Origin of the sequence: Chitinophaga eiseniae, from assembly GCF_900167135.1 — a bacterium.
Taxonomy (GTDB): Bacteria; Bacteroidota; Bacteroidia; order Chitinophagales; family Chitinophagaceae; genus Chitinophaga; species Chitinophaga eiseniae.
Genome location: NZ_FUWZ01000010.1, coordinates 1 through 57003, shown reverse-complemented (window position 1 = coordinate 57003; position 57003 = coordinate 1). Strand labels below are relative to the sequence as shown.

Annotated in this window: 47 protein-coding genes and 3 tRNA genes; 21 read left to right on the top strand and 29 right to left on the bottom strand. The window is 50.2% G+C overall.

Translation table 11 applies throughout. The features are described from left to right. On the bottom strand, positions 1 to 6035 hold a 6035-nt coding region (locus B5D63_RS33955; RefSeq protein WP_143313338.1), incomplete at its 3' end, for a PKD domain-containing protein. Between the two features lie 431 nt (positions 6036 to 6466). Between B5D63_RS33955 and rpmI the strand changes: the two genes are divergently transcribed. Continuing rightward, the gene (rpmI, locus tag B5D63_RS33950) at positions 6467 to 6664 is read left to right on the top strand and encodes a 50S ribosomal protein L35 (protein WP_078673351.1); all 198 of its coding nucleotides are present in this window, start codon (positions 6467 to 6469) and stop codon (positions 6662 to 6664) included. Positions 6665 to 6712: 48 nt separating this feature from the next. Next, the gene (gene rplT, locus B5D63_RS33945) at positions 6713 to 7057 is read left to right on the top strand and encodes a 50S ribosomal protein L20 (RefSeq protein ID WP_078673350.1); all 345 of its coding nucleotides are present in this window, start codon (positions 6713 to 6715) and stop codon (positions 7055 to 7057) included. Positions 7058 to 7060: 3 nt separating this feature from the next. Here the strand turns inward: rplT and ispE are convergent, their stop codons facing one another. From ispE to B5D63_RS33925, 4 genes are all read right to left on the bottom strand, one after another. Continuing rightward, a complete protein-coding gene (ispE, locus tag B5D63_RS33940) occupies positions 7061 to 7870 on the bottom strand; it encodes a 4-(cytidine 5'-diphospho)-2-C-methyl-D-erythritol kinase (RefSeq protein WP_078673349.1) in 810 nt (269 codons plus the stop codon). Positions 7871 to 7945: 75 nt separating this feature from the next. Continuing rightward, the gene (locus B5D63_RS33935) at positions 7946 to 8545 is read right to left on the bottom strand and encodes a bifunctional nuclease family protein (RefSeq protein ID WP_078673348.1); all 600 of its coding nucleotides are present in this window, start codon (positions 8543 to 8545) and stop codon (positions 7946 to 7948) included. A gap of 226 nt (positions 8546 to 8771) precedes the next feature. After that, positions 8772 to 9743, bottom strand: a complete 972-nt coding sequence (locus B5D63_RS33930; protein ID WP_078673347.1) for an electron transfer flavoprotein subunit alpha/FixB family protein — start codon at positions 9741 to 9743, stop codon at positions 8772 to 8774. Positions 9744 to 9788: 45 nt separating this feature from the next. Next, positions 9789 to 10529, bottom strand: a complete 741-nt coding sequence (locus B5D63_RS33925; RefSeq protein ID WP_078673346.1) for an electron transfer flavoprotein subunit beta/FixA family protein — start codon at positions 10527 to 10529, stop codon at positions 9789 to 9791. Between the two features lie 157 nt (positions 10530 to 10686). Between B5D63_RS33925 and B5D63_RS33920 the strand changes: the two genes are divergently transcribed. Both B5D63_RS33920 and tilS read left to right on the top strand, forming a co-directional pair. Beyond that, positions 10687 to 10998, top strand: coding sequence for a hypothetical protein (locus B5D63_RS33920; protein ID WP_078673345.1), 312 nt, complete (start codon positions 10687 to 10689; stop codon positions 10996 to 10998). Positions 10999 to 11016: 18 nt separating this feature from the next. Further along, positions 11017 to 12360, top strand: a complete 1344-nt coding sequence (tilS, locus tag B5D63_RS33915; protein ID WP_078673344.1) for a tRNA lysidine(34) synthetase TilS — start codon at positions 11017 to 11019, stop codon at positions 12358 to 12360. A gap of 51 nt (positions 12361 to 12411) precedes the next feature. Here the strand turns inward: tilS and B5D63_RS33910 are convergent, their stop codons facing one another. Then, on the bottom strand, positions 12412 to 13020 hold the full coding sequence (locus tag B5D63_RS33910) for a rhomboid family intramembrane serine protease (protein ID WP_078673343.1): 609 nt from the start codon (positions 13018 to 13020) through the stop codon (positions 12412 to 12414). 28 nt (positions 13021 to 13048) lie between these two features. Then, the gene (locus B5D63_RS33905; RefSeq protein WP_078673352.1) at positions 13049 to 13522 is read right to left on the bottom strand and encodes a 23S rRNA (pseudouridine(1915)-N(3))-methyltransferase RlmH; all 474 of its coding nucleotides are present in this window, start codon (positions 13520 to 13522) and stop codon (positions 13049 to 13051) included. 124 nt (positions 13523 to 13646) lie between these two features. On the opposite strand from B5D63_RS33905, the gene B5D63_RS33900 reads away from it, so the two are divergent. Then, positions 13647 to 13720 (top strand) — tRNA-Arg (locus B5D63_RS33900). Positions 13721 to 13806: 86 nt separating this feature from the next. Here B5D63_RS33900 and B5D63_RS33895 read toward each other — a convergent pair. Further along, the gene (locus B5D63_RS33895) at positions 13807 to 13989 is read right to left on the bottom strand and encodes a hypothetical protein (RefSeq protein WP_078673342.1); all 183 of its coding nucleotides are present in this window, start codon (positions 13987 to 13989) and stop codon (positions 13807 to 13809) included. A gap of 192 nt (positions 13990 to 14181) precedes the next feature. On the opposite strand from B5D63_RS33895, the gene B5D63_RS35220 reads away from it, so the two are divergent. Next, on the top strand, positions 14182 to 14343 hold the full coding sequence (locus B5D63_RS35220) for a hypothetical protein (RefSeq protein ID WP_159456270.1): 162 nt from the start codon (positions 14182 to 14184) through the stop codon (positions 14341 to 14343). Positions 14344 to 14791: 448 nt separating this feature from the next. On the opposite strand, the gene B5D63_RS33890 is transcribed toward B5D63_RS35220, so the two are convergent. Then, positions 14792 to 17047 carry an ATP-binding cassette domain-containing protein gene (locus B5D63_RS33890; RefSeq protein ID WP_078673341.1) on the bottom strand — a complete coding sequence of 752 codons (2256 nt, stop codon included), beginning with the start codon at positions 17045 to 17047 and terminating at the stop codon, positions 14792 to 14794. 289 nt (positions 17048 to 17336) lie between these two features. Here B5D63_RS33890 and B5D63_RS33885 point away from each other — a divergent pair, with 289 nt between their 5' ends. Further along, positions 17337 to 18638, top strand: a complete 1302-nt coding sequence (locus tag B5D63_RS33885; protein ID WP_078673340.1) for an aminotransferase class I/II-fold pyridoxal phosphate-dependent enzyme — start codon at positions 17337 to 17339, stop codon at positions 18636 to 18638. 27 nt (positions 18639 to 18665) lie between these two features. Then, positions 18666 to 21800: a non-ribosomal peptide synthetase family protein gene (locus B5D63_RS33880; RefSeq protein ID WP_078673339.1), complete on the top strand. Its 3135-nt coding sequence runs from the start codon at positions 18666 to 18668 to the stop codon at positions 21798 to 21800. Positions 21801 to 21876: 76 nt separating this feature from the next. Here the strand turns inward: B5D63_RS33880 and B5D63_RS33875 are convergent, their stop codons facing one another. From B5D63_RS33875 to B5D63_RS33795, 17 genes are all read right to left on the bottom strand, one after another. Beyond that, the gene (locus B5D63_RS33875) at positions 21877 to 22569 is read right to left on the bottom strand and encodes a DUF4998 domain-containing protein (protein ID WP_078673338.1); all 693 of its coding nucleotides are present in this window, start codon (positions 22567 to 22569) and stop codon (positions 21877 to 21879) included. A 6-nt stretch (positions 22570 to 22575) separates the two neighbouring features. Next, on the bottom strand, positions 22576 to 23808 hold the full coding sequence (locus tag B5D63_RS33870) for a DUF5000 domain-containing lipoprotein (protein WP_078673337.1): 1233 nt from the start codon (positions 23806 to 23808) through the stop codon (positions 22576 to 22578). A gap of 20 nt (positions 23809 to 23828) precedes the next feature. Next, positions 23829 to 25754, bottom strand: a complete 1926-nt coding sequence (locus B5D63_RS33865; protein ID WP_078673336.1) for a RagB/SusD family nutrient uptake outer membrane protein — start codon at positions 25752 to 25754, stop codon at positions 23829 to 23831. A gap of 12 nt (positions 25755 to 25766) precedes the next feature. Then, positions 25767 to 29045, bottom strand: a complete 3279-nt coding sequence (locus B5D63_RS33860; protein ID WP_235021700.1) for a SusC/RagA family TonB-linked outer membrane protein — start codon at positions 29043 to 29045, stop codon at positions 25767 to 25769. Positions 29046 to 29538: 493 nt separating this feature from the next. Beyond that, positions 29539 to 30417 carry an AraC family transcriptional regulator gene (locus tag B5D63_RS33855; protein WP_078673334.1) on the bottom strand — a complete coding sequence of 293 codons (879 nt, stop codon included), beginning with the start codon at positions 30415 to 30417 and terminating at the stop codon, positions 29539 to 29541. 272 nt (positions 30418 to 30689) lie between these two features. After that, on the bottom strand, positions 30690 to 31091 hold the full coding sequence (gene nikR, locus B5D63_RS33850; RefSeq protein ID WP_078673333.1) for a nickel-responsive transcriptional regulator NikR: 402 nt from the start codon (positions 31089 to 31091) through the stop codon (positions 30690 to 30692). Positions 31092 to 31113: 22 nt separating this feature from the next. Then, the gene (locus tag B5D63_RS33845; RefSeq protein ID WP_159456269.1) at positions 31114 to 32328 is read right to left on the bottom strand and encodes a porin; all 1215 of its coding nucleotides are present in this window, start codon (positions 32326 to 32328) and stop codon (positions 31114 to 31116) included. Between the two features lie 55 nt (positions 32329 to 32383). Beyond that, positions 32384 to 33091: a hydrogenase nickel incorporation protein HypB gene (gene hypB, locus B5D63_RS33840; protein WP_078673331.1), complete on the bottom strand. Its 708-nt coding sequence runs from the start codon at positions 33089 to 33091 to the stop codon at positions 32384 to 32386. Positions 33092 to 33102: 11 nt separating this feature from the next. After that, the gene (locus B5D63_RS33835) at positions 33103 to 33444 is read right to left on the bottom strand and encodes a hydrogenase maturation nickel metallochaperone HypA/HybF (RefSeq protein WP_078673330.1); all 342 of its coding nucleotides are present in this window, start codon (positions 33442 to 33444) and stop codon (positions 33103 to 33105) included. Between the two features lie 34 nt (positions 33445 to 33478). Continuing rightward, positions 33479 to 34432 carry an urease accessory protein UreD gene (locus B5D63_RS33830; RefSeq protein ID WP_078673329.1) on the bottom strand — a complete coding sequence of 318 codons (954 nt, stop codon included), beginning with the start codon at positions 34430 to 34432 and terminating at the stop codon, positions 33479 to 33481. 11 nt (positions 34433 to 34443) lie between these two features. Then, entirely contained in the window at positions 34444 to 35052 is a 609-nt protein-coding gene (ureG, locus tag B5D63_RS33825; RefSeq protein ID WP_078673328.1) for an urease accessory protein UreG, read from the bottom strand. A 26-nt stretch (positions 35053 to 35078) separates the two neighbouring features. Then, complete coding sequence (locus tag B5D63_RS33820; RefSeq protein WP_078673327.1) at positions 35079 to 35765, bottom strand: urease accessory protein UreF; 687 nt, start codon at positions 35763 to 35765, stop codon at positions 35079 to 35081. Positions 35766 to 35768: 3 nt separating this feature from the next. Further along, entirely contained in the window at positions 35769 to 36230 is a 462-nt protein-coding gene (locus tag B5D63_RS33815; protein ID WP_078673326.1) for an urease accessory protein UreE, read from the bottom strand. A 12-nt stretch (positions 36231 to 36242) separates the two neighbouring features. Then, entirely contained in the window at positions 36243 to 38111 is a 1869-nt protein-coding gene (gene ureC / locus B5D63_RS33810) for an urease subunit alpha (RefSeq protein WP_078673325.1), read from the bottom strand. Positions 38112 to 38155: 44 nt separating this feature from the next. Next, positions 38156 to 38527 (bottom strand): urease subunit beta, encoded by a 372-nt coding sequence (gene ureB, locus B5D63_RS33805; protein WP_078673324.1) that lies wholly within the window; start codon positions 38525 to 38527, stop codon positions 38156 to 38158. A gap of 34 nt (positions 38528 to 38561) precedes the next feature. Beyond that, positions 38562 to 38867 carry an urease subunit gamma gene (gene ureA / locus B5D63_RS33800; protein WP_078673323.1) on the bottom strand — a complete coding sequence of 102 codons (306 nt, stop codon included), beginning with the start codon at positions 38865 to 38867 and terminating at the stop codon, positions 38562 to 38564. Between the two features lie 294 nt (positions 38868 to 39161). Then, on the bottom strand, positions 39162 to 39536 hold the full coding sequence (locus tag B5D63_RS33795; RefSeq protein ID WP_143313336.1) for a hypothetical protein: 375 nt from the start codon (positions 39534 to 39536) through the stop codon (positions 39162 to 39164). A gap of 273 nt (positions 39537 to 39809) precedes the next feature. On the opposite strand from B5D63_RS33795, the gene B5D63_RS33790 reads away from it, so the two are divergent. The 6 genes from B5D63_RS33790 to B5D63_RS33765 all read left to right on the top strand — a co-directional run bounded on the left by B5D63_RS33790 (position 39810) and on the right by B5D63_RS33765 (position 46540). Continuing rightward, positions 39810 to 41960 (top strand): TonB-dependent siderophore receptor, encoded by a 2151-nt coding sequence (locus B5D63_RS33790; RefSeq protein ID WP_078673321.1) that lies wholly within the window; start codon positions 39810 to 39812, stop codon positions 41958 to 41960. A gap of 9 nt (positions 41961 to 41969) precedes the next feature. Then, a complete protein-coding gene (locus tag B5D63_RS33785) occupies positions 41970 to 42980 on the top strand; it encodes an ABC transporter substrate-binding protein (protein ID WP_078673320.1) in 1011 nt (336 codons plus the stop codon). Then, positions 42977 to 43666 (top strand): class I SAM-dependent methyltransferase, encoded by a 690-nt coding sequence (locus B5D63_RS33780; protein ID WP_078673319.1) that lies wholly within the window; start codon positions 42977 to 42979, stop codon positions 43664 to 43666. The genes B5D63_RS33785 and B5D63_RS33780 overlap by 4 nt, the downstream gene beginning before the upstream one ends. Further along, the gene (locus B5D63_RS33775; protein ID WP_078673318.1) at positions 43663 to 44676 is read left to right on the top strand and encodes a FecCD family ABC transporter permease; all 1014 of its coding nucleotides are present in this window, start codon (positions 43663 to 43665) and stop codon (positions 44674 to 44676) included. Before B5D63_RS33780 ends, B5D63_RS33775 begins: the two co-directional genes overlap by 4 nt. After that, complete coding sequence (locus B5D63_RS33770) at positions 44676 to 45449, top strand: ABC transporter ATP-binding protein (protein WP_078673317.1); 774 nt, start codon at positions 44676 to 44678, stop codon at positions 45447 to 45449. The genes B5D63_RS33775 and B5D63_RS33770 overlap by 1 nt, the downstream gene beginning before the upstream one ends. A gap of 122 nt (positions 45450 to 45571) precedes the next feature. After that, positions 45572 to 46540, top strand: a complete 969-nt coding sequence (locus tag B5D63_RS33765) for a S66 family peptidase (RefSeq protein WP_078673316.1) — start codon at positions 45572 to 45574, stop codon at positions 46538 to 46540. Positions 46541 to 46564: 24 nt separating this feature from the next. Here the strand turns inward: B5D63_RS33765 and B5D63_RS33760 are convergent, their stop codons facing one another. Next, positions 46565 to 47386, bottom strand: coding sequence for an XRE family transcriptional regulator (locus B5D63_RS33760; protein ID WP_078673315.1), 822 nt, complete (start codon positions 47384 to 47386; stop codon positions 46565 to 46567). A 70-nt stretch (positions 47387 to 47456) separates the two neighbouring features. Here B5D63_RS33760 and B5D63_RS33755 point away from each other — a divergent pair, with 70 nt between their 5' ends. The 4 genes from B5D63_RS33755 to B5D63_RS33740 are packed head-to-tail and all read left to right on the top strand — an operon-like array spanning position 47457 to position 53528. Beyond that, positions 47457 to 48191, top strand: a complete 735-nt coding sequence (locus B5D63_RS33755; RefSeq protein WP_078673314.1) for an ImuA family protein — start codon at positions 47457 to 47459, stop codon at positions 48189 to 48191. 4 nt (positions 48192 to 48195) lie between these two features. Further along, on the top strand, positions 48196 to 49689 hold the full coding sequence (locus B5D63_RS33750; RefSeq protein WP_078673313.1) for a Y-family DNA polymerase: 1494 nt from the start codon (positions 48196 to 48198) through the stop codon (positions 49687 to 49689). A gap of 11 nt (positions 49690 to 49700) precedes the next feature. Further along, positions 49701 to 52910, top strand: a complete 3210-nt coding sequence (locus B5D63_RS33745; protein ID WP_078673312.1) for an error-prone DNA polymerase — start codon at positions 49701 to 49703, stop codon at positions 52908 to 52910. A 6-nt stretch (positions 52911 to 52916) separates the two neighbouring features. Further along, on the top strand, positions 52917 to 53528 hold the full coding sequence (locus B5D63_RS33740) for an alpha-ketoglutarate-dependent dioxygenase AlkB family protein (protein WP_078673311.1): 612 nt from the start codon (positions 52917 to 52919) through the stop codon (positions 53526 to 53528). Between the two features lie 101 nt (positions 53529 to 53629). On the opposite strand, the gene B5D63_RS33735 is transcribed toward B5D63_RS33740, so the two are convergent. Continuing rightward, complete coding sequence (locus B5D63_RS33735; RefSeq protein ID WP_078673310.1) at positions 53630 to 54580, bottom strand: helix-turn-helix transcriptional regulator; 951 nt, start codon at positions 54578 to 54580, stop codon at positions 53630 to 53632. A 123-nt stretch (positions 54581 to 54703) separates the two neighbouring features. Between B5D63_RS33735 and B5D63_RS33730 the strand changes: the two genes are divergently transcribed. The 3 genes from B5D63_RS33730 to B5D63_RS33720 all read left to right on the top strand — a co-directional run bounded on the left by B5D63_RS33730 (position 54704) and on the right by B5D63_RS33720 (position 56134). Beyond that, on the top strand, positions 54704 to 55690 hold the full coding sequence (locus tag B5D63_RS33730; protein ID WP_078673309.1) for an NAD-dependent epimerase/dehydratase family protein: 987 nt from the start codon (positions 54704 to 54706) through the stop codon (positions 55688 to 55690). Positions 55691 to 55840: 150 nt separating this feature from the next. Then, a tRNA-Arg gene (locus B5D63_RS33725) sits at positions 55841 to 55914 on the top strand. Between the two features lie 146 nt (positions 55915 to 56060). Further along, a tRNA-Arg gene (locus tag B5D63_RS33720) sits at positions 56061 to 56134 on the top strand. A 113-nt stretch (positions 56135 to 56247) separates the two neighbouring features. On the opposite strand, the gene B5D63_RS33715 is transcribed toward B5D63_RS33720, so the two are convergent. Continuing rightward, positions 56248 to 57003, bottom strand: a 756-nt coding sequence (locus B5D63_RS33715) for an ISAon1 family transposase (RefSeq protein ID WP_078673308.1), incomplete at its 5' end; no start/stop codon positions are given.

Genomic DNA, 57003 nt, shown 5'->3' with positions numbered 1-57003 from the left:
CCTTCGCAGATTTCTGTCGGGTTGGCTACTACGTTTACGTTCGGTTTAGCGTCTACGGTGACGGTGAACGGATAGTTAGTCACGCAACCAGCGTTGGCGCCATCCTGGATGGTCAGCACAAAGTTATAAGTGCCGGCAGGGGTGGCAGCGGGGTAGGTTACTTTATAAGTACCTGCGCCTTTCCATGCCTGGTTGACGATATCTGTAAAGCCGGTCATCTTGTTAGGGGTGGTGGCTTTTACAGAATAGAGGGTGATAGCGCCTGTCGGGTTAGACAACACGAGGTTGAAAGCGCCGTCGGCGTTACACACCGCGGGGATAGCCGCTACTGCTACTGTCGGCGCCGCGTTGAGGATCAGCTTAATGCTGGAAGTGCTGTTGGTACATACGCCGTCGTTGCTGATGGTCCAGGTAACGGTCACGGTTTGTGGTGTGCTGGTGTTCAGCGTGGCGATCGCTTTCGGATCGTTCACATCGCTGAAGGTGACGCCGGTGCCGGACCATGTACCTGTTTCAGTGGCCCTCGGCGCATTAGCGTTGAGCTGGAACTTATTGTTACCGCACTGGGTAATGTCAGTACCGGCATTGCTTTCTGTGAGCGCTTCCACGTTGGTCAGCACGACGTAGGCAGAAGCAACGCAGGCGGCGTGGTAAATGTTGGACACCGTCCATCTCAGTGTTACGGACTGGCCAACAGGTACGCCGGTAACGGTTGTTTTGTAGTTGGTCGGATCGGTGATTTTCGCACCCAGGTCGGCGCTGGCAAAACTCCACATCCCTTTTTGGTCGCCCAAAGGCTCTCTGCCTTCGACAGTGAAATCAGCGGTATTACATTGTTTGATCTCATGCTTGTCGATATTGGCGTTTGGCATGGACCTCACTTTGATGGTCACGTTGTCTGTAGCGGTACAAACACCGTTGGTCACGGTTACTGCATATACGTTGTCACCAATTTTGGTAGGTGTGTGAACGATAGACACTTTGTTGTCACCCGCCGGGATAGGAGTGCCGTTCAGTGTCCAGCGGATAGTGTAGCCGGCATTGCTGTTGTCGATGCTGAGCGTGGCGGCGGTACCTTCACAAACTACATACGGCAGTGCGGTGATCTTCACAGCCGGGTTTTCGTCGATCTTCACGGAGAAGGTTTTGGTAAACACGCAGCCTGCATTGTTACCGTCCTGAACGGTCAGTACAAAGTCATATGTACCGCTCGGAGTAGCGGCAGGGTAGTTCACCTTGATGGTGCCTGCACCAGTCCATGCAGCGTCCACGATCGCCGGGAAGGAAGGCAGTGCGTTGGTAGCCGCTGCTTTGATGGAATATTTGGTGATGTTACCGGTTGGGTTGGACAGTACCAGGTTGAAGAACGCGTCCGCGTTACATACGGTAGGTACAGTAGCCACGGTGACAGCCGGTGCGGCATTGAGGGTCAGCTTGATGCTGGAGGAGCTGTTGGTACATACGCCGCCATTGCTGATGGTCCAGGTAACGGTAACGGTCTGCGGTGTGCTGGCAGAAGTCAGCGTAGCGATAGCTGCAGGATCGTTAGGGTTGCTGAAGGTGACGCCGGTGCCGGACCATGTACCTGTTTCGGTAGGTTTCGGTGTGTTGGCGTTGAGCTGGAACTTGTTATTACCGCATTGGGTAATATCGGTACCGGCTTTGCTGACAGTGAGCGCTTCTGTATTGGTCAGGATGATCTGATCGGAAGCGACGCAGGAAGCCTTGAAGGTATTGGTTACAGTCCACTGCAGTGTTACGGAGCTGCCGGCAGGAACACCTGTCACCGTAGTGGTGTAGTTGTTCGGATTGGTGATCTGTGCTCCGAGGTTGGCGCCTACAAAGCTCCATACACCTTTCTGGTCGGAGGCCGGCTTGTTGCCAGTCACAGTGAAGTCTTTGGTATCGCACTGTTTGATTTCGGGATCACCGGCATCGGCAGTCGGCATAGACCTCACCACCACGGTGGCATTATCGGTCACTGTACAAGCACCGTTTTTCACGGATACTGCGTATACTTTGTTACCGGTGCCGGCAGGTGTGTGCGTGAAAGTTGTTTTGTTATCAGTACCTGCGATGGCAGTGCCGTTCAGCGTCCAGCGGATGGTATAACCGGCATTGCTGTTATCGATGCTGAGTTTTGTAGACTGACCTTCGCAGATCTCAGTGGGATCAGCTACAACATCTACTGTTGGTTTAGCGTCGATGGTGACGGAGAACGGATAGTTGGTAACGCAACCGGTGTTGGTACCGTCCTGGATGGTCAGCACAAAATTGTAAGTACCGGCCGGGGTAGCGGCAGGGTAGTTTACTTTGATGGTGCCTGCACCGGTCCACGCAGCGTCCACGATCGCAGTGAAGGAAGGCAGTGCGTTGGTAGCTGCTGGTTTGATGGAATATTTGGTAATGATACCGGTTGGGTTGGACAGTACCAGGTTGAAGAACGCGTCTGCGTTACATACAGGAGGCACTGTTGCTACGGTCACCGTTGGCGCCGCATTGAGTGTCAGCTTCACGGAAGAAGTACTGTTGGTACATACGCCGTTGCTGATGGTCCAGGTCACGGTAACGGTTTGTGGCGTGCTGGTGTTCAGTGTAGCGATCGCTTTGGGATCGTTGACGTTGCTGAAGGTCACGCCGGTGCCGGACCATGTACCTGTTTCGGTAGTTTTCGGCACGTTGGCATTGAGCTGGAACTTGTTGTTACCGCATTGGATAATGTCAGTTCCTGCATTGCTGACGGTGAGTGATTCTGTATTGGTTAAGGTGATGTTGGAGCTGGCCTTACAGGTCTTATTATATTTATTATTAACGGTCCAGGTCAGTACCACAGATTTTCCGGCCTGTAATCCGGTCACGGTTGTTTTCGGATTGGTCGGGTTGGTGATAACGGCACCGTTGGCAGTTCCGCTGATGGTCCACACACCTTCCTGATCGGCAGGCAGGGCAGGAGCGTTCATGGTAAAGTTGCCGACGTTACACTGCGGGCTTACCGTACCCGGATCGGCTACGGGAACTGCTCTTACTTCGACGGTCAGCGTTTTGGTATCGGAACAGGTCAGGTTGGTGACTTTAACGCCGTAGTTATAGGTACCGGCTGCTGTTGGCGTGTGGGTGATGGACTGGGTGCTGCCTGTCTGGGCAGTGCCGTTGATGGTCCATAATTTAGTATAGGCGCTGTTGGAGGCAGCAACACTCAGCGTAACGCTGGTACCCAGACAGATGTCTGTCGGTCCGCTGATGGTGGCATCCGGTTGGGCGTCCACCCTTAATTTAAAGGGAGCATCGTAAGTACATCCCTGGTTATTACCATCCTGGATGGTCAGGATGAAATCATAGGTGCCGGCAGCGGTGTTGGCCGGCAGCGGTACATTAATTACATTGCCGGTAGCAGGCCAGGTGCCGGTTACATCCGTGAAGCCGGCCAGCGGTGTGCCGATGCCTTGTTTTACGGTGTATTTGGTAACGGCGCCGCTCAGCGCAGAGAAATTAATGGTAAACTGTTTGGCGGTCTGACAAACAGCAGGTACCGTAACGGTTACTTTTGGTGCGGGGCGCAGGTGCAGGTTGACTTTTGACAATCCGTCCGCACATTTGCCATTGCGAAGTGTCCAGGTAACAGTGACATCCTGTGTGGTAGCGGTGCCTGTCAGTGTAGCGGTGGTCACAGGTGAATTCGGGTCGCCGAAAGTAACGCCTGTTCCGCTCCATTGACCGGTTTCCCAGGCAGCAGGTGCTGTTCCGGAAATGTTAAACACTTTGTTGGCACACTGTGTAATGTCAATAGTGGCAGCAGAAACGGGGAGGGGCATGTTGATCAGCACCACTTCGTCGCTGGCAACGCACTTCGACAGGTTTTTATTGGTGATGGTCCATACCAGGGTTACTGTTTTACCCACTGCGAGGTTGGTGACAGTGGCGTTGTAATTGGTAGGATTGTTCAGCGTTGCGCCTTCGTTGATACCGCCTTTGAAGCTCCACATACCGGTCTGGTCGGCCAGTGGCTGGCTGCCGGCGAGCGTGAAGGTGGTGGTATTACACAGCTTGATATCCGGACCGGCATTCGGTGCAGGCATTGAGTTGACAATGACTTCCGCCTGGTCCGATATGATACACTTACCGTTGGTTACTGTAACGGTATAGATGTTTTTTGCCGGCGGCACAGCCGTCGGGTTGGTGACTTTGGTGGGGGTATGGGTGATAGAAGTGCCTTTGGCGCCGGCTATCACGGTGCCGTTGTAGTCCCAGGCAATATCATACACGCTGTTTTCCGGCTGAATTTCCAGCTTGGCAATTTCTCCTTCGCAGATGCTCTGAGGGGTCAGCAGTTTAACATTAACGACGGGTTTCTGATAAACGACAATTTCTGCGCGGTTACTATCGCGGCAGACTTTATTATCACCGTAGGATTTTTCACCTACCACTTCATAGGTGGTGGTGACGTTCGGGCTGACGTCCAGGGTGGTGCCGGTAACAGGCGGAACGACCTTCCATATATAGGAGGTATAGCCACCGGTTACTTCCAGGTGGGCGTTCTGGCCGTTACATATTTCATTACCGGTAACCGAAATCTGTGGTTGTGGTAAGATGGTGATTTCCACCGGTCGGGAAGGAGCGGCGCAGTTCCCGAGTTTGACGTTGTCTTTTTCCGTGATGCCTACCCTGAAATAATAGAGTTTAGCGACGGAGGGATCTCCTTTCAGCGCGCCGGCTGTGAAGTTCAGTATGGGTGTTTTACTACCGGATACTACGCCTGTGTTCATGGGACCGTCCACTATGTCAGTGTAGGTAACGCCATCTGTGCTGATTTGCCATTGGTATACCGGGTCCTGGAAATAGGTAATGGGCTCCAGGTAGGCAGTGAGGCTTAAAGGAGCGCCGCCGCAGATTTGGTCTTTCGTTCTTTTTTCATCTTTCAGACCGTCTACATATGCAAAAAGATCGGGGCTGCAGTAGGTAAACTGGATATCGTCAATAGCGATATCGTTACCGCAACCACCGAAGTTATTGTTAAGGATGGTGAGTTTTACAGCAGTTTGATTGGGCGGTATTTTGAAGCTACCACCATATTGTTGCCATTCGGGCCGTCTGAGGTTCATGGATACGTCGTTCGTATTGAACCTTTGCAGTACGGCGCCTGTGGTAGGGTCTGTGAGGATAAACGTTACACCGGCATAGTGATATCCGTCCGGTTTGGTGTCGGATGCCCGGGCACAGGTTTGATCAAATACTTCCATGCCGTTCACGTTCATGAACCAGGCAGAGAAGTTATAGACAGAGCCGGGGCAGAGGTTTTTAATTGTTCTTTGATAGAAGGATTTTTTCTCGATGGCGGAGTTGATCACCAGCATACCGCCGAACGTATTGATGTTATCGCCGTTGTTGGTGTGATCATAGGCATTTACCCATTCCGGTTTGGCCTGGGTCCTGTAATATTCTACGTATTCATTGTCTGCAATGTTTAAACTGGTGATATTGGTCGGGAACTTATAGGTAGAGGCGGCTCCCAGGTTAGTATAAAGGGAGTCGATAATTCGGTTTCTACGGGGGCGGTCTCCGGCGTTAAAAAGTCCGAAGTCCTCCTTAAAGCCGGCCATGGTACTAATGGAGCCCGCGCACTGAGTGATGGTACAGTCCTTTACTTTGATCTTCCTGGAGATGGTGGCTGTTCTGCTGCCATTCTTTTCGTAGATCTTGACGGTAAAGGTGTACTCGCCTACCTTGTTAAGCCGGATGGTCATGGCCGTGACGCCTGCATAGGCGCCGGGTGTGCGGCCCTCCCATTTGTTGGTGGCCGATGCCAGTCCGTTTTCAGTGAAGAGGAACTCGTAATCATCGGCGGCCAGGGCAGGAGAGACGCTCCAGTCCATAGAGCCTACGGTGAAGTCATAGTTCCACAACAGGCCGTTCAGGGTGGCAAAACTACCTGCGCAGATACTGTCCGGGGCGTTGATAAACGCCTTTTGCGCCATCGTCTTTGCTGACGGTAGCACAAAGCCCGTTAACAGTAGTAAAAAGGTTAAAAGTCGTTTCATAGGTGTAAAACAGTTAAGTGAAAAAAGTATCAGTTCTGAGGGCTTACGCCTGTTCAGTAACTGTTGTTTTCCAACCGCTTACAAGGGTGTTTGGACCCGGGAAACCGGTTCCGGTCCGGGTGAGGGAAGGTGTAGAATGTTTTCATAGGCATCAGGTGTTTAAACGTTATATGGCTAAAATATGCGACTATTTTAAGATTAAAATTAAAAATAATATAGAGAAATAAAAAAAGTAATGAATTTTATAATATGAAATGCACACTAGATAGGTAAAAGGGGAGGGTTAACGAAAACTGATTCTCAATCGGTTAAAGGAGGTTAAAAAAGCATTAAAAAAGTTATCCACATTGGGTGGCTGCCGGGATTTATTTATCTGGCACTGTGTTTTATGAAGTTATTTCCCTACCTTTGCAGACCAAATTTGATGTAAGATGCCCAAAGTAAGAACACATTCCCGGGCCAAGAAGACCTTCAAGGTTGGCGGGAACGGACAGATTAAGCGGTTTAAAGCCTTCAAAAGCCACTTACTGACTAAGAAAGCTACCAAAAGAAAACGTAGCCTGAGAGGAAGTACACTGGTTCACGAAGCGAATCTTAACCTGGTTAAGAGAATGCTCGGCCTCCGCTAGTATCCGTCCAAACAATCGAATTTTATAACCTGAGAAAAAACAAAGACAATGCCTCGTTCAGTTAATGCCGTAGCTTCAAGAGCCCGGAGAAAAAGGATCTTAAAGCAAGCCAAAGGCTTTTACGGTAAAAGGAAAAATGTTTACACCGTAGCGAAGAACGTCCTGGAGAAAGGACTTACCTATAGCTACGTGGGTCGTAAATTAAAGAAAAGAAATTATCGTCAGCTGTGGATCGCCCGTATCAACGCTGCGGTAAGAGCAGAAGGTCTGACCTATTCTGTGTTCATGAACAAATTAGCTGGTAAGAACATCGATCTGAACAGAAAGGTGCTGGCTGACCTGGCCATGAACGAACCAGAAACCTTTAAAGCACTGGTTGCTTCTGTAAAGTAAGCGCTAATTAACTTTAAATACCAGATAGCTGGCATCCCACCGGATGTCAGCTATTTTATTTTTGGGGAAGAGGCCTACCACAGCCGACCCGCTGCCGCTCATCGTCGCATACACCGCTCCGCCTTCATACATCGCCGACTTTATCTCCGCCAGTTCCGGATGCGCTGCAAACACCGGCGCTTCAAAATCATTGCTGATCACCTGTCGCCACCCGCTTACCGGCGATTGTATCATGTCTTTTAATGCCCGGGCAGGCGCTTGCGGGGTGATTTGACGGAAAGCCCAACCGGTATTGACGTGAATGCCGGGGTGCACCAGTAAAAAGGAATAGGCGGAAAGGTCCAGTGACAGTGGCTCCATGATCTCACCGCGGCCGGTGGCGTAACAAGGCTGATTCAGTATAAAGAAAGGACAATCGCTGCCCAGCCGGGCTGCATAATCCACCAATTGCGATGTTGTAAGTTCCAGCTGAAATTTTTTATTGAGCAGTTGCAGCATAAAAGCGGCATCAGCGGAGCCGCCACCCAGGCCGGCGCCTATGGGAATATGTTTGTGCAGGTGGATGTTGACCGGCTGCAGCTGCGGAAAGTCCTGCTGTAACAGGTGAAAAGCCCGGAGGCACAGGTTGTCCGCCGCATCGCCGGGAACGGGGATACCGCTGCTGGTGAACTGCAGGCTGCCGGGGGTAATGACTTCCAGCGCATCTGTCACGGGCAGGGGATAGAAAACTGTTTCCAGGTCATGGAAGCCGTCGGCCCGCTTACCGGTGATATGAAGGCCCAGGTTTATTTTACAGTTGGGAAAAACGATCATATTGATGGCATTACACGGCAAAACCGCAGCGGAGGGGGATTCCCACCGACAGCAGCTGTCCTTTCTGAAAAATAATTATTTACTTTTTCTGCTGTTGATTTCATCGCGGATGGCGATGGCGCGGATATAGTCTTCCTGTTCCAGTACTTCCTGGAGGAGTTGTGTAAGCTCGTCCAGGCTCATTGCCTTGAGATCGTCCTCTGCGCCTCTCTCGTGTTCGGAGATAGTAGGAGTGACAGGCTTTGCGCTTTTTTTACCAGCCGGATCATCCAGCAGTATACCGGCGCTGTTGAGAATATTTTCGAAAGTGTAGATCGGACAACCAAAACGTACCGCCAATGCGAGGGCATCGGAAGTGCGGGAGTCTATCTCAATGGTTTCGTCGTTGCTGGAACAGATGAGTTTGGAGTAAAAGATGCCCTCCTGGAGATTACTGATGACCACCTCATGAAGCTCTATGTTAAAAGCATTCATGAAATTTTTCATCAGGTCATGTGTGAGGGGGCGGCTGGGTTGCATTTTTTCTAACGCCACTGCGATCGCTTGTGCCTCAAAGCCTCCGATCACGATGGGTAAACGGCGTAATCCATTTACCTCTCCCAATACCACGGCATATGAATGAGTCTGCGTAATGCTGTGCGATAAAGCAACTATTTCCAGTTCTATTTTTCTCATATCTGTCTTGCGTTGTCGCTGAATATTTTGTAAGACCGTGAAGTTAGAAAAATATTCCTTATCTAAAAAAAATCTATCATGATTAATGGCCATTTTGACGCAATTACAAATTATGAATTACGAATTACGAGTGAAGGACCCGGCTGTAGCGTGTTCATTTATGTAACCTGGGCTACAACGGTTACCCTTCCTTCGTAATTCGTAATCTATCGTGCGTAATAGCTGTTTACCGGCCTTTGAATTCTTTGACCGCGGCTGTCAGTTTCGGTACCACCTCAAAAGCATCACCAACTATGCCATAATCTGCGGCTTTAAAGAAAGGCGCTTCAGGGTCTTTGTTGATCACAACGATCACCTTGCTGCCGTTAACACCCGCCAGGTGCTGTATGGCGCCGGAAATACCGATCGCTACATAGAGGTTGGGACGTACGGTTAAACCGGTCTGGCCAACATGCTCGTGATGCGGGCGCCAGCCGGCGTCCGCTACGGGGCGGGAGCTGGCAGTGGCTGCACCCAGCGCTTTGGCGAGGTCTTCCAGGATGCCCCAGTTTTCGGGTCCTTTCAGGCCACGGCCACCGCTGACGATGATCTCTGCTTCTGTGAGCGGGATATCGCCGCTGACGGTCTCCGTCCTGATAACTTTCACTTTAAAATCGGCATCGTTGATGGCGGGCGCGAAAGTTTCCACAGCAGCGGTGCCGGAGCCGGCCACGGCAGGGAAGGTGTTCGGCGTCAGCGATATTACTTTGCGGTCGGAAGTGATATTTATGTTGGCGAAAGCCTTGCCGGAGAACACGGTTTTTTTCACCACAAAGCCGTTAGCAGTATCAGGATATGACACAGCGCCAGCCACCAGTCCGGCTTTCAGGCGGGCTGCCACCCGAGGCGCCACCGCCTTGCCGTCGAAGTTGTGAGGGAATACGATCACGGCAGCGCCTTCTTTATCGGCAGCTTCCGCAATGATTTTCGTGTATACGGTGCTCTCTACTTCCTGCAGGCGGGCATCGGCCACGTGCAATACTTTGGCGGCGCCGTAGTTGCCCAGGGCGGCCAGTTCCGCGTTGTCCGCAGGACCGAGTACCAGCGCCGTAGCGGTGGTGCCCAGCTGGGCCGCTACCTTTGATCCGTATTGAACTGCTTCCAGTGCTGCTTTCTTGATCTTTCCGTGTGCCTGATCGGCAAATATTAATATAGACATGAATACGTTAATTAGAAATGAAACAATAGATACCTGCTGCCGTGATTAGATCACTTTGGCTTCTTCATGCAGCAATTTCACCAGCTCCGCTACGTCGTCGGGGTTGATCAGCTTCACACCTGCTTTTGCCGGCGGCAGCTCAAAACTGGCCACGCTGGTCAGCGTATCGGCTGCAACAGGCTCCACTACGGCCAGGGGCTTGGTACGCGCCGCCATAATGCCGCGCATATTCGGGATCCGCGCTTCTGCCATTCCTTTCTGACAGGAAACGACTACCGGCAGGGATACTTCGCAGATCTCTTCGCCGCCTTCGATTTCCCGGTTGATAGTGGCCACCGTGCCGTTCAACTCAAATTTGGCTGCGATAGACACGTAGGGCAGGTCCAGCAGTTCCGCTACCATACCGCCTATACCGGAACCGTTATAGTCGATGGTCTCTTTACCGGTGAATATAATGTCATATTGTTTTTCTTTTGCATGCGCGGCAATCTGTGCTGCGATGTAATAACTGTCCGCACTGTCGGCATTGATACGGAACGCCTCGTCACCTCCCAGTGCCAGCGCCTTCCGGATGATAGCATCGCAATCCGCTCCGCCTACGGTGATCAGATGAACATCGGCACCCACCGTTTCCTTCAGCTCCAGCGCTCTTACCAGTGCATACCATTCATCATAGGGGTTAATAATAAACTGGACACCAGCCTCATTGAATTTCGTGTTATTGTCCGTGAAAGCTATTTTTGCAGTCGTGTCCGGAGTTTTACTGATACAAACTAAAATCTTCATGGCCTTAAACTGTTTGGTTTAAAAATGCGGTAATGGCAAATATATCTTATTTATGTACGCCAACCGCAAGGCTATATTATGATTTTAATCAGTATAAACAGCAGAAATATGATTGATAATTATAATTTATTGACACCGGTAAAAGCACAACAAAGACATGGACAGAATCGCACAGATCAAACAAATGCTGGAAACAAGTCCGAATGACAGTTTCCTCAAACACGCCCTGGCACTGGAATATATTAAGTTAAACAATGACACTGCGGCCCGGCAGCTGTTTGAAGAACTGCTGGCATACGAACCAGGATATACCGGCTCTTATTATCATCTCGGTAAACTGCTGGAGAGGCAGGAGGAGAAGGAAGCTGCCATTGCGGTATACGAAAAAGGGATGGCGATGGCCAAGGCTGCCAACGAAAGGCATACCTATAACGAACTGCAGTCGGCCTACGAAGAGCTGGTCTATTAATTTATTCAACACACATCAATGCCGCAACATTTACTGACTCATTTTATGGCCCACATCACCGGGCAACGTTTGTTTGACCCTGCCCAGCGTATCCTGCTGGCGGTAAGCGGCGGGGTAGATTCTGTGGTGATGGCCTATCTGTTCAAACAGGCCGGACTCCCGGCGGGAATCGCCCACTGTAACTTTCAGCTGAGAGGAGAAGAGTCCGTCCGCGATGAACAGTTCGTACAGCAACTGGCCGCTTCCCTCGGTCTTCCCTTGTACACCACCCGTTTTGATACCAACGCCTATACCGAAAGACACAACGTCAGCATACAGGTGGCCGCACGGGACCTGCGCTATCAGTGGCTGGAGGAGGTCCGCCAGCAGGAAGGCTACAGCTATATCGCTACGGCCCACCATATGCAGGACAGCGTGGAAACCGCACTCATGAATTTCTGCAAGGGGACCGGCATCGCCGGCCTGCACGGTATCCTGCCCAAACAGGAACGGATTATCCGCCCGCTGCTGTTTGCCGATAAGGACATCCTGATCGCTTATGCCGCCCTGCATCGCATCGATTTTGTGGAAGACAGTTCCAATATAACGGACAAGTATACACGTAATTTTTTCCGCCACCAGATTATTCCCCGTATGCAGGAAGTGTATCCTGCCGCGGTGAAAAACATGGACAACTCCATCCAACGGATGCGCGAGACGGAAATACTTTACCAGGAATCCGTGGCACGGCACCGCAAGCGCCTGCTATCTCAGAAAGACGACACCTTTATGATCCCCGTGCTGAAGCTGCAGCAGACAGTACCACTGCAGACAGTCGCCTGGGAACTGCTGAAGGATTTTGGCTGTTCTGTAGCGCAACTGCCACAAGTGCTGCAACTGCTCAATAGTGAATCCGGACGCTATGTGGAGACATCCACGCACCGTATCATCCGCAACCGCAGCTGGCTGCTCATTACGCCGGCAGCGCAGACAGACGCCCCTCTTCATGTGCTGGACACTGCTCCCGCACACGTGACCTACGATAACGGACAGCTGCATGTCCGTCAGCAGGAGCGGGGACAGGCGACTATTCCCACCGCACCGGAAACGGCCTGGCTGGATGCAGCTAAGGTGAGCTTCCCGCTGATCCTGCGTAAATGGAAACAGGGGGACTATTTTTATCCGCTCGGGATGCCTAAAAAGAAAAAAATCAGCCGCTTCCTGATAGATCAGAAACTGTCGCTGCCAGAGAAAGAAAAAGTATGGGTGATTGAATCCGCCAAAAGAATTATCTGGGTAGTAGGCTTGCGTATCGACGATCGCGTCAAGGTCACCACAGGAACAGAAAATATCATCGCTATAGCATTAAAAACCCGGGACTAAGCCCGGGTTTTTAATGGTGCAGGGTATAAATTCCCCCTAACTAAAATATCATTATGGGCGGTGCAGCAACAGGTCCACGAAGCGGGCGCCCAGCTCCGGATGGAAAATCAACGGAAACACAATCCCGAACAATGCTCCCCAGAAATGCGCGTCATGGTTGATGTTGCCACCGCCTTTCCTGGAAAGGTAAGCGGAAAGGAACAAAAACAATACCCCATAAAGCACAGCAGGCATCTTAATGAAAAAGAACACGCCGATCTGTGCCCACGGCTCTACCATGATAAAGGTAAAGAGCACCGCGGAAATAGCCCCTGATGCGCCCAGCGACGCGTAATGCGAATTGTTGCGGTGTTTGAGGAAAGAAGGAATGTCGGACACAATGATGCCTAACAGGTAGTATAACGGATACATCAGCTTTAAGCCAAACAACGCCCTGAAAACATCTTCCACATATGGCCCGAAGAAAAAGAGGGTCAGCATATTGAAGATAAGATGGGTATAGTCGGCATGTACAAACCCGGAGGTGATGAACCGGTAATACTCGTTATGATTTTTCACCATGTACGGCTGCATCGTCAGCTTATCCAGCTGGTCATAATTGTTCAACGCGGTATAGGAAATCAGGCAGGTAATAATGATAATAATAATACTAACGGACATAAGCTCAGATGTTAGACTATAAATGTAACTATTGATGATGATATTTTTCCCTGTTTAATACCGTATAGGCACGATACAGTTGTTCGGTAAAGATGAGCCGCACCAGCTGATGCGGAAATGTCAGCGGCGACAGGGACAGCTGCAGTTGCGACCGTTGCAGCACAGACTGGTCAATGCCGAAGGCGCCGCCTATCAGGATGATCAGTTGCCGCGTGCCGGCATTGGTGCGCTGTTGCAGGAATTCTGAAAACTGTACGGTCGTCATCATTTTTCCGCGTTCATCCAGCGCCAACAAATAATCGGTCGGTTGCAACAGATCGAGGATGATTTTCGCCTCCTGTTTTTTCAGTTCAGGTACCGATAAACTGCCGGCCTGTTTAACCGTCGGGATCAGCTTCACCTCAAAATCCACATAATGTTGTAACCTTTTTTGGAAGACAGCCATGCCCTCCCGAATGTAGGGGTCATGCTCCTTGCCGATGCTCCAGAGTTGAATTTTCACTTGCAATAATCATTAAACAACAGTTGTAAAAGTAAGTGTAAATCAGAAAATTGCAGAAAAAAAATAGGAAGAATTTGGTATTTTCGAAAAAAGGGCTACCTTTGCAATCCTATCACAAACAAATGGCTGCGTAGCTCAACTGAATAGAGCATCTGACTACGGATCAGAAGGTTTCAGGTTTGAATCCTGACGCGGTCACAGAGAAAAGGTCACTTCTATGAAGTGACCTTTTTCTTTTTACGCCGGCTGTAAAAGAATAATGCTGCTCCCGGAAATGCACCTGTTTAACATCTCGCGGTCTGACAGGTGGTCCGGGTATTACAGATAATGGCCTGGGTGGCGCACATACAATCACTCGGCAGCGTTGCACCACCAACGATCCCCACCAGTTTTTCCCCGCTCAGGGCAGCGATCCTGATTTTTCCCAGCGGTAATTTTTTTTCGGAGCCTGTTTTTGCTTTTTTCATGACGCAGATTTTGGTGAGCCCCAAAGGTCAGCGTAGCTGCTGCAGGTTTCCTTCAGTATAAACAGACGTAACTGTCAACTGTTTTTAAGCACTTTGCTTCTTACTGTATTAAAAAACTCAGGGTGTTTTACAATCTCAATTTTTCATTGGAACACACGGTTTTGAAAACGCTTAAAGCGGAATTGGCCGGGAATGATGGCTATGGCCGGCCTTCAGATACCTGCCGCTGCTATCTGTGCGCCGCTGGCGCTCCATGAACAGGTGAACGGATACCAATGGACCGGTATCTTATTGATCATCGTAGCGGTTGCAGGGATGAATATTCCTGCTGTGAAAAACAGGAATGGCCTTTAAGTTGAAGTAATGAAGCATGGTACGACTGCATACTCCCCGCGGATACAAAGACGATATTTATACTTCACCTGAAATGCTTCCGTTATGAAAAAGAGAAAATTAACTATCCCTAAACTTTTCCTGCACAAAGCGGTCATCAGTGATTTATCCCAACAAAAAATAACCGGAGGGGCTACGTTGCCCTGGGAAACCTGTGGTCAGACGATTTGCCAGGCAAGCTGCCAGTGTACGCAGTTTAACTGCCCTTCCCGCGACCCTAACGGCGTTACCTGTGTGCTTACCTGTATTACAACCGTATGTTGATAATAGCAAACCAAACCCTTTCGTTATGAAAAAGAAAAAAGTAAATCTTTCTGATAATACCGGAAACGCATGCCTGGATGCAATCTGATCAGTAGCGTGAACTTACAGCGGGCGTCGCAAAATATTTTTGCGACGCCCGTTTATTTCAGGACCGTACAGACTCCCGCAAATGAAAACCGGTATAGGAATCAGTCCGTGCTGTCAATGCTTCCGGTGTTCCTTCGAAGATGATCTTCCCGCCTTTGTGCCCACCTTCCGGACCCATATCGATGATCCAGTCTGCCCGTTTGATTACTTCCAGATTGTGTTCGATCACCACTACGGTATTACCTTTTTCCACCAACCCGTCGATCAGTTGAACCAGTTTGCCCACATCTGAAAGGTGTAAGCCGGTAGTGGGTTCATCCATTACGTATATACTGCCTTTTTTATGTAGTTCACTCGCCAGCTTGATCCGCTGGCATTCCCCGCCGGACAGCGTACTTAACGGCTGGCCGAGCGTCAGGTATTCCAGTCCTACTTCAATCATGCTGTCCAGCTTGCGACAGATATCTTTGGCAGTAAAAAAATCGCGGGCTTCACGGACGGTCATGGCCAGTACATCCGAGATAGATTTGTGATTGAGTAGGTAAGCCAGGACTTCTTCTTTATAGCGTTTGCCTTCACATATTTCGCAGGGTGTTTTTACCCCTTCCAGGAAAGCCAGGTCTGTATAAATTACGCCGCTTCCCTGGCAGTTTTCGCAGGCTCCTTTGGAGTTGAAGGAGAAGAGAGCGGCATCAACCTGGTTGGCCGTGGCAAATGCTTTCCGGATCAAATCCATGGTGCCCGTGTAGGTAGCGGGGTTGGACCTCGTAGATGTACCTACGGCAGATTGATCAATTACCACCGCCTGCGGATAAGCGCTTAAAAATGCATGATGGATAAGTGAGCTTTTGCCTGAACCGGCGACGCCGGTCACCACCGTCAACACACCTTCCGGTATATTGACGCTGACGTTGTGAAGGTTGTTGGCGTTGGCATTGTGTACGGGAAGCTGGCCACGCGGAGTCCGGCAGGTTGTTTTCAGCGGCAGGCTGTGTTTCAGATATTTTCCGGTCAGCGTATCTGAATGCAGTAGTCCTTCCAGTTCGCCTTCGTACATGATTTGTCCGCCCTTCGTGCCTGCGTGAGGGCCTACATCCACGATGTGGTCGGCAATGCGGATCACATCGGGATCGTGTTCCACCACAATTACCGTATTGCCTTTATCACGGAGTTTTTGAAGCAATCCGTTCAGGCGGTACACATCTCTCGGGTGCAGTCCTACGCTGGGCTCGTCGAAGATGTACAACACGTCCGTGAGGCTGCTGCTGAGATGTTTTACCATCTTCACCCTTTGTGATTCGCCGCCGGAGAGCGTATCTGTCTCCCTGTTCAACGTAAGGTATTCAAGTCCCATGTCCACCAGGTGTTGTAACCGCTCCGTCAGCGTACGGATCATCGGTACGGCCACCGCATCGTCTGTCTCTTTTAAAAAGGTTATCAGTTCACCTGCTTCCATGGCCGACAGTTCGGCAATATTGTATCCTTTGATTTTGCAGGACAACGCAGCCTCATTGAGGCGTGCGCCCTTACAGGCGGGGCAGGGGCCTTCCTGCAGATAAGGCCGGATCATTTTCTGCGTTCTGTCGGAAAGCGTTTTGATGTCACGGCGGATATAGGCCCGTTCGAACTTCTCTATTACGCCCATATAGGTGGCGTTCATATTACCTTCGCCGAGCCTGAGTTTAAATTTCCTGGGCTGACTGTAGAGCAGCAGCTCCATTTCTTCTCCGGTATAGTCCGCCAGCTTTTTGTCTACATCGAAAAAGCCGCTGTGGGCGTACATATCCTTCTCCCAGGTAGCCAGTCCGGGCGCTTGTATGGCGCCTTCTTTCAGCGATTTGCTGCGGTCTATGAATTTCGAGGCGTCGAACCCGAGCTTGCGTCCCCGGCCGCCGCATTGCGGGCACATTCCCTGGGGATCATTAAAAGAAAAAGCATTGGCATAACCCACATGGGGTTTGCCGATGCGGGAGAAAAGCACGCGCAGCACCGGTGATATATCCGTGATGGTACCCATGGTGGAATGAGAGCCGCCGCCCAGGCGCTTTTGATCTACCACAATGGCCATGCTCAGCTTTTCAATGGAGTCTGCATCCGGCTGCGGGAACTTAGGCAGCAGCGAACGGATGAACATGCTGAAATTTTCATACAACTGGCGCTGGGCTTCCGTTGCAATGGTGTCGAAAACAATCGAAGACTTGCCGGAACCCGATACGCCTGTAAAGATGGTGATCTTTCGTTTGGGAAGGCGCAGGTCGACATTTTTCAGGTTGTTCTCCCTGGCGCCGCGGATTTCAATAAATTCTGGTATCATGAAGGCATAAAATTTTTGAGGAGATGTAAAATAAAAAATTTAACCGGATTTACAGCTGGTTTTCGCAGTCTCTGCCTGATGACAACTTACAGTTAGTTATTTTAGGTTTGTCCCTGTTACTGTTAATCATTTTTGAAATAATAAAAACGAAACCTATAAAAAGCCTTATTTCTCCTAAGGCCATAGAGCCATGAGCACCCGCATCTGACCCATACATGTTTGTACAGCCGGTAGCTGGTTGTCCGGCGTTTTATTGCAGTTTTATTTGTTGACCTGATAAATCGAATCTATGAGTGAATCTTATGGGAAGAAAAACCCTGCGCTTGAAAGCGCGCTTTCAAAATCAACGGCGGATTTTTACGCGCCGGCCGGGAGTGATGTGCTGTCCCGGATGGATGCCTATTATTCCTGGGTAGAAAACAGGATCAGGACAGATACCTGGCTGTATTCGAGAGTCCAGACAAGCAGACCGGCACCAGTGATAACGGTAAGGGATGCCGGCCATCGGCAAATGGAAGCCGTTAATTTTGCTTCACAGGACTACCTCGGGCTGAGCGCGCATCCGGATGTCATAAACGCCGCAGCTGAAGCACTGCACCGGTATGGCCCGCACAGCGCCGGTTCTCCGATGTTCATGGGAGAAACGGACCTGGTGCCGCAGCTGGAAGAAAAGCTGCAGGAACTCACTGGTATGGAACATGTGCTGATCTTTCCCACCGGCTGGGCAGCGGGATTCAGTAGTCTGACAGGACTGGTAGGTAAAAACGACTACATCATTATGGACCGGCTGGCCCACGCCTGTCTCCGGCAGGGCGCTTATGCAGCAACCACCAACATCTTTAAGTTCGATCACCTGGACCATGAGGGCGCCCGGAAAGTATTGGCGTCCATCAGGACTAAGGATACGGTGAATAGTATACTGGTGGTGTCGGAAGGGCTATTCTCCATGAATGCCGATACGCCGGATATCCGGAAGTTGCAGGAGATTTGCCATGAATTTGACGCCCGGTTGTTGGTGGATGTAGCGCACGATCTCGGCGCCACAGGCCCTGAGGGCAGCGGCCAGCCGGGTATACAGGACATGAAAGGCAGGGTGGACCTGGTCATGGGCAGTTTCTCCAAAACGTTTGCTTCCAGTGGTGGTTTCATCGCTACGCATTCTGCGGCGGTGAAGGAGTACCTCAAAATGTACGCAGGGCCGTACTTGTTTTCCAATGCTATTTCTCCTGTACAAACCGCTGCAGCGCTGCAGGCCAGCCGTATTGTCACCGCTTCCGAAGGCGCCGCGCTGCGGGCATTATCATTGGGAAATGCACTTCATATGAGAGCGCGTTTTTCTTCGAATAATCACCATTGTCCCGGTATCGCGGCCCCCATTGTGCTGGTCCCTGTAGGTAGTGAACGCCATGCAAGACTGTCCCATGGCTTGCTCATGAAAAAGAACGTCGCCGCCATGATTGTGGAGTATCCCGTGGTGCCCTTGTCTGAAGCGAGAATCAGGTTGCAACTGATGTCTACCCACACTATCGGGCAAATAAACGACGCAGTGGACCACATCTGTGAAGTGTTGGATGAGGTCCGGAAAAAGTAATTGTTGATCCTTTTAAAATCCAAACATATGACACCCTCTAATGAAGGTACTTCCTTTATGCTCACCAGTGCTGAGCGTAAAAAAATCCTCCGTGATTTCAATAATACGTTAAGGCCTTTCGATAAACATCTTTCACTGGTACATCTGATACAGGAACGCGTTCGTATGGCGCCGGAGAGTGTTGCGCTTGTCTTTCAGCAGGAAAGCCTTTCCTATCAGCAACTCGATGAAAAGAGCAACCAGTGGGCATACTACCTGCAACAGGCAGGTGTGGCAACAGGCTGCCTGGTCGCTTTCTGTCTGCCGTCATCCATTGAAAAAATTGTTTGTATGCTGGCGATCCTTAAAGCCGGCGCAGCCTATGTGCCGCTGGACACCAACCTGCCCAAAGCCCGACTGGAATATATGCTAAAAGACGCACAGGCGCCGGTACTGATTACTTCCGTCCGTTTTGAAGCAAACTTTGCTGCCTACAACGGACGTACCCTGCTGGTAGATGACGATACGACAGCGGCCGCCCTGCGTAGCCTGCCGAAAGATTACACCTTGCCGCCTGTTACGCCTGACAGCCTGATGTATGTAATGTATACCTCTGGTACTACCGGCAAGCCCAAAGGTGTTATGGTGGAGCATGAGCAGGTGACCAACTTTATGCAGTGCTATGGTAACTACCTGCAGATAGATGCCACTACCAGGGCGTTACAGTATACGTCGACCGGCTTCGATGCATCGGCTGCGGATCTGTGGTTGCCACTGGTGGCAGGTGCGGCCTTGTATCTGTATCCGGACAACCGTATCACGGGAGAGGCGTTATGGCGGTTTATAAAAGAACATGAAATAACAGCCCTTCCGTTTATCTCGCCGTCTGTATTAGCTACCCTGCCGGTGTCAGAAAGCTGCGGCAAGCTGCAGGTCATCTGCGTGGGAGGAGAAGCTTGTCCGGAGCCCCTGATGAAAAAATGGAAGGACAGGGTGCGGCTGGTGAATGGTTACGGTCCCACCGAAGCTGTCATCCTGGTAAGCAGTTTTGTTTATGATGACGCACATCCCGCCGCCACGATCGGTCGTCCCAATGCGAACAGCAGTTTTTATATTCTTGATGCCAATATGCAGGTAGTGCCGATCGGGGAAACCGGTGAGCTATATATTGGCGGCGCGCAGGTAGCCAGGGGCTATTGGGGCCTTCCGGAATTAACGCGGGAGAAATTTATAACCAATCCCTTTGCAACAGAAGAGGAAATAAAAAACAACTGGAGACGAATGTATCAATCGGGTGATCTGGCCCGCTATCTGCCCGACGGCAATGTGGAATTTCTCGGCAGAAACGATACGCAGGTAAAGATCAGGGGCGTGCGGATTGAGCTGAGTGAAGTAGAAAACGTACTGTCCGGTCTTCCCGGGATTGTACAGGCGGTAGTAATTGTCCAGGAAGATAAATATGACGAACGTACCTTGCTGGCCTGTGTTGTACACCGGGAAGGCAAACTCAGAGGGGAGCGGTTGCAACAGGTGACCCAGGAAGTGAGAAAAGCACTGCAGCTGGAATTGCCCGCTCAGATGATACCGTCCGCTTTTCTTTTCCTGGAAAAATTGCCAGTGAACACACACGGGAAAATTGATAAACAAGCGCTCAACCTGGGCTCACGGGAGGTGATAGAGGCTATCTTCCCTGATGGGGTGGGGTTTCATGAATGTGAACAGGTGATTAAAGCGATATGGAGCGAAGTGCTTCAACAGAAGGAAATCAGCGTAACAGATAATTTTTTTGAACTCGGTGGGCACTCTATTCTTATTACACAGGTGTATAAAAGGCTGCCCGCCATTTTCAGGGCTAAAGTCACACTGCCAGAACTCTTTGATCATGTAACTGTCGAGGCGCTGGCGGCAAAGATCAGGGCTGGTTTAACCGGCGACGAAAAGTTGATGGATGGCGAAGCGGATGATAATTACCTGTTGAAAGACATCTATCTTTCTCCTGATATCGAGATCGAAGGCACCATAGATCCCGAATCGGTCAGCAATCCCAAAAATATTTTCCTCACCGGAGCCACCGGCTTCGTGGGATGTCATCTGCTGGCAGAGCTGCTGACTTCCACCGCTGCTGATATTTATTGCCTGGTCCGGGCAGCCGATGAAAAGGCGGCACTGGAAAGAATACGGGGTGTTTTTAAAGCCAACCGCATTCCTGATGAACAGTTTGCGGAAAGCAGGATTAAACCCGTCACCGGAGACCTGACGCAATACCAGCTGGGTATAGCCGATGAGCAGTTTGATATGCTCTGTGATATCATCGATGTTATTTACCATTCGGGCAGTTCGGTCAGTTATATTGAGCCGTATAATTACATGAAAGGATCGAATATCGGCGGACTGAACGAAATTATCCGGCTGGCATCTGCCCGGAAACTAAAATGCCTCGCGCTGTTGTCTACCGTAGGGGTATTTGCCTGGGAGTCCTATGACACGCAGCAGTATTTTAAAGCTGAAGACGATAGCCTGATGCAGGGATTGAAATACCTGAGGAAAGACATGGGGTATGCCAAAACCAAATGGGTGATGGAACAGATATTGGCGTTGGCCGCGTCGAAAGGCTTGCCAACGGTGCTTTTCAGGCTGGGTTTCGTGATGTGCCACAGCGAGACCGGCGCCAACGGCCTGGACCAGCTGTGGTCCATGCTGGTGAGGAACTGTATTGCAAATAAAGCATACCCGCTGGTCGTTGGCATAAAAGAAGAGCTGGTGACAGTTGATTATGTTTGCAAAGCCATGGTCCATATCACGAAACAGCCCAACGCCATTGGCAGAAAATTCCATCTTACCCCGCGTGTGGAAGAGGATGTGGACTGGATTGAATTTTTTACACGCCTGAAAGAAAACTTCGGATTTGATCTTGAAGCGTTGCGCTACCGTGATTGGATGGAGTTGTGGGAGAACAATGAGGAAGACATATTCTATCCTTATCTGAGCCTGTTTACCGATGAAATACAGGGAGGGCGATCGCTGGTGGAAGTATATCAGAATAGCTATCACTTTCATTGTGATAACACCCTGGCGTTTTTGAAAGGAAGCGGTATTACCCCTTCCAAAATAACGGACGAGGTGATCACGGCTTACCTGCATTTCCTCGGAATTCCTGTTCCCGGGAAAGCAGTAAAGCCATAAGCAAAAAAGGGTATCTCATTTGTTTATGAGATACCCTTCTTTTATGGAGGGAGCTGTCAGGTAAAACGACGGCCTGTTATTGCACCGTTATGGTATCGCTATAGGCCACATTGAAAGTATCCAGTGCTTTCAGTTCCGGGATGTACGAAGAGAGAACGGCCACCCTGGTACCGGCATTGACTGCGTTTAATACGATCGAATCACTGCGGGCCGAGAGGTTCACGGTTTGCAGCTGGTTGCTGGCATTATAGAAGGTAAGACGGGTATTGATATTGAGGGCGGTATCCGTTGCCGAGAAAAAAAGTTTGCAGGCGTTTCCAGGTAGCGCTACCGGCGGCTTTGAGCTGTTGAGCTGACGATTTACAAGGGAGGAAATATATAGCGGACCGTATATTCTTACGCCGGAAAGCGATTGCCCTACGGATTTGTTTCCTTTGCTGTCTGTCGTATACAAAACAAAATTTTGTACATATTCGTCCATGCCGGTGATCAGCGTTCGGATGGTGTCCTTTGTGGTGCCTTTGGCGGGCAGTTTCATGGAATCGGTATTGTTGTTCCAGTAAATAATATATGCTGTGATACTGGGATCGGGGCTTGGTTGCCACTGCAGCATGGCGCGGAGATAACCTGACCTGGCGTTGAGACTGCTGACAGGGCCGGGGTAGATGATTTCGGCATCATTCAGCAGGTCTTTATATTTTGTCGCCTCTTTTGTACAGGCGGCTGTACAAAGCCAAAAGGCTAACAATAAAAATGTAATTGCTTTCATGTTCGTTTATTTTGTATTACCAAAAACGGTTATCTCCATGGCATGGGCGAAGGTGGCGCCGGACCAGGACTCGGAAACGGCCAGCCTCAGGAACCGCGCCCTGGGCGCTGTAAAAGGAAAGTTGAACTCGGTCCCTTTATTAAAGAAAGCTTTGTCGGCGGCGGTGGCAGCGGTAGGAGGGGCGCCGGAAGGAGGGCCGGGCCATGCATAGTTGCCCATGTTAACCCAGTCACCCAGGACTGTTCCTACTTCGGCAAATACCGGTAATACCACATCTGCCGGCGCAGGGTTGTCGGAGCCCCAGATGGAGAACACTTTTGGGTTGCCATGACCGTATTCATATCCGGACCTTCCGTAGAGGATAAAACGACTTAGTTTGGCAGAAACGCCCAGGCCAAAGGTAGCTGTAATCGGTAGTGGAACATTTTCCTGTACCGTATGCCAGCCGGTTCCGCCGTTATTACCATTCCAGAGATTACTTAACGACCAGCCGAATCCTATTTTGGTATCGCTGGGCAACCGGTTTTCGAAAAACTTGCTTTTGTCGAGCTGGGTTTCAAATAATGGCCGGATCGTTTGATAAACGGTATCTGAATTATTGCCCCATTGATCGGTGACGTAGGTGGCAAAGGCTTTGGGCAGCGTATCAAATCCCCGCGCAGAAAAATTGATGAGAGAAAAGTCACTGAAGTTTTGCTGGAAGATCCCGTACTTGGGATCACCAGCGGCTTTATAAAGTAGTATGGCGCCCACCGGTTTTTTGTAGGGATTGGCTGTTTGCACATTTACACCACCAAAATCGGCCTGCATTTTGATGGTTTTTGCCACAAGCTGATAAATGGGCGTATCGGGGTTCACCTTTACCGTAACCACGTCTGATGACACATCCGCGCGGGAAACAGCGGTCAGTTTCACTTCATATTCTTTCTTTCTGGCAAAACCGTCTACGGTAATGGTATCGCTGTAGTAGCTGGATTTAGTTTCCCTTGATTTTCCGGTTTCATCATTAATGATGTAGGATGCTTTTACATAGAGTACATTTCCTGTTTTGGGCAGCTGATAGGTAATAAAAGCCCCTCCGTTGAAGTTGGTCACTTTAACATTGGATACAACGTCGGGCTTTGTTTTATCGGAGGATACCGGCGTATTGTAATTCACCTCCTTACTGCATGAAAAAAGGAGATATACGAAAGCCAATGCCGGCAGGGTGATTTTCAGAAAACGGGATGTCTGATGCATAACGTCTTAAGTTTTTGTGGTTACCAATAAAGTGTCTGAACCAGATTGGGATTGTTGGACATGGCCCCGTCTGAGAGCGGCCAGAAGTAATCCCTTACGGTAACTCCGGGAATGAATAGTGTCTGCAGGGTATAGAAGCCGCTGTTGCTGCTTTGGAAGATACTCCAGCCCTGGACGGGGGTGGACAATACGGTTAACATTTTTTTCCAGCGGCGGAGGTCCCATCCGCTTCTGCCTTCAAAACATAATTCAATCCGGCGCTCCTGTTGAATGATCTCCCGAAGGCCGTCTTTGCCGGATGGTTTAGCGGGAAGTTTACTGTATTGTGCCCAGGACTCAACTACCCCTTTGAGCCCCGCACGGGCGCGTACCATGTCAATATACCGGTAGGTCTCCGCATTGGGACCTGACACTTCATTCAGGCATTCCGCGTAGAGGAGGTAAAGATCTGCCAGTCTGATCCGCGGCAGACGGTAGGCCGTTTGTTGTACGCCTTCATTAAACACCGTAAGATAGTTAACGAGCTTTTTAGGCCACGCAGCCAGTACGTTGATCCTTACCCTGTCTTTAGGGCCGGCTTTGGATGTGGGGCCTTTTGCTTCGATATAGAGTGCGTTATTGGGATCTGTTACGCCGTTACCAAACCAGATGCCCCCGTCGAAACCGATATTGGCATAATACCTCGATTCCCTGGCAAAGTTATTTTTTACCGTTACATAACCGCTTTTGATATAGTATTTGCTGGCATCATCGCCCGTTTGCAGATCAAAGCGGTGGGCGTAATCCCAGTTCTTGTCTTCGTTAACGGGAACGCCGTTGTTGGTATAAAAAAGATCGGTGGTGAACATAGGCACCGTAAAGCTGCCGGCTGCTGATGTGGAATTTTCCACGGCTTTGCTGGTGAGCCTTGGTATGCAGAATGACTGGTAGCCGAAATTGGGGTTCAGTGCCCAGATCACTTCTGCGTTGAGGTCCCATTTTTCTGTGACCGCGTTTTGTATGGTCAGCACCTTGCGAAGAGAGTCGTTGAGGGTAGGCAGATTGGCTGGCTGTATAAATGTGTACAGGCGCATATTCAGCGTGGCTGCTTCGTCGAGGGCTGCTTTACAGGCATCTGCCGCCCGCTTCCACTTGGCAGGGTCTGCGGATGCAGGGAAAAGCGCCTGCCCGTCCTTGTTTTTAAACTGTGCGTAGTCTGCATTGCCATTGAACAAAGGGCTGGCCTGCGTGGCCAGTACTTCTGCCTTCACGGCCATTGCTGTCACCCTGGTGATGCGTCCCAGTTCCTGTTGCAGGTTGCCGATTTGTTGCGGCAGGTCCGGGATGGCTTCATCCAGCAGCTGCACCACATAATTGAACACTGTGTCCACCGGCTGCCGTTTTACGCGGATCTCTTCGATTGGAGCGGTAATGCTTTGATTTGCCCGGTAAATTGGAATCGGGCCATACATCCTGGTGAGAAAATAATGATAATAGGCTTTCAGAAATTTTGTTTCCGCTATCCAGCGCGCTTTTTCTTCCGGACTCAGATCAATCGGTTTGTCGATGTTTTCGAGCATGATGTTACAGCGACGGATAGCCTGGAAGATGGACCCACCGCCGTTACTGCCGTCCCAGTAATTCAATACCGGGTTGGAAATATTCTGTACCGTACCCCGCGTCAGCTGAAAACCGGCATCGGAGATAGGTCTCTCTGAAAGGTCGTTAGGGTAAACAATCTCGCCGGATGTCGTGAATCCGGGGTCCGTTACTACATCGCTCATGTTCTGGAGGGTGCCGTAGCAGGTGAAAAGGTAATTCTCGGCTTCATTCCTGTTGCGGAAGGCATAATCGATTGTACCTACGTTCTCCGGTGTTACATCGAGATATTTTTTGCATCCCTGCAGGAACCCCAGGGCAAAGCAGAAGGCGACTGCGAACAATATCCGGTCAACTATATATTTCATGTTGCGGTGTATTTATAAGTTAACATTAAGGCCGATATTGTAGACTCTTTGTATCGGATAGTTAAAACCATTGCTGCCCAACTCGGGGTCCCACAGTTTGAACTTCGTAATATTGAAGAGATTCAGGCCGTTGACATAGATGCGGCAGTACCTCACGCCAATTCGCTCCATCAGTGAAGCTGGCAGCACATATCCTATTTCCGCTGTTTTCAACCGCAGGAAGCTGCCGTCGCGCATCCACCAGGAGCTTTGCTGCAGGTTGTTTTCAATTGCCTGTGCACTGGTGCCCAGCCGGGGATAGAGGGCATAGAGGTTTTGGTTTTCCTCTGACCAGTGATTGTCTGCAAAGGCCTGTAATATTTGTGACTGGCTCTGGATCTGGGGAGAAGGAGGGATCACAAAAGGACTTACCGACCTGGGATCGATAAAGAAGCTAACCCTGGCCTGTCCCTGGAAACGGGCATTCAGTTCAAAGCCTTTGTAGTTGATCGAAAAACCAAAGCCATACATGATCTGCGGCACGGTGGGGAATCCCAGCGGCACCATATCCGCCACCGTAAGGCGGCCGTCTCCATTCAGGTCGCGGTATTTAATGTCGCCGCCACGAGGGGGATTGCCGCCGAATGTCTGCGAAGGAGATGCCAGCGCCTCTTTATCGTCTACAAAAAGCCTTTCGGCGATGTAGCCGAACTTCTGGTTCAGCATGGTGCCGGACACATAGCGCCAGGGCTCCGCGTACTGTGGTTCTTCATAAGTACCGTAGGTCCCTTTCGAATAGGTGAAGTTGGACATGTATTGTATCCGGAGGTTTTTGGAGAACACCTGGTTGTAGTTGGCGGTAAGATCCAGGCCGTTCACTTTAACAGTTCCTACGTTGGTCAGGATGTCCGCTTCCAGCCCCATGCTGGACGGGATGTTACGTTTCATCAGTATATTGCTGCGGTCCTGCTTCCAGTATTCAGCGATGAAGTCGAAATTTTTGAACAGGGTGAACTCAATGCCGGTATTGAGGATTTTGGCGGTTTCCCAGGTGACATTGGTGTTCTCATAATTATTGATCTTTACCCCCCTGCGGAGATAGATGTTCTGTAGTCCAAAATAGGAACCATTACTGGCATTGAGGTTTACATCGGAGAGGTAAAAGAAACGTTGCTGTCCGATATCGTCGTTGCCACTCAAGCCATAGCTGGCCCTTAGTTTCAGCGAGGTGATCACATTTGTCAGCCCCTCACTCCAGAAGTTTTCTCTTGACACGATCCATGATGCGCCAACAGTGGGAAAGAAACCAAAGCGGTTATTCCTGGAAAATCTTTCCGATCCGTTATTGCCAAAGTTGAATTCCAGAAAATAGCGGGTAGCATAGTTATAACTCAGACGGCCCGCCAGGTTGAGGTTCCTGTAGGGCAGGGAGTATTGCAGGCTGGGCTGCTGGGTAACAGGGTTCGTGCCGTTGGCCACGAGCCGTTGCTGCCTCACCCCGATTAGCGATGCGGAGATATCGTGCTCGCCTAACTGTTTATGATATTCAAGCTGTCCCTGGAATTGCAGGAAAGTATTAGCATCCTTGCGCCCCGGAGAGTAGATCAGATATTCAGTGGCGGCGCCGTTATCGCCGGAACCGAGGCTGCCGAGGAAAATGCCGCCGGGAAGTGAGTTAAGCCATGTAAGCCGGTATTCGCCGGTGGCTTTGTTATAATCCTGTGGTTGTACCGTATAATAGAACGGGTTGTAAGCCATGGTATTGTCGAAATAGGAATAACGGTTGGTATTGAAGAATCCATGAAACTTGAGGCCGGGGGTGATAAAGCTGAAGTCCTGGTGAAGCTCCAGTGTCGCCGACATCCGCGATTCAGAGAAACGTTTGTAGCCCCTCATCATTTGGGCGTAGGGGTTGGAGTATCCGACGCCGGTGCCTATGCTGGAGGTACCGCCGCTCTGGCTGGAATTACCAAAGAGGATATGCTGGACAAGCCTGTTGGCTGAATCGGGAGCGTAATAGGCCGGAAACAGAACGGGGCTTGTATGGACAGCGGCGCTGTAGAGGTCTGAAGAAAATGAGGCATCGTTGGTAAGCGGACCGTTGTAGTCGTTAAAGTTGCCCCATAACCTTAGCACCATCTCCGTACTCTTCGTGAGTTTCACGTTGACGTTGGAGCGTAACTGGTAGTTCTTATAGTTTACATTGTTGTTGAAGTTATTAGCGGAACTTCTTTTTAACATGCCATTGTCGTTGCTGAAAGAACCGGAAACCAGGAAGCGGGCGATGTCTCCGCCGCCGCTCACATTCAGATTGGCCCGTTGGGTGCTGGCATATTTTTTAAACATCAGATCGAGCCAGTCTACCGCCGGGTATACGTAGGGATTGCTGCCGGGGGCATTGTCGAGGGTCTGCTGTGTATTGTATATTTTATCAGCATCAAAGGTGATGGGCTGTAGCGGATCGCGGGTGGTGCCGGCTTCGTTATACAGCTTCATATAAGTAATGGGATCGGCCAGTTTGATACTTTGCGTAGGCGTGGAAATCGCATTTTCAAGGATGAGATTAAGCCTGGTCTTGCCTTCTTTGCCCTCTTTGGTGGTAACGAGAATAACGCCGTTGGCGCCTCTTGCTCCGTATAGGGCGGTGGCGCTGGCATCCTTGAGTATGGAGAAACTGGCGATATCATTTACCTGGAGACGGGCCAGGTCATTGGTGGTCAGTTCAACGTTATCGATTAATATCAGTGGGTTCTGCCGGTACCCGAAAGTAGTGACGCCACGGATGAAAAAGTTGGAGTTGTCAAGTCCTGGCTGACCGCTTTGCTGGAAGCCTATGACGCCGGCTACCTGGCCTGCCAGTGCGTTGGTGAGGTTACTCCCCGAAGTCCGTAGATTGTCTGCCGTAATGGTAGATACGGAGCCAACAACAGATTCCTTTATCTGCTTTCTGCCGAAGGCCGTTACCACCACGTCTGTCAGCACCGTCTCCAGCGGCTTGAGCTGAATGGAGAAAGTATGTGTTTTCTCCGTTACGATAATGGTATCTCCCTTGAATCCTACAAATTTGAACAGAAGCGTGGTGCCGGGGTTTACGCTGATGGTAAATTTGCCGTTGTTGTCAGTGGCGGTGCCGAGTGATTTATTGTTCGCTGCCATAACGGTAACGCCGGGAAGGGGTCTTCCGCTGCTATCTGTGACCGTGCCGGTGGCTGGTACCTTTTCCTGTGCAAAGACTTGCTGCGACAGCAACAGGAAAAGTAGGAGCATGGGGTGGCAATACCATCTCCGGAATGGTGTGTGGAATTTCTTCATGTAATTTGAAGTTATGGGTAAGAAAAAGACGTTCACTGTCCGTCTTATGACAAACAAAAAATTTTGGTTAATAATAGTGCATACGCGGGTTCTTCGCTGTGTTTACAACGCGAATGCTATCTTAGTACTCAATAATGTTAAAGGAATTGCTACCTGTTTTTGAATTTTTTTTCTGAATGATTTTGGTTGCTGTTTTTTTAATATTTATTGCCGGAAATAACCCTGTGCTGCGCGTACGTCAGCACTTATTCATTGCTCGCTTACTGCTGTAAAAAGAACTGCCTGGTAATGCTGTGGCATTACTGTCATTTCATTTTTCTGGTCTTCATGTTTAAATGATTATAGGGGTGTTCGTCTATCAGAATAAAATCTATCAGTATAAATACGTTGTCGTCAAAATTATCAATAAGGAAGGATTGATTTACAGGTAAATTTGACTTATTTCAGCACAATATTGCCATTTTGGTCAGGCATACTGCCGGAATATTGCTAATTAGAAACGAAGTTGCAAACTCTTCCGGTATTCTTTAGGTGTTAATCCCTTTTTTCGTTTGAATAATCTGTTAAAATGGGTTGTATGATTGAAGCCTGCCCTGGATGCCAGTTCCGCCATGTTCATTTCTTTCTCCTGCATGAGACGGCAGGCATAGCTGATACGAAGGTCATTGACAAAGTCAACGAATGACTGTTGTGTTCTGCTTTTAAAAAAGCGGCAAAATGAGTAAGTACTCATGGAAGCGACCGCTGCAATTTCTGTGAGGGGAATTTCCCGGCGAAAGTTGCTGAATATATGTTTAAAAATGGCTTCCATTCTTGTCTGCTCCTTATCTTTAAACGGGTTCTCATAATTACTGCTGGTTAATAACCGGTATTCTTTTGCTTCTGTTAAACAGACGACCAACTCCATAAAGGAACTGATCTGCCGCAGCCCGTATTCGGTGAGCATACGTTTCATCAGAGCGACAATGTTGTCTTTGCTGGCGCCATAAAACTGAATACCCCGCTGTGCCGTATGCATCCATGATTCCAATTGCGAGGTGTTTCCGAACAGTGCTATACATTCTTTCAGTAAGGATGGCTCTATATTAATAACCATAGAGTGTGCCTGCAATTGGTTTTCGTTCCCGAAATAACTGGCCTCATTGTACCATACATGCGGCACATTTGAACCAACGAAGATCAGCTCTCCGCTTTCGAAATATTCCACGTTGTCTCCAATGATCCGCCGGCCGGTGCTTTCCACCACATGTACCAGTTGACATTCCTTGTGAAAATGAAACTCTGTGGAAAATGCAGGAAGACTGATCTCTTTTATCAAAAAGAGCTGGTCTGATATCAGGTGATGACCTAGTGTGGCTAAAATTGGTTTCATTTAATTTGTATATAGTTGTCTGCGCCTGGGGATATTGGGTGGTGGAGTTTTGGTTGTCGATCAATTTAAAAATAATAACTGTAGTAATATTCTTTTTTACAACTATGCTTTAACAGAATATCTTCGCTAATTTAATCATCACCACTATCTGGTGCTGTACAAATTTAAACAGATGCTGATGCTTTTTTGATATCCGGTGCCCACAAAAGCAAGGATGTCCCACTGAGCGTGAGACATCCTTTTTCATTCTTCTTTACGCCTGTCTGTTGGTCCTAACTAATCTTCGTCATCGATAACTGCCCGTGTATAATGCCTTTTACCGCCGTCAGGGCGTTGGCCAGCTGCTTCAGCAACGACGCTTTTCCCTTCACCGCGATGATCTCAAGACAGTTGTCGTGGTCTAAATGAATATGCTGGGAGCAGAGGATCAGATCATGGAAATCGTGCTGGATATCGGTGATCTTGTCCAACAGGTCTCTTTTGTGATGATCAAACAGCAGCGTGATAGACCCGCCGACCACCGCATCCGCCTCCCATTGTTTCTCCACTTCAATCCGCTGGATGAGGTGGCGGATCGCCTGTGACCGGTTAGGGAATTGGTTGTCTTCAATATAATTATCCAACAACTGCAATACATTTTTCTCTATTGAGACACCAAATCTTACCACTTTCATATGCGCGAATTAAACTTACCACTTAGAATGCGTTGACAAAATACAACACGCCTACTGCAAACAGGCTGGAGCGCTGATGGGCGTTGGCATCGGCGATTACGTTCCTGTATTTTACCTGGTTGTTGTAGTAGTACCCAAACAGTTTCATGTGCTGGCTGGCGATAGGCTTGTATTCGAGTCCGGCAAGGATGCCGATGTTTTCCCGGAAATTTTTCCCGATAGTGCTGTTGTCTTTCGTCTGACTGGAAGACTCGAAAATGCCTTTGGTGGTCAGGAACCATCCCGGTATAAACTCGTAGTCCAGCCGGAGTACGGCGCCTTTGTAATTGACATCTCTCGCAAATCCGGGAACAAAACCAGGATTCAGCTGTTGCTGGTATTTGTTGATGGACGGTGACGCAATGTTTACGTAGTCAACCGGCATGGCCGCCCATTGAAGATCGAGATAACCTTTTAATTTCTTCAGCGTCAGTTTATTGCCCAGGGCAACAGCGTGGTTGGTTTTGCCCGATGCGTACTGGGAAACATTGTAGCTCCAGAAAGTATGCAGCTTCTGATCAAACATCTTGCCTAACCAACTCGCATATACGCCCATGGGCGTTTTGGAACCTTTAAGGCCATCAGCAGCGTATCCTGCATTGGCGTAGGTAGTATGGAAGGAGTTATTGTAAGTGTTATGCAGCTGGAGGAAGAAGCCGTGATTTTTGTTCACCTGGTATCCGAACCTTATTCCCATCAGGAACAAATTCGTCTGGTAGTTGACAAAATCGGAGTATTGATATTCGTAGGTGGGATTTGTTTCAAACTCCCAGTTGCCCACATAGGCGGCTTGTTTGCCGACATTAACAGACCATTTTTTGTCCTTGCCGAATTTATAATTGACGGAAGCATGGTCCAGCGATCCGGGTGAGTTGTCAAGGTCCCTGGGCGTCTGTGCCCTGTTGAGCCGATACCTGATCCTGAAATCAAGGTCCGGCGCGATGGTGCCTAATACTTCAAACCGGGCTTCGTTCATACGCATACTGGACTGCCGGTCGCCGTCCGGTATTTCCAGGGAGCTCCGCAGTAAAAAATTCATATGGATGTTTTCCAGTGCGTCCGGTTTCTTTTTAAACAAAAGCGAAGGCGCTTCTTTCGCCTGTCGGGCGCTGGTGTCAGCGGCCGGTGAAGGAGTAGTCTGTGCCAACAGATAACCGGATGAACAGATAAAGGTAATGGTCGTCAGTATTAGTTTCATGTGCATATTAAGATTCAGATTCAATTTTGGTAGGAGGGTGGCTGGCCGGGGAACATTATTGTTTCCGGGCCTTTTTCGCTTTTACCTTTTCCTCCAGCCAGCTACACCATTCGTCGATGCCCTCGCCGGTCAATGTGCTCACCTGTATGGCAGAGAGGTCCGGGTTAACTTCCCGGGCGTCTTTCACGGCAGCTTCTACGGAGAATGGAACGTAGGGGAGCAGGTCGGCTTTGGACACCACCATCAGTTCGCTGGTTAAAAACATTCGTGGATATTTTTTGGGTTTGTCGTCACCTTCGGTAGATGCCAGTAAGGTAACCCGGAAATCTTCTCCCAGGTCAAACGCTGACGGGCAAACGAGGTTGCCAACGTTTTCAATGATCAGCAGGTCGGCCTTGCTCAGGTCTATATGGTCCAGCGCCTGGTAGATCATCTGCGCTTCAATGTGGCACATGCCGCCCGTAACGATCTGCAGGGCGTTAATGCCCACATCGCGCAGTCTTACCGCATCTCTTTCCGTTTCGGGGTCGCCCACCAGCACGGCGATATTCAGTTTATCTTTCAGTCGTCTGCCGGTTTCCTGCAGCAGCGTGGTTTTGCCGCTGCCGGGGGAGGAGCAGATATTGATGATCAATACATCCGGCACTTTATCTCTGATCGCTTTAGCAACAAAGTCGTTCGCCTTTAAGAGGTTCAAGGTGGTGTTATCACACTGTACAGATCCGGCAGGCATCCGGTTGCTTTTAGGTTTCGTATCAATCATGGTGATTATTTTTATGTTAGAAATTCAACTTTGCTTATTCTCAGTTCTTCGCCCTGCATAATTTTCCTGGAAGGGGCGCCGCAGGCACATACGAACCTGTGCCGGACCACTTCGAAGGTTTTGCCGCAGGTGTCGCAATGTGCTATGATCGGCAGCAGCACCACTTCCAGGTCGATGTGTGCCAGCTGTGGCTCATCGAGAATCATGGCTTCAAATGCATTCTGGATCAGGATAGGCTGCACGTTACATAAAAGGCCGGCTTCCACCTGTACTTTGGTGATGCGGTCGAACTTGTCCGGATGGCTTTCCTGCAGCGTGTTGAAAATATCTCTGACTATTGGAACTTCGTGCATGGCTTTATTTTTTTTCCGGGGCTGAAGTCCCGGGTTATGTTTTAATGACCGCTTTTGGAGCCGGCCGTTTTTTGGCTGCTGTGGCTTTCTTTTGGGCTGGCGCCTTTTTCGCAGCCGGTTTTTTCGCAGCCGGTTTTTTCCGGGAGATGGGCGCCTCCGGCGCCACTGCTTCCGCTTCCGCCATATGATGCCTGATAAAGCTCCAGCACATATCGCCGATGTTGGACAACCATTCGTGCATAGCGTCGCCGCTTTCGCCCAGGGCGCGTATCAGCAGTGCGTTTTTACCACATTGGGTAAAGCCGTAGCTCATGTCGGTAAACTGCTCCGTCAGCACTTCGTCCAATTCCTCTTTAAAAGCGTTGGCGTAATCGGAGACGATCAGCAACGTGCCCTGGTGGGTGTGTCCTTCGAAGAACAGCATCCGTTCCAGGGGTTGTTTGCGGGGCTCCATCAGCTGGTTGTCGAAGAAGATGAGTTTCCCGCCACGGTATACTTTTGTCCGGTTGTGCAGTTTGGAGAATTCAAACCTTTCACCGGAGTGGATACGCCCGCCGCTGATGATGTCGCCCCATACCAGGTGCCCGCTTTCCGCCACTTCGATGAGGTTGTCCATATCGAAAATGGAATTTTTGAATGGGATGGTAGGCTGTGGCAGGTACTGCATCAGTGCGTGATCGTCCACTTTCACATGCATCGTTTGGGAAGCCCCTTTTTTCATGGGATGCAGTTTGTTGAACGATTGGGTGAACAGTTTCATCTCCGATTTTTCCGGGCAGTGCACGCTGATCTGCAGCGTGTCGCCGTCCATCACTCCCGGAGAGTAACACATCATCATCACCTCCAGGTGGTCCTGCAGCAGCTTGGAACCATAGTGTACTACTTTATAGGGAATATCAAAATAACTGTTCACCAGCAGGGTTTTAGGCCCTTCCCGCTTGCAGCTAATGTCAACCCTGCTTGTCAGTGAATTATCCCTATTGATCATGGTATTTCTGATTATGCTTCGAGTAATGCGTATTTCTTGATCCAGGTGATAACGTCATCCAGACCTATCTTTTCCCGGATATTTGTTTTCAGGAAAGGTTTTTCGTTCCGCATTTTCTTAGCGTCCCTTTCCATCACTTCAAGGCTGGCTCCTACGTAGGGCGCCAGGTCAATTTTGTTGATCAGCAGCAGGTCGGACCGGGTAATGCCGGGGCCGCCCTTGCGGGGTATTTTTTCGCCTTCCGCCACATCTATCACGAAGATGGTGACGTCTGCCAGATCGGGGCTGAAGGTGGCTGCGAGGTTATCGCCGCCGCTTTCGATGAATACGATCTCCGTGTCCGGATGGAGTTTGACCAGTTCTTCCACGGCCTCGAGGTTCATGGAGGCGTCTTCGCGGATGGCGGTGTGCGGGCATCCGCCTGTTTCCACGCCACGGATCCTGTCTGCAGGAAGTTTGGAGTTTTTGATCATGAATTGAGCATCCTCTTTGGTGTAGATGTCATTAGTGACTACGCAGATGCTGTAGTCGTTGCTCATTTTTCTTGTCAGCGCTTCTATCAGTGCGGTTTTACCGGAGCCTACAGGACCGGCCACACCTATCTTTACATATTTGTTCATGTCACAAGCATTTAAAAATTTGATGATCAGGAAATGTAAATACGGGTACGCAGTTTCTCGTGCTGCATACACTTTATTTCCTGTCCTATACAGCATAGTCCCAGTTGTTGCTCGTCCATACCGGGTTGTTGGCGGACCAGCTTAGCGATCACCGGCTGCAGGTCGTACAGTATTTTCTGACCGGCAGTCTGGCTGATGGGGACTGTTTTAGCACAGTTGGTGATAATACCATTCAGCGTGTTGTAATAAAATGCGCTCAGCGCGTCTTCCAGGGAAATGCCCGCCGCTTTGACGTGCAGTCCGAAAGCGATGGCGTAATGGCCGTGTAATTCCTCCTGTTGTATGGCGGCTGCATACTTTTTACAGGTGGGGTACGACTTCAGTTCCGTCGTTAGTTTCAGGAAGCGGATAGCCAGTTTTTTACTGGCGTCCCGGATTTCATACGATGCTTTTAAGGCCGTCACCAGGGTATCCAGCTCCACGAGCTTGTCCCATCCTTTTTTTCCGGGAGGCAAGGTGAGGGTCTTGTACAGGAAAGCGGCGTCGTTATAGTAGATGCTGTGTTCCAGCATCGTCCTGGCATACTCGGCGGCAGAACTGTTATCATGCACGATCCTTGCGTCCACATAAGACTCCAGCCCATAGGAATGCGTGAAGCTTCCTATGGGGAACATGGAGTCGTTTACCTGCAGCAGTGTTAATAGTTTCTGCATTCTTTAATCATTTGCATTGTAATTGTTATGACCGTGTGCCCTCAGCATATGCGTCTGCAACAACTTCCGTTCTTCGATGCGGGGGGCGTAGCCGGCCCGCTGCAGCTGCATAAACAAAGGCGACTCGTAGGCCACGCTGATGTTGTTCCCGTCATCGATGTAAATGGGGATGTGTTTGTTGCCGATTTCAAAACAAATGATCCCCATTTCCTTCAGTGTCGCTGGTGTGAACACAATGCATTCGCAGGGCTTTATCACCAGCTCGATGTATTTTTCATCATCCATCCACAGGATATCGCCATCGGCCAGCGGTATCCTGTTGTGTTTCCGGACCGCTATCTCCGTTCCGGACAGGGTAGGGCGCCTGATAATTGTTTTAGCCGTTTCGTACCATTCAATTTCAAAGACGTCCCGTACCCTGTTTCCGGTAAACGGATGTTTCAACACTTCTTCAACTATGATCATCCCTGTATTATTTTAGAACAGCAGGTAGCGCTGTGCCAGCGGCAGAACCCTCAGCGGTTCGCAAGTGGCCACTTTACCGTCTACTTTTACGGTGTATGTTTCCGGATCTACCTCCAGTTTAGGCATCGCGTCGTTGTGTATCATGTCTTTCTTGCCTACGGTACGGCAGCCTTTTACCGGCAGCGATTTTTTCTTCAGTCCCAGCTTTCCGATGTTACCGGATTCTATAGACACTTTGGAAACGAAGTTGTAGCTGGTCTGCGCCACTGCGTTGCCATAAGCACCGTACATCTTGCGGTAAAGCACCGGTTGCGGCGTTGGGATGGAGGCGTTAGGATCGCCCATTTTGGAAGCCACGATCATTCCGGACTTGTAGATCATTTCGGGTTTTATGCCGAAGAATTCCGGTCTCCAGATCACGAGGTCGGCGATTTTACCTGGTTCGATAGAGCCCACGTATTCGTCGATGCCGTGTGATTTCGCCGGATTGATGGTGTATTTGGCCATGTAACGTTTAACGCGGAAGTTATCGTTGCCGCGTTTGTTGTCTTCCGGCAGGGCGCCCCTTTGCACCTTCATTTTGTGGGCGGTTTGCCAGGTACGGGTGATCACTTCGCCTACGCGGCCCATGGCCTGGGAGTCGGAGCTCATCATGCTGATCACGCCGAGGTCGTGCAGTACGTCTTCCGCTGCAATGGTGGAAGGACGGATGCGGGAGTCGGCGAAGGCCACGTCTTCTTTGATGGCAGGGCTCAGGTGATGGCAGACCATCAGCATGTCCACGTGTTCTGCTACGGTATTATAGGTATAGGGTTTGGTAGGATTGGTGGAAGAAGGCAGGATGTTGGGATACATCGCGATCTGGATGATGTCCGGCGCATGCCCGCCGCCGGCGCCTTCCGTGTGAAAGGTGTGGATCACCCTGCCGTTGATGGCTTTGATGGTATCTTCGAGATAACCTGCTTCGTTCAGGGTATCGGTGTGGATCGCTACCTGGGTGTCGTACTTGTCGGCCACCCGCAGCGCCATGTCGATGGTAGACGGTGTGGCGCCCCAGTCTTCATGCACTTTCATGCCCAATGCGCCGGCCCTGATCATCTCCGCCTGTGCCTCTTCGTTGGACACGTTGCCTTTACCGAAAAAGCCTAGATTGATCGGCAGTTCCTCTGAAGCGTGCAGCATCTTTTCCATGAAGAATTTGCCTGGTGTGACGGTGGTGGCGTTGGTGCCGTCGTTGGGACCGGTACCGCCGCCGATCAGCGTGGTAAGGCCGCTGTACAGCGCCGTATCGATGATCTCCGGGCAGATAAAGTGAATGTGCGTGTCAACACCGCCCGGTGTTACAATGTAGCCCCAGCCGCCGTGTACTTCCGTACCGGGACCGATGATCATACCCGGAGTTACGCCGTCCTGCGTATCAGGGTTGCCGGCTTTACCGATAGCTTTGATTTTACCGTCCTTAATACCGATATCTGCCTTCACAATGCCCCAGTGATCGATGATCACTGCGCCGAGGATACATAGGTCCAGCACGTCTTTGTCGAGCGCGGAAGTGGCCTGTCCCATGCCATCACGCACCGTTTTGCCACCACCGAATTTGTTTTCCTCACCGTAGATCTGGAAGTCTTTTTCTATCTCAATAAACAGCTCGGTATCGGCCAGGCGCATCTTATCGCCCGTGGTAGGACCGAAGAGGGAAGCATATTTTTCACGTTTTATATACAGGTTTCCGTTTTCAAATCTTACCTCGTTGCCATTCTGCGCATACGCCTTGTTGAGGCCCATCACCGTTAACCCGGCTGTGGTAACGCCCACGATTTTAATCCATTCCCGTCTGTTCCAGGTACCACCTTTTTTTCGATTCTCGTTATTCTCGGACATACTTTTTGATTTAATGAAAAGTGTAATGTTTCAGACAACCGCCGTTATTTGGCGCCTTTGAAGTTGTTCTTCTTCGCTTTGGCAATGGCTTCGCTTTTGACAGTATTGCTGGCGGCGTTGCCATCCGTGAGGTTGTTGAACCCATAGATATTTTTCTTACCGCCGAATGCTACCAGGATCACCGCTTTTTTCTCTCCGGGTTCGAAACGTACTGCCGTACTGGCCGGGATATTGAGCCGCATGCCGAAGGCCCGGTTTCTGTCGAAATCAAGCGCCTTGTTCACTTCAAAAAAGTGAAAGTGGGAGCCAACCTGGATAGGACGGTCCCCCGTGTTTTTTACTTCTATCCTTACCGTATTCTTTTTGGCGTTGCAAATGATATCTTCTTTTTTAAGGATGAGTTCTCCCGGTATCATAATTATTTCGTTTAACAGGTTAAGCAATGAGTGTTTATCGGATAGGAGAGTGGACAGTCACCAGTTTGTTTCCATCAGGAAACAAGGCTTCGATCTGGATGTCGTGGATCATCTCCGGAACACCTTCCATGACCTGGCTTCTGGTCAACAGCTTCGTGCCCCATTCCATGAGTTCCGCCACCGATTTCTTGCCATCCCTGGCTTGTTCCATGATTTCACTGGAGATGTAGGCGATACATTCCGGGTAGTTTAATTTCACCCCGCGCTTTAGCCGTTTGGCAGCCAACTCTCCTGCCTGGTGTAACAACAGCTTTTCAATTTCCCGGGTGGTTAGATGCATAGTAATTGTATTTAATTATGATAGAAATAATCTTTGGCGCCATACCATCGTATCTGCACACAGGTATAGCAGGGACAGCCCGAAAGGCTGAACGGAACAACGTTTGCGACACGTTGTCCTTCATGGAAAATGAAAATAAATGCAGCAGGCGACAGCCTTAAATGACTGCACGTAAAAATGTTACCTGCGCGTTATTCGCAATGAAAATGAGAATGAATAAATGACAATCCTGAAAAAAAGATGGACAGAACAACGTCTTCTACACGTTATTCAAACATTAAAACGAAAGTAAAATCAGGCTAAGGTAAGCTGACGTTCCGGAGGCGGGGTTATCAATTCGAGAGAGTGGTGGACCAGATAGAAGGTATCTTCTCCCATAATGTGCTGTACATGGCCAAGGATAAGAGGCATACCCTCTTTCCTTTCAACAAGATATTCCGAAAGGGGACTGTCTTCCTCCACCCGCTCTTCGTTGAAGCCGGAGCGTTCTTCGTTGAGGCCGGAGTAAGTGTCCGTATTTTGTTTGCTAAGGGTATGTGTTTTTTGCTTTTGTTCTGCTTGCGTAATTAATATATAAGGCATGCTAACAGTCACCCACACAAATAACAGCATCGAGAAGATAGCTGAAATCCGTCTTATAAATTGATATGTGTGTTTCGGTGTGCGCATAAAAGTGTGACTGCGTATGAATCGCAGCGAAAGTAGTAAAAAGTTGGTAAACAACAAGTAGTTAATCGATTTATTTGATTTTGTTATCGGTCTTTTAACATATTGTTGGAATTTTTTTTCAATTATTGTTTCTTGTTAACACAAAAAAAAACGACCTTCGTGTCACGAAAATAAAATTCTTGCTACTTCTACTGGCACACATGGCTACGCTCCGCTAACGCACGGAATTTCTTCTAACGCCAATTTTAATTAGTTAATTTTTTTTTATTCGATATGCTTAGGAAAACGATGTCCCTGGCGGCATTGGCCCTTTCATGTCTGAGTGTTTCTGCCCAGGAGCAGGAGACGCCGGATTCAATGAAAGTGCGGATGCTGGATGAACTGACTGTGACCAGTAAATACTATAAGAAATATAATCTTAGTAAAATATCTTCTGATCTGCGCTTGCAATCGCCGTTGATAGAAACACCACAGAACATACAAATTATCAGCGCAGAAGTGCTGCAAGACCAGGTTGTCTATAATCTCATAGAAAGTGTTACCCGCAATGTGAGCGGCACGATGCGTGAAGAACTGCACAATGCCGTGTCACCGGATATTTACTCACGGGGAGGATACATCAATGCACAACGCAACGGTGTTGATCTGCGGCCATTGATAAAAGGTCCCCTGGGCGACGACGCCGCCATCATTGAGACCATCGAGTTTGTAAAAGGTCCTTCCGGTTTTATGACAGCGTTGAGCGATCCTGCCGGCTCCTATAATATTGTGACCAAAAAACCGACCGGCATCAAAAAAAATACTTTCAGAATGATGTACGGCAGTTTTGATTTCTTCCGCGCAGAGTCAGATATGGGCGGCGTGCTGGACGATAAGGGAAAATGGCAGTACCGGTTTAACCTGATGGGCATGAGCACCAAAGGTTTTATGAAATTCGATAACAATACCCGCGTGCTGATAGCGCCTTCTGTAAAATATGTCGCCAGTGAAAAAACATCCTTCACGCTGGAATATATTTATCAGCGCATGAATTACATGCTGCTGAGTGAAGCGCAGATATCGCCCTATGGCTTCGGCACCCTGCCGCGGGATTTTTCTATCTCCGATCCCAATACCCGTCCCTACAGGGCCAGCGACCATAACCTTTTCTTTACGGTAGAACATAAGTTCAACGACAACTGGAACCTGACCACCCGCATCAGCAATATTAACAACGAATATAACGGCAGTATCTTCTGGGTATATGGAAAAAACAATCACAATCCGGATATATTAAACAGATATTATGTGTACGATGGCGTGGGGTATAATACTTTCTCGGCACAGGCGTATATCCGTGGCCGTTTTACTACCGGGGCTGTCAAACATGCGGTAATGGCCGGGATAGACTTCAACGATAAAAGAAACAGCACAACAGACACCTGGGAAACGGCCAGCACTGTCTATCCGCTGAGTATCTCCCACCCGAAATACAGCAACGTGATCAACAACAACGGCGCCGGTGGCAGTTTTGAATCGGAGAATGATATCTACGGTGAAAACAACCGCACCAAAGGCCGGCTGCATTACGTTTCGGTTTATGTGATGGACGAGATCCCGCTGACGGATAAACTGAAAGTGAATGCGGGCGTCCGTATGACGCAGTCCAGCGCCAATTTTAACCAGTATGGCAAAAAGACCGATGCGAGCGACCTGGTGGTGACGCCGCGGATCGGTATTAACTACATGGTGACGCCTGCCACCAGCGTATATGCGTTGTATGATCATTCTTACCTGCCGCAGGCCGGGGTGGCCTATGATGGCTCCTCCCTGAAACCGCTGACAGGCAGAAGTTATGAGGCAGGGATCAAAAAAGACTGGCACGACGGCACGTGGAATACCACGTTGTCTGTTTACCAGATCTACAGAACACGCACTATCCTGAGAGATCCGGTATCAAATGCTATTTATCAGACAGGTGAAAACAGGTCGGAAGGCGTGGAAGTAGATGTGAGAGGCCGCGTGGCCAAAGGGCTCAACATCGTGGTGAACTATGCCTTTACGGAATCTAAGATCACCAAAGATGAGAAGAACCCGGAAATGGTGGGGATGGCGACGCCCAACAGGATAAAACATATTCAGAACACCTGGGTGAACTATACGCTGCCTATTCCCAGGCTGCCCGGTCTCTCTGTTTCAACCGGGTACCAGTTTATGGGCGGCAGGGCAGAGCGATATACGAATACCGGCCCTGAGGCGCTGAAAGATTTTTTCAGGCTGGATGCGGGCATTGGCTATTCCAGGAAGAAATACAGCATTAACCTGATCGTCAACAACCTACTGGATGATCATCTGTACAGCACCGCCTGGAAACGGAACGACATGTATTACTGGGTACAAACGGCGCCACGTAATTTCCGTTGCGCGCTGACGGTTAACTTATAAAAAATACGCATGAAACATATTTTTATTTTATCAGCATGGCTGATGTTCCTGTCGGCCTGCAGCCCCGGCGCGCAGCCGGCAGATGACGCAGCTATTACTATTACGGATGTGCAGGGCAACAAGGTGGTGCTGAACAAGCCCGCCGAAAGGATCGTCTGCCTGTTTGATCCGGTGATGGACGCGATATACATGCTGCAGGTACAGCATAAACTGGTAGGGATACCGGCGGAGACGTATGCAGACAAGGAGCTGTTCGTGCCGTACAGCCTGATCGACGAACGGATAAAAGACAGGCGCCTGGCTATTCCCGGCGGTAACGAAACGGCCAACATCGAAAGTATCATCGCGCTGCAGCCCGACCTGGTCATTGCCAAACACATGAGCGCCGGCATTATCCAGGGACTGCGGGAGATGGGGATTGCCGTCTACCTGGCATCCTCCGAAAAGTATGAGCAGGTGCTGAAGGAACTGGAAGATGTAGGCAAGCTGACAGGTGCAACAGGGAGGGCGCAGGAGCTGGCCACCTATACGAAAAGGCGTTTTGAGGCCATGCAGGCGGATGCCGCCAAGGTACCGGAAAAGGACAGGAAGAAAGCCTATTTCACGTGGGCCAATGGCCGCATCTATGCCACCACGGGCCGCAACAGCATGATGAACGATTGCCTGGAGTATGCCGGCGTGCTGAATGCCTGTACCGCTCCTGTGGACCAGCCTAACATCAACGCGGAAACGCTGATCAGCTGGAACCCGGATATGATCGTGATGTGGAATGATCCGGCGGAGCTGTTTTACGGCAAAAAAGAGCTGGCCGGTATCACCGCAGTAAAACAAAAAGCGGTCTTCAACCTGATGCCGATGTTCTTTTACAATCCGCATACGATTAAGTCGCTGCCGGCGTCAATGCGTATCAAGGCCTGGTCGGCGGGGGAAAACCCCGAAACATCGCTGGAAGAAGTGAAGAAAATTATGATCAAATATTACGGTGAAAAAGCCGGTAACAAATTAATCACATTACTATGATGCAGGAAATATCCGATTATTGGGATAGACAAAGCGCCATATGGCGGGAAGAAAAACAGGAAGCATGGTCGCAGCCGGTGACACAACAATGGCTGACTTATTTTAAAGAACTGTTGCCATACCTGAAAGGAAACAAAGTACTGGAAGTGGGCACCGCCTCCGGGTATTTCGCCAATATACTGGCAATGGCGGGATACGAAGTAACGGCGGCAGATATTTCCGCCAATATGATCGCCGAGGCAAAAGCTGTATCGGCGGCCTTGCAGGTGGAGGTAGACTATCACGTGATGGACGCACAGCAGCTTGATTTTCCGGCACAGCAGTTCGATCTGGTATTTACCCGGTTGATGACGTGGACCATACCGGACATCAACACTTTTTACGGCGAATGTTTCCGGGTGCTGAAACCCGGCGGTTTGCTGCTGAACTTTGACGGTGACTTCGGCGCTTGCCAGTTCAGCCAGGAAGGGCATGAGAAATACCCGGCGGATATTATGGAGCAGGCCAACCGGATCAAGGGCCGGTTGGACATCTCCCGGCATGCCCGTCCTGCAAAGGACATAGCAGTGCTGAAGGCGGCAGGGTTTGTGATGGTGTCGGCGGATGCGAAAGAAGAGCAGGTACTGCGGCAACCGGAAGGGACATCGGATTTATTTGAATTAAAAGGGCGTAAGCCAACACATTGAAACAAAGAGTAGTCTATTTCATTTGTTATGCGTTGCCGGTGCCGGTCATCTTACTATCCCTTTTTATCGGATCTACCGGTCAGGCGGATGCAGGGGCGGCGCTGGCGCTGGCATACAAAAAAGTGGTGGCATCGTCGCTGACGGTAGCGGAGGAGGACAGCTGGGCGATGATAAAGAATATTATCTATAACGTGCGGCTGCCGCGGGTACTGTTGACCTTCCTGGTGGGCGCCGCGTTGTCGGTGTCTGGTTCTGTGCTGCAGGGCATATTCCGCAACCCGCTGGTGGATTCCTATGTGTTGGGAATCTCTTCCGGCGCGGCTTTCGGGGCTGCGCTGGCGATGACTGTCCCGCTTATCCCGGTGAGCCTTGCGGCTTTTGCCGGGGGGGTACTGGCGGTGCTGCTGGCATACCTGATCGCCCGGTCGGGATCGGGTGCTACTATCATCACCATCGTGTTGTCCGGTATGGTCATTTCCGGTATGTTCTCTGCGGGGCTGGCCATTGTGCAGTATATCAGCAATCCCTATAAACTACAGGCGATTGTACAATGGACGATGGGCAACCTGCATGTTGCCTCGTGGCAGGAGCTGAAGCGTATATGCATTCCCGTATTACTTGGCCTTGTGGTGGTATTTATCTACCGGTGGCGGCTAAACGTCTTGTCACTGGGGGATGATGCGGCCAAAGCAGCCGGCGTGAACCCGGGCGCAGACAAATGGGTACTGATTGGCTGCGCCACCTTGCTGACAGCCGTTACCGTAGCAGCGGTGGGCATTGTCAGCTTCTACGGGCTTTTCCTGCCGCATATTGTAAGGATGATGCTGGGAGCGGACAACCGGAAAGCGATACCTGCCAGTATTTTCCTGGGTGGTACTTTCCTGCTGGTGATAGATAATTTCTCCCGGTCGCTGTTCGCCTTTGAAATTCCGGTGGGCATCTTCACCATGTTGCTGGGCGGACCGTTTTTTATATACCTGATGCGTAAAAACAAGTTAAACTGGCACTAATGGAAGCAGCTATCGAAGTAAAACAGATGAGTTTTTCCTATGGGAAACAAACGGTCCTGCGGGAGGTGAATGTTGGTTTTGGTGCCCGGAAATTTTCGGTGCTGCTGGGAACTAACGGCAGTGGTAAATCGACATTGTTTAAATCCATCACCGGTGTATTGTCTGGTTACAGGGGAGAAGTGTTTGTCAAAGGGATGCCTATGGCGAAGCTGACGCATAAACAGAAAGCGGGGCTGATCGGTTTTTTGCCGCAGTTTTATCAGACGGTGTTTCCTTTTACGGTGGAAGATATTTTACTCACCGGCCGTGCGGCTTTCTCCGGCTTTTCACCAACCGGGAAAGACTACGCGATGGTGGAACAGGTACTCACCGAATTGGGACTCGAAGGGCTTCGGAAGAAGCGATTCCCTCAGTTGTCAGGGGGAGAGCAACAGATGGTGATGATCGGTCGTCTGCTAATGCAGGACCCGGAGATCATTATTCTCGATGAGCCTACCAACCACCTGGACGTATACTACCAGCATTTTCTGATGAACAAGCTCAAAACCTTTGTGAAGCATGGTCGCACCGTGATTGCCATTATGCACAATCCGACACTGGCTTACCAGTTTGCGGACGATATCTTTTTTATGCTGGATAAAACAGTGGTGTCAGCGGTGGATACAGCGACGCCGGACCTGCAGCTGCTGGAGGCTGTATACAATACTAATTTCCTGCACATCATGCATGACGAGCTGAGGGTCGTACTACCGACAGGGGGTAAGTTCGCCTGAACTGTGCATATTCTGGTAACGAACCGGGTATCGTTCAGGTTGTGGTAATAGGAAATGACATTTTCGAGGTTGTATGATCAATGTATTGTTGTATATTAATTGAATTATAAAAATATCGGCAAATGGGAATATTGGTTCCGGAGGTATTGAAAGTGGCAGATGAAATTGTTGTAATTGCAGTTTCTGAGGGGCTGCATGCGCTTCCCGGTAACCTCATTAGAAAAGCGGTGGGAGAGCTGGAAAGCCATGGGCTAAAAGTCACTGTCTCCGATGATCTGACCGGAAATGCGGAAGTAACTTCAGACAGTATCATAAAGCGGGCAATGTTATTGAATGACGCATTTGCGAATCCTTCCGTGAAGGCTGTTCTTATTGGACTGGGGGGAGTAAGTGCTATCGAGATATTGCCCTATATTGATTTTGAGCTTATCAAAAAGAATCCCAAGCCATTATGTGGCTTTTCTGATGCTACCATTGTTCTTAACGCTATATACGCACGCACGGGTCTGATAACCTATTATGGGCCTATGTTGTTTTCTTTTGTTGCGAATGCTGATATAGACTATACATGGGACGCCTTTAAGAGAGCCTTGTTTTCAAAATCATCTTTTGAAATTAAACCGGCAGTGAAATGGGGGAATTATAATGAGCTGAAAGGAGAGCGGATAAATACCGGATTCAGGATCGTGAGAGAAGGGAGCGCTGTTGGGCGCCTGACAGGCGGCCATGTCCCATCTTTTAACCTCCTGCAGGGAACGCCTTATTTCCCTTCGCTGGAGGGGGCTGTGCTTTTTGTTGAAATTTGTGAACGTTATGGAAACGATACGGCAGGAAAGCTAAAACAGTATATAAACGCCCTGCTATTGCAGAACGGTGCTGACAAACTGAAAGGATTGATGGTCGGACGTTTTTATCATCAGCAGGGAGGCGCCCCGGATGACATCAGCGACATGTTGCTGTCTCATGCCCTGTTACAGGACATCCCTGTTATTACCAATGTGGATATTGGACATACTACGCCAATGGTTACACTGCCTATAGGTGGCCAGGTGCGCATGGAACAGGGAAGAATTACTATTGAAGCGCGTTAATGTCATCCATGAAACGGGTAAATATCAAATACGCTCCTGTTTCACAATTAACTGCTCCATCTTTCCGTCTAATTTCCCCAGCGCCTGTAAAATAGCTTCCATATCAGTTTGTGGTGACAGTTCTGTATTTGTCCAGTAGCTGTTGTACTTCCACATTTCCAGCACTTCGCTTACCGGAAGATCGTAGGGTTTGAATAACGGGTTGAGCGAAACGAGGTGGAGCTGTCCATCCTGCTGAATGCGGTTGTACACTACCTTAAAAACGATGCCTTCATTTTTGGTGATCACGACACAGGGCGTGCCGTCTTTGAGGGTAGACCAGTCCTGTATATATTCTACGATCACATAAGCGCCTTCCGGCACGGGCAGCATAGATTCGCCTTTTACGGGGAACATTCTGAATTTACGGTCGGCCGGCAGCTGCGGCATATGAAACACCGGCAGGCTGGAAATATAGTCGGGGTCTGCATAACCGGCGGTATAGCCGGCCTGTACGCTGTGGGAAACCATCTCCACCTGTTCTTTATTATCCGGGGTGATGGTGGTGGCCAATACCCGCATTTTTTTTCCTGTTACGTAGCTCATGTCGCCGGCTTCGAGTTCCCGCAGCCGCAGTTCTCCCAACTGGGACAGGTCGAGGCGCACGAACGTATCAATGTCTACCTTAAAAAAATCAGAGATCAGCACCTGGTCCTCCAGCGGAGGATTACGGGTGGCGCCGGTTTCCAGCGCTTTCAGCTTGGTGCGGGTGAACTGCAGGGCGGTGGCGAGGTCGTCCTGTGTCATTTTTTTCCGGTTACGGAGAAATTTCAGGTTATGCGCCCAAAAATTATTTTGTTCTTTCATATTTTTTTGGCATTATTACTGCCGTGATATTGGCATTATTAGTGCCAAATATAAGTCAACTTTTTGAAATATGAAACAGTCAGCTGAAAGAGATGAGGTGATAGCCAGGCTGAGAGGGGAAATTCTTTCTTCAGGGAGTACTGTATATTCATCCCATTCCAATGAGCATCCCGACCTGGGCCCTTTGAACAGGGCATTCCCGGGAGATTGTTTTCCTTTCAGGGGCACCCATGAATTTATCAGTCACACCAGTGAAACGGCAGCGGCCACGCTGGGATTTATGACCGGACTGCTGAGCCGTTTAATGAAAGGGCCGGAGATGGCTGTTTGGGTGGGCGCCCACCGGACGCTGTTTCCTCCGGGCCTGAAGGCTTTTTGCGTGGTGCCGGACAGGATCATTTTTATAGACCTGGTATCGGAGAAAGAGCTGCTCTGGGTGGTGGAAGAGTGCCTGAAATGTAATGCGTTGGCAGCGGTGGTAGGAGAAGTTCCGGATATTCATCCCATCGCGTTGCGCCGGCTGCAGCTGGCCATTGAAAAAAGCGGCGTGCCCTGCCTGTTGCACCGGCACCGGCCGCGCAGCGTGGAGAACACGGTGTGTACCACCCGCTGGATGATCTCACCGATGGCCAGCCTGATGGAAGATGGTTTACCGGGTGTAGGTTATCCGCAATGGCAGGTGGCCTTGCTGAAAGTCCGTAATGGAAAGCCGGGCAGCTGGCAGATAACATGGGACGGGCAACAGTTTCAGCATGGTTATACAGAAAAGGTGGGAGAAGAAAATGTTTATACCAAAGCAGGTTAATCGTATGAAGCGTTACATGGCGGTGTGGTTTCGTCATCTGGCGGCCGACAGGCTGGCGCTCCGTTACCCGGGGCTCCGTCAGCAACCTTTTGTGCTGGTGGCGCCGGAAAGGGGCCGGGTCATGATCCGTGCCGTCAGCCGGGAGGCCGGTGCACTGGGCATATTGCCGGGTACGGTACTGGCGGATGCCAGGGCCGTATATCCGGACCTGTTATTTTACGATGACGATCCTTCGCAGGATAAGCTACTGGCATCCCTGGCAGTATGGTGTTACCGCTTTACGCCTGTCGCCGGTGTGGACGGAACGGACGGACTGGTACTGGACATCAGCGGTTGTACGCACTTATGGGACGGGGAAGAAGGTTACTTTGAGACGATTGTCACCCGCCTGCAGGCGGGTGGTTATCATGTGCGGGCGGCGATAGCCGACACCATGGCGGCCGCCTGGGCGGTGGCCCGTTATGGTACCACGCACCCGGTGGTTGCCCCGGGAGGCCAGGCCGCAGTGATGCGTGACCTGCCACCGGAAGCCCTCCAGCTGGAACCACTGTTGACAGAGCGTTTGCGCAAACTGGGGTTTACACAAACAGGGATGTTTATGGATATGCCGCCGGCGGTATTGCGGCGACGTTTCGGGCCGCAGGTGCTGGACCGGATCGGCAAAGTGCTGGGCACTTTACCGGAGCTGCTGGTACCGGTACAGCCGCCGGAACCTTATGTGGAGCGGCTTCCCTGTCTCGATCCTATCCGGACGGCGCCCGGTATTGAGCTGGCCATCCGGAAACTGCTGGAAACAACTTGTCAGCGGTTGCAACAAGAAGAGAAAGGGCTCCGCAAAGCAAGGCTCGTCTGTTATCGTACCGACGGTGGGCAACAGCTGGTAGAGATCGGGACCAACAGCCCCGTGCGCAACCAGGAACATCTGTTCCGGCTTTTTGAATTGAAGATCGATACCATCGAGCCGGACCTGGGCATTGAACTGTTTGTGCTGGAAGCGCCGGTAGTAGAGGGTTTGACGACACAGCAGGAACGGCTGTGGGACCTGGACACCTGCGGAAAAAAAGATGCGGTGACCAAATTGCTGGACCGCCTGGAGAGCCGTATCGGTGCAGCGGCCATCCATCGATACCTGCCGGAAGAGCACCACTGGCCGGAGCGCTCGGTGCGCTCCACCAACGACGTGCAGGAAGCGGCGACAACGCCCTGGCCGGAACACCTGGTAAGGCCGGTGAGCCTGCTGGGCGCGCCGGTGCGCATCGAAGTGTCTGCACCGATCCCGGATTATCCGCCTATGCTCTTTATTCATAAGGGTAAAATACATAAGGTGGTCAGGGCCGACGGGCCGGAAAGGATTGAGCGGGAATGGTGGATCGAGAAAGGCTTACAAAGAGATTATTATCAGGTGGAAGATGAAGAAGGGGGCAGGTATTGGTTGTTTCGCTCCGGGCATTATGGGGAACATAAGCCGGAATGGTTTATACACGGATACTTTGCGTGAATAGTAACGGTATGGGATATACGGAATTGCAAATCACAACGAACTTCAGCTTTCTACGGGGGGCATCGCACCCGGAAGAGCTGGTGGAACAGGCGGCCAGCCTGGGTTATACGGCTATCGCTGTAACGGACCATAATACGCTGGCGGGCATCGTGCGGGCGCATGCCGCGGCGAGAGGGAAAAATATCCGCATTATCCCCGCCTGCCGGCTGGACCTGCAGGATGGCCCGCCGCTACTGGCTTATCCGACGGACAGGGCTGCTTATGGCCGCCTGTCAGCACTGCTTTCTACCGGTAATCTCCGGACGGAAAAAGGTAAATGTGAACTGTATAAAAGAGATGTTTATCAATATGCGGCCGGTATCAAATTCGTGATGATACCGCCGGCGGCGTTGAACGGGGAATTTGATTTTGAGGAGGATTTCAAAAAGGCGGCGAGGGAGTATCGCCGGTACTTCAGATCGGCGCTGTACATGGCGGCCTGCTGGTCGTACCGCGGTGATGATGGTAAGAAGCTGTACCGCATCGCGCAGTTGTGCGAAGCGCTGCATATCGCTATGGTGGCCACCAATGACGTGTATTACCATCATGCCGAACGGCGGGAGTTGCAGGATATTGTGACCTGCGTCCGGGAGAAATGCACGATCCACAACGCAGGCTTTCGGTTGTACCAGAATGCAGAACGTTACCTGAAACCGATCGCGGAAATGCAGCGTTTATTCCGGCGTTATCCCGAGGCGCTGGTCCGTGCACAGGAAATAGCAGAAGCCTGTCAGTTTTCGCTGGACAGCCTGGAGTATGTATACCCGGAAGAGATCACCACGGAAGGGCGCACGCCGCAGGAAGAGCTGGAGATGCTGACCTGGCGCGGCGCCGCAGAACGTTTCCCCGATGGTATCCCGGAAAAAGTGGAGAACACCATCCGGGAAGAACTTTCCTTTATGGCCCGGAAAAATTATGCGGCTTATTTCCTGACGGTATATGACCTGGTACGCTTCGCCCGGAGCCAGGAGATCTTATGCCAGGGACGTGGCTCTGCGGCCAATTCTGTGGTGTGTTATTGTTTGGGGATTACCTCCATTAACCCGCAAAAGGTGAATCTCCTGTTTGCCCGTTTCATGTCTGATGCCAGGGATGAAGCGCCGGATATTGACGTGGACTTTGAACACGAGCGCCGCGAAGAAGTGATCCAGTATGTCTATTCCAAATACGGCCGTGACAGGGCGGGCATCGTGGCTACGGTGACACAGGTACATTGGAAAGGGGCGGTACGTGACGTAGGGAAAGCCATGGGCTTGTCGATGGACGCGGTAGATCATCTGGCCAAATCGGGATATGAATTCAGGGAGGAATGGAAGGCGGGCCAAACCGTTTCCAGTGAAGGGTTTAGCGCAAAAGATCCGCTGCTCATGAAAGTGCTGGAACTGACGGAACAGTACATCGGTTTTCCGCGGCAGCTGGGCCAGCATACGGGTGGCTTCGTGATCACGCAGCATCAGCTCTCTGATCTTTGCCCTATCCTCAATGCCAGGATGGAAGGCCGTACAAATATTGAATGGAACAAAGACGATATCGAAGCGCTGGGGTTTCTTAAAGTGGATGTGCTGGCGCTGGGAATGCTGACCTGTATCCGTAAGGCGTTTGATCTGTTGCGGCAACATTATGATGAACCATATACCCTGGCGACTATTCCCGAAGAAGATCCGGCCGTTTATGATATGATCTGTAAGGCAGATACCATAGGCGTATTCCAGATTGAAAGCCGGGCGCAGATGTCGATGTTGCCAAGATTAAAGCCCCGTAATTTTTATGACCTGGTGATTGAAGTCGCCATCGTAAGACCCGGGCCTATTCAGGGCGACATGGTGCATCCTTATTTGCGCAGACGCAATGGGGAGGAGCCGGAAGATTATCCTTCCGAGGAACTGAGGTCGATCCTGAAGCGTACCAAAGGAGTGCCTTTGTTCCAGGAGCAGGCTATGGAAATAGCGATGGTGGCCGCGAATTTTACCGCTGCGGAGGCGGACGGCCTTCGTCGCAGTATGGCTACTTTCAAAGCACACGGACAGATTTCAAAGTGGCGGGAGAAACTGGTGAGCGGCATGGTGAAAAAAGGCTATGACGCGGCCTTTGCGGAGCGCATTTTTAAACAACTGGAAGGGTTTGGCTCTTATGGTTTTCCGGAAAGCCATGCTGCCAGTTTTGCTTTGCTGGTATATGTTTCCTGTTGGATCAAATGTTATTATCCTGATGTTTTTGCTTGTGCGTTGTTGAATAGTCAGCCGATGGGTTTTTACGCGCCTGCGCAGCTGGTGACGGATGCCCGTAATCATGGTGTTATTATTCGTCCGGTAGATGTGAATCATTCCTGTTGGGACAATACACTGGAAGAGCATACCGGCAAGTACCGCGCCTTGCGGCTGGGGTTCCGGCAGGTAAAAGGGCTGGGGCAGGAAGAGATGGAACGGCTGCTGGCAGGGCGTGCAACGTCTTATAAAAATATACATTCCCTTATGGATGCCGGGGTGTGCTTAAGCGCTTTGGAACGGCTGGCAGATGCAGACGCTTTTCGGTCCATGGGAATGGACCGCCGCCGGGCATTATGGGAGGTGTCGGCCCTGGCCGACCGGCCATATGCGCTTTTTGAAGGGCAGGCGTCGGAGAGTGCCAGCGAAGCGCCGGTAACGCTGCCATTGATGACGCCGTCGGAACATGTGGTGCAGGACTATGCTACTATGGCCTTGTCACTCAAAGCCCATCCGGTCAGCTTTGTACGGCAGCAACTGTTTAAACGGAGTGTCTTGTCCGTCCGGGAGCTGGACCAGTGGCCGGATGGCACCCTTTTGCGGGTAGCCGGACTGGTACTGGTGCGGCAGCGTCCGGGAACGGCCAGCGGTATCTGTTTTATCACGATAGAGGATGAAACCGGCAGCGCCAACCTGGTCGCCTTCGAGAAAATATTTAACCGTTTCCGGAAAGAAATTGTTACGTCCCGCCTGCTGATGGTGGAAGGGAAATTGCAGCGGGAAGGGAGTGTGACACATGTCATCATTCAGAAATGTTATAACTGCAATGCGCTGCTGAACCAGCTGTCATTGCCCACCGATGAAGAGCACCTGATGAATGTACCATATAGCGACAGTACGCCGCCTGTCGCTAAAAAGACCACACCTAAAATGATACAGGCAGAACTATTCCCTACAGGCAGAAATTTTAAATAGAGAACCATGCAACTGAAATTATTTGAAGATAGTCCGCTGATGCTGCCGGAAGACCTGCTGGAATATTACCCGGCCTTCCTGGGCAGGGACGAAAGTGACCAGTTACTGCAGCAACTGCTGAGCACCGTTCCCTGGCAGCAAAGCAAAGTGACCATGTATGAGAAGGAGGTGCTGACGCCGCGGTTGTCAGCCTGGTTCGGCAGTGAACCTATCCGGAGCGGGGACCAGCGTGCGGTATTGCCCTGGCCGCCGGAGCTGCTGGCATTAAAAGCGAAAGTGGAAGCGCATACAGGTATATCGTTCGATGGAGTGTTGTTGAACTACTACCGGGACAACAATGATTCGGTGGCCTGGCATTCGGACAAGGACACTGTACCCGGATTAAAAACAGAGATAGCATCTGTGAGCCTGGGCGAGGAGCGTAATTTCGACTTCCGTAGCAAAGACAATCACCGCCGCCGCTATACCATCAAACTGGAACATGGATCGCTGTTATTAATGAAGGGCGACCTGCAAAAATACTGGGAGCACCGTATCGCCAAATCTGTCAAACCCATGAAAGCGAGGATCAATCTTACTTTCAGAAAGGTGGGAGGAACGGCGGCGCTCCAGTACTGAACTCAGCCAGTACGAACTGGTTGCACTGATTGTAATCCACGGTCAATGGCAGTCATCCTTTGACCTAAGCACATCATAAAAATCAGTAACAATCATGAATATTAGCGGTTCCGCAGTTGTCCCGGCGTCATGCCGAACCTGCGCTTAAAGGCATGGATAAAGTTGCTGGCGTTACCGTAGCCGGTCAGCCAGGCCACCTCGTTGACGTGCATGTCGGTCTGTAGAAACAGCTGCATGGCATGGGCCATTTTACGTTCCTGTACCAGTTCATAAAAGGTGGTATCGTATTGCAGGCGCAGTTGTTGTCTGATCTGGTATTCCGTTAAGGGGAAATGCCGGGCCACATCCGCCAGGGAGGAGAGGTGGAGGGCATTCTCCAGGATATAATGATAGATGTCCCGCATTTCCTGCCGCCATACCAGGCAGGGTTCCGGGTAGCGTTCTGAAAACAGCAGGGTGGTAATTTCTGTCACCTTGCTGTGGCGATATACCGGCAATAAATTATCGGATACCGGTGGGTGTAACAGAGAGCGTAGGGCCAGCTGTATCTCCGGTGAGATCCGCATAGCAGAAGGGGAGAGCATAAAGGTGGCGCCGGAGGACAGGTTGCGGGTAACTTCCGGCGGCGGTGCGGAAAACTGGTCCAGCACGTTCTGCAGAAAGGACTGCCGGAAAGTAATAGCAAGGTATTCGAATCCTTGCTGCGCTTTGAAGTGCAGGTCCGACTGAAAATTGTCGGACGCGTACAGGTTAAATTCCCCTGCCTGCAGCGGTTGAGGGGCAAGGCCTTTGAAATCTGCGCAGGAGCTGCCTTTCAGCTGAAAATGGAGGCTCACATGTGGAACGTCTTTTACTTTTTGTACTTTAATGTCCTGCCCGAAATCAGCTTTGAACTGTATGATCCCGAAGTCCTGGTTAAAGGCATGGGACACCTGGTGCCGTACGTGTGGTATAGCGGCGGTGCTGTGCTCGAACTGATCGAAGCGACGGTCACCGGAAAACCTCCGGGCTGCAATCTCTTTATAGGCGTCTCCGCTGATCGTGTAAGCCATACCGCAAAGATCACCATTTTTACGTCGTAAATCAATATCCGTTGCCAGCCAGCGTTCCTACCTTTAGCGGAGAAAACATAAGGGCAATAACAAAATTTCAGAATAGCAAAATTTCAAAATGATATGCGTGTTTTAGTTACCGGTAGTTCCGGGCATTTGGGCGAAGCGTTGGTACGCAGGCTGCAGGAGTTGCGTCATGAAGTGATCGGCGTTGACCGGGTGGCCGGCGCGTTTACGTCGGCGGTCGGTTCCATTACCGATGCTGATTTCATCAGGGCATGTATGAAGGATGTAGCGGTGGTGTTTCATGCGGCTACTTTACACAAGCCGCATGTAGTTACACATTCCGTGCAGCAGTTCATTGATACCAACGTCACGGGGACGCTTACCTTGCTGGAAGCTGCTGTGGCGGCGGGTGTGGAACGTTTGGTATTTACCAGTACCACCAGTGTGTTCGGGGAGACGATGGAACCGGCGCCGGGCGGACCGGCGGTATGGGTGACGCCGGAGTTGCCGCCGTCGCCTAAAAATATCTATGGCATTACGAAGGTGGCTGCGGAAGATCTCTGCCGGCTGTTTTACCGTAAGCGCGGGCTGCCCTGCGTGGTGCTGCGTACTTCGCGGTTCTTTCCGGAAATAGATGACGACCGTGAAAAAAGAGCGACGTATGCGGACCTGAACCTGAAAGTAAATGAACTGTTGTTTGGCAGGGTAGACCTGGCCGATGTGGTATCCGCGCATTTGGCGGCTGCGGAGAAAGCGGCTGTTATCGGGTTTGACCGTTATGTGATCAGTGCCACCACACCGTTTGCCATAGAGGATATGCAGGCGCTGAAACAGGATGCGCCGGCGGTGGTGCGCCGTTATTTTCCTGGCTTCGATGCCGTATATGATCGACTGTGTTGGAAGATGCAACCGGTGATCGACCGTGTATATGATAATTCAAAAGCGCGAAAGGCGCTGGGCTGGCGCCCGGCGTATGATTTCGGGGATGCCCTGAAAGCGCTGGAAGAGGGGCGCGATGTCTTCAGCCCGTTGGCGCAGGTAGTTGGTTCAAAGGGTTATCACAGCACTGTTTTTACAGACGGACCTTATCCGGTGGATAAATAAGCGACGCTGTAATCGCTTTGTGGTGGGCTGTTTGGGCCGGTGTTGTATCAGCTGCGTATAGTGGTTGACGGTAGTGTCTCAAAAAAATATTTTAAAAAAATTTGTTTAAATAAAAACTAATCCTACATTTGCAATCCCAAACGGGGAAATGGCTGCGTAGCTCAACTGAATAGAGCATCTGACTACGGATCAGAAGGTTTCAGGTTTGAATCCTGACGCGGTCACAAAATAAAAATAGCTGCAGCATGTTTTGCAGTTTTTTTTAGCTCAATAAAAACATACTGTTAAAAAGTAGTAGATGTAAATTATTGAAAAATAATTTGTTAGGATAAAATAATATGTTTATCTTTGCAATCCCGGAACGGGAAATGGCTGCGTAGCTCAACTGAATAGAGCATCTGACTACGGATCAGAAGGTTTCAGGTTTGAATCCTGACGCGGTCACAGATTATCAATGAAAGGTCGTATTTTTAAATGCGACCTTTTTTATTCATGGATAAACACCTCCACAGTACAAATCGGATCAAGTTGAAAAGTTGGGGGATAGCGTAAAAAAGTTAAGCATATAATTTAGTTAATCGGTAGAGAAAGAATTCTATATCCCGTACACCTCTTAGCGCATTTCTGAAGGATTTTATTTTGGCATTAAAAGCCTCTGCAGCAGCATTTGTCGCTCTGTTATTGAAGAAGTTGAGGATGCCCAGATAATGAGTTCTAATAGTCCTGGCAACGGTTTTGAAAGATAATATCCCCGCTTCCTCTACGTCATTATACCACAAAGCCAGTTTCTTAAACGCCTCTTCTTTACACTTGCACTGCCTGTAAACCTCGCCCAGACGCAGGGATAGTTGATAGGATTTATGAATAAGGGGATAGTGGCTGAATAGTAATTCCGCCCTCTGCTGCTGCTCTCTGGTCCATAACCTGGAATGTTTAAACAGCAAATATCTGCTTCTGGCTAACAGCTGCTTAGCGGTGTCGCCATTGGGCAGCCTGACAGGTTCATACTTTGTTGCTGTCCGTTTCGCTTGCTCATATTCCTGATTTTCCTGTTCCAGGGCCTCCCAGCGATGTTTTATTCTTATTTCCTGCACTGCGTCAAAAGCCAGGTGTTGCACATGGAAGCGATCTATCACCCTATGGGCGTTGGTGAAGCAGGCTTTAACAGCGCTATTGAGGCTGCCAGACATATCAATCGTAACTTCCCGTACTCTCTGGCGTAAGCGTTTAGGGATTTTAAATAGTATTTCTTTGAGAAATTCAGACTGAGTACCCTTGATCATAGCCACTATTGAGCCTTTACGCCCTTTAGC

Coding starts and splice junctions, on each gene's coding strand:
- B5D63_RS33820 (WP_078673327.1), bottom strand. CDS start 35,765: ATGCAGAAACTATTAACACTGCTGCAGGTAAACGACTCCATGTTCCCC.
- B5D63_RS33880 (WP_078673339.1), top strand. CDS start 18,666: ATGACACCCTCTAATGAAGGTACTTCCTTTATGCTCACCAGTGCTGAG.
- B5D63_RS33770 (WP_078673317.1), top strand. CDS start 44,676: ATGGAAGCAGCTATCGAAGTAAAACAGATGAGTTTTTCCTATGGGAAA.
- B5D63_RS33930 (WP_078673347.1), bottom strand. CDS start 9,743: ATGTCTATATTAATATTTGCCGATCAGGCACACGGAAAGATCAAGAAA.
- B5D63_RS33925 (WP_078673346.1), bottom strand. CDS start 10,529: ATGAAGATTTTAGTTTGTATCAGTAAAACTCCGGACACGACTGCAAAA.
- nikR (WP_078673333.1), bottom strand. CDS start 31,091: ATGAAAGTGGTAAGATTTGGTGTCTCAATAGAGAAAAATGTATTGCAG.
- B5D63_RS33865 (WP_078673336.1), bottom strand. CDS start 25,754: ATGAAATATATAGTTGACCGGATATTGTTCGCAGTCGCCTTCTGCTTT.
- B5D63_RS33760 (WP_078673315.1), bottom strand. CDS start 47,386: ATGAAAGAACAAAATAATTTTTGGGCGCATAACCTGAAATTTCTCCGT.
- B5D63_RS33765 (WP_078673316.1), top strand. CDS start 45,572: ATGGGAATATTGGTTCCGGAGGTATTGAAAGTGGCAGATGAAATTGTT.
- B5D63_RS33920 (WP_078673345.1), top strand. CDS start 10,687: ATGGACAGAATCGCACAGATCAAACAAATGCTGGAAACAAGTCCGAAT.
- B5D63_RS33735 (WP_078673310.1), bottom strand. CDS start 54,580: ATGGCTTACACGATCAGCGGAGACGCCTATAAAGAGATTGCAGCCCGG.
- B5D63_RS35220 (WP_159456270.1), top strand. CDS start 14,182: ATGATGGCTATGGCCGGCCTTCAGATACCTGCCGCTGCTATCTGTGCG.
- B5D63_RS33870 (WP_078673337.1), bottom strand. CDS start 23,808: ATGCATCAGACATCCCGTTTTCTGAAAATCACCCTGCCGGCATTGGCT.
- B5D63_RS33835 (WP_078673330.1), bottom strand. CDS start 33,444: ATGCACGAAGTTCCAATAGTCAGAGATATTTTCAACACGCTGCAGGAA.
- ispE (WP_078673349.1), bottom strand. CDS start 7,870: ATGATCGTTTTTCCCAACTGTAAAATAAACCTGGGCCTTCATATCACC.
- ureB (WP_078673324.1), bottom strand. CDS start 38,527: ATGATACCGGGAGAACTCATCCTTAAAAAAGAAGATATCATTTGCAAC.
- ureG (WP_078673328.1), bottom strand. CDS start 35,052: ATGAACAAATATGTAAAGATAGGTGTGGCCGGTCCTGTAGGCTCCGGT.
- B5D63_RS33855 (WP_078673334.1), bottom strand. CDS start 30,417: ATGAAACCAATTTTAGCCACACTAGGTCATCACCTGATATCAGACCAG.
- B5D63_RS33845 (WP_159456269.1), bottom strand. CDS start 32,328: ATGAAACTAATACTGACGACCATTACCTTTATCTGTTCATCCGGTTAT.
- B5D63_RS33885 (WP_078673340.1), top strand. CDS start 17,337: ATGAGTGAATCTTATGGGAAGAAAAACCCTGCGCTTGAAAGCGCGCTT.
- B5D63_RS33815 (WP_078673326.1), bottom strand. CDS start 36,230: ATGATCATAGTTGAAGAAGTGTTGAAACATCCGTTTACCGGAAACAGG.
- B5D63_RS33780 (WP_078673319.1), top strand. CDS start 42,977: ATGATGCAGGAAATATCCGATTATTGGGATAGACAAAGCGCCATATGG.
- B5D63_RS33860 (WP_235021700.1), bottom strand. CDS start 29,045: ATGAAGAAATTCCACACACCATTCCGGAGATGGTATTGCCACCCCATG.
- B5D63_RS33830 (WP_078673329.1), bottom strand. CDS start 34,432: ATGATCAATAGGGATAATTCACTGACAAGCAGGGTTGACATTAGCTGC.
- B5D63_RS33730 (WP_078673309.1), top strand. CDS start 54,704: ATGCGTGTTTTAGTTACCGGTAGTTCCGGGCATTTGGGCGAAGCGTTG.
- B5D63_RS33755 (WP_078673314.1), top strand. CDS start 47,457: ATGAAACAGTCAGCTGAAAGAGATGAGGTGATAGCCAGGCTGAGAGGG.
- ureA (WP_078673323.1), bottom strand. CDS start 38,867: ATGCATCTAACCACCCGGGAAATTGAAAAGCTGTTGTTACACCAGGCA.
- B5D63_RS33935 (WP_078673348.1), bottom strand. CDS start 8,545: ATGAGAAAAATAGAACTGGAAATAGTTGCTTTATCGCACAGCATTACG.
- B5D63_RS33785 (WP_078673320.1), top strand. CDS start 41,970: ATGAAACATATTTTTATTTTATCAGCATGGCTGATGTTCCTGTCGGCC.
- B5D63_RS33745 (WP_078673312.1), top strand. CDS start 49,701: ATGGGATATACGGAATTGCAAATCACAACGAACTTCAGCTTTCTACGG.
- B5D63_RS33875 (WP_078673338.1), bottom strand. CDS start 22,569: ATGAAAGCAATTACATTTTTATTGTTAGCCTTTTGGCTTTGTACAGCC.
- B5D63_RS33910 (WP_078673343.1), bottom strand. CDS start 13,020: ATGTCCGTTAGTATTATTATTATCATTATTACCTGCCTGATTTCCTAT.
- rpmI (WP_078673351.1), top strand. CDS start 6,467: ATGCCCAAAGTAAGAACACATTCCCGGGCCAAGAAGACCTTCAAGGTT.
- B5D63_RS33750 (WP_078673313.1), top strand. CDS start 48,196: ATGAAGCGTTACATGGCGGTGTGGTTTCGTCATCTGGCGGCCGACAGG.
- tilS (WP_078673344.1), top strand. CDS start 11,017: ATGCCGCAACATTTACTGACTCATTTTATGGCCCACATCACCGGGCAA.
- B5D63_RS33790 (WP_078673321.1), top strand. CDS start 39,810: ATGCTTAGGAAAACGATGTCCCTGGCGGCATTGGCCCTTTCATGTCTG.
- rplT (WP_078673350.1), top strand. CDS start 6,713: ATGCCTCGTTCAGTTAATGCCGTAGCTTCAAGAGCCCGGAGAAAAAGG.
- hypB (WP_078673331.1), bottom strand. CDS start 33,091: ATGATTGATACGAAACCTAAAAGCAACCGGATGCCTGCCGGATCTGTA.
- ureC (WP_078673325.1), bottom strand. CDS start 38,111: ATGTCCGAGAATAACGAGAATCGAAAAAAAGGTGGTACCTGGAACAGA.
- B5D63_RS33740 (WP_078673311.1), top strand. CDS start 52,917: ATGCAACTGAAATTATTTGAAGATAGTCCGCTGATGCTGCCGGAAGAC.
- B5D63_RS33795 (WP_143313336.1), bottom strand. CDS start 39,536: ATGCGCACACCGAAACACACATATCAATTTATAAGACGGATTTCAGCT.
- B5D63_RS33895 (WP_078673342.1), bottom strand. CDS start 13,989: ATGAAAAAAGCAAAAACAGGCTCCGAAAAAAAATTACCGCTGGGAAAA.
- B5D63_RS33890 (WP_078673341.1), bottom strand. CDS start 17,047: ATGATACCAGAATTTATTGAAATCCGCGGCGCCAGGGAGAACAACCTG.